The 44,092-nt window shown below is 37.2% G+C and carries 44 protein-coding genes; 30 read left to right on the plus strand and 14 right to left on the minus strand.

Features of this window, described 5'->3' with window-relative positions; all coding sequences use genetic code 11:
• Positions 1-258: 258 nt before the first annotated feature.
• Positions 259-483 (plus strand): DUF2651 family protein, encoded by a 225-nt coding sequence (locus tag ABS917_RS16890; RefSeq protein WP_350480091.1) that lies wholly within the window; start codon positions 259-261, stop codon positions 481-483.
• A gap of 160 nt (positions 484-643) precedes the next feature.
• Here the strand turns inward: ABS917_RS16890 and ABS917_RS16895 are convergent, their stop codons facing one another.
• On the minus strand, positions 644-1,090 hold the full coding sequence (locus ABS917_RS16895; RefSeq protein WP_350480092.1) for a GNAT family N-acetyltransferase: 447 nt from the start codon (positions 1,088-1,090) through the stop codon (positions 644-646).
• Between the two features lie 464 nt (positions 1,091-1,554).
• On the opposite strand from ABS917_RS16895, the gene ABS917_RS16900 reads away from it, so the two are divergent.
• Positions 1,555-2,529: an alpha/beta hydrolase gene (locus ABS917_RS16900; protein WP_350480093.1), complete on the plus strand. Its 975-nt coding sequence runs from the start codon at positions 1,555-1,557 to the stop codon at positions 2,527-2,529.
• 73 nt (positions 2,530-2,602) lie between these two features.
• Here ABS917_RS16900 and ABS917_RS16905 read toward each other — a convergent pair whose 3' ends face one another.
• Complete coding sequence (locus tag ABS917_RS16905; protein ID WP_350480094.1) at positions 2,603-3,976, minus strand: aminotransferase-like domain-containing protein; 1,374 nt, start codon at positions 3,974-3,976, stop codon at positions 2,603-2,605.
• A gap of 146 nt (positions 3,977-4,122) precedes the next feature.
• Between ABS917_RS16905 and ABS917_RS16910 the strand changes: the two genes are divergently transcribed.
• Positions 4,123-4,995: a DMT family transporter gene (locus tag ABS917_RS16910; RefSeq protein WP_350480095.1), complete on the plus strand. Its 873-nt coding sequence runs from the start codon at positions 4,123-4,125 to the stop codon at positions 4,993-4,995.
• 132 nt (positions 4,996-5,127) lie between these two features.
• Here ABS917_RS16910 and ABS917_RS16915 read toward each other — a convergent pair whose 3' ends face one another.
• Entirely contained in the window at positions 5,128-6,828 is a 1,701-nt protein-coding gene (locus tag ABS917_RS16915) for a M3 family oligoendopeptidase (protein ID WP_350480096.1), read from the minus strand.
• Positions 6,829-7,016: 188 nt separating this feature from the next.
• Here ABS917_RS16915 and ABS917_RS16920 point away from each other — a divergent pair, with 188 nt between their 5' ends.
• The 5 genes from ABS917_RS16920 (at position 7,017) to epsC (ending at position 11,122) form a co-directional block, all read left to right on the plus strand.
• Positions 7,017-7,331 (plus strand): ArsR/SmtB family transcription factor, encoded by a 315-nt coding sequence (locus tag ABS917_RS16920; RefSeq protein WP_350480097.1) that lies wholly within the window; start codon positions 7,017-7,019, stop codon positions 7,329-7,331.
• Positions 7,332-7,334: 3 nt separating this feature from the next.
• Complete coding sequence (locus tag ABS917_RS16925) at positions 7,335-8,630, plus strand: arsenic transporter (protein ID WP_350480098.1); 1,296 nt, start codon at positions 7,335-7,337, stop codon at positions 8,628-8,630.
• A gap of 14 nt (positions 8,631-8,644) precedes the next feature.
• Positions 8,645-9,070: an arsenate reductase (thioredoxin) gene (arsC, locus tag ABS917_RS16930; protein ID WP_350480099.1), complete on the plus strand. Its 426-nt coding sequence runs from the start codon at positions 8,645-8,647 to the stop codon at positions 9,068-9,070.
• A gap of 41 nt (positions 9,071-9,111) precedes the next feature.
• Positions 9,112-10,065 carry an arsenic resistance protein gene (locus ABS917_RS16935; RefSeq protein WP_350480100.1) on the plus strand — a complete coding sequence of 318 codons (954 nt, stop codon included), beginning with the start codon at positions 9,112-9,114 and terminating at the stop codon, positions 10,063-10,065.
• 127 nt (positions 10,066-10,192) lie between these two features.
• Positions 10,193-11,122: a serine O-acetyltransferase EpsC gene (gene epsC, locus ABS917_RS16940; RefSeq protein ID WP_350480101.1), complete on the plus strand. Its 930-nt coding sequence runs from the start codon at positions 10,193-10,195 to the stop codon at positions 11,120-11,122.
• A 160-nt stretch (positions 11,123-11,282) separates the two neighbouring features.
• Here the strand turns inward: epsC and rsiV are convergent, their stop codons facing one another.
• Together rsiV and ABS917_RS16950 are read right to left on the minus strand one after the other, a co-directional pair.
• Complete coding sequence (rsiV, locus tag ABS917_RS16945; RefSeq protein ID WP_350480102.1) at positions 11,283-12,155, minus strand: anti-sigma-V factor RsiV; 873 nt, start codon at positions 12,153-12,155, stop codon at positions 11,283-11,285.
• Positions 12,148-12,645, minus strand: a complete 498-nt coding sequence (locus ABS917_RS16950) for an RNA polymerase sigma factor SigV (protein ID WP_350480103.1) — start codon at positions 12,643-12,645, stop codon at positions 12,148-12,150. The genes rsiV and ABS917_RS16950 overlap by 8 nt, the downstream gene beginning before the upstream one ends.
• A gap of 282 nt (positions 12,646-12,927) precedes the next feature.
• Between ABS917_RS16950 and ABS917_RS16955 the strand changes: the two genes are divergently transcribed.
• From ABS917_RS16955 to ABS917_RS16965, 3 genes are all read left to right on the plus strand, one after another.
• Positions 12,928-13,455 carry a YceI family protein gene (locus ABS917_RS16955; protein WP_350480104.1) on the plus strand — a complete coding sequence of 176 codons (528 nt, stop codon included), beginning with the start codon at positions 12,928-12,930 and terminating at the stop codon, positions 13,453-13,455.
• Between the two features lie 188 nt (positions 13,456-13,643).
• Positions 13,644-14,237 carry an NADPH-dependent FMN reductase gene (locus tag ABS917_RS16960; RefSeq protein ID WP_350480105.1) on the plus strand — a complete coding sequence of 198 codons (594 nt, stop codon included), beginning with the start codon at positions 13,644-13,646 and terminating at the stop codon, positions 14,235-14,237.
• A 105-nt stretch (positions 14,238-14,342) separates the two neighbouring features.
• Entirely contained in the window at positions 14,343-15,296 is a 954-nt protein-coding gene (locus ABS917_RS16965; protein ID WP_350480131.1) for a ring-cleaving dioxygenase, read from the plus strand.
• Positions 15,297-15,351: 55 nt separating this feature from the next.
• On the opposite strand, the gene ABS917_RS16970 is transcribed toward ABS917_RS16965, so the two are convergent.
• Positions 15,352-15,867, minus strand: coding sequence for a GNAT family N-acetyltransferase (locus ABS917_RS16970; protein ID WP_350480106.1), 516 nt, complete (start codon positions 15,865-15,867; stop codon positions 15,352-15,354).
• A gap of 100 nt (positions 15,868-15,967) precedes the next feature.
• On the opposite strand from ABS917_RS16970, the gene ABS917_RS16975 reads away from it, so the two are divergent.
• The 3 genes from ABS917_RS16975 to ABS917_RS16985 all read left to right on the plus strand — a co-directional run bounded on the left by ABS917_RS16975 (position 15,968) and on the right by ABS917_RS16985 (position 18,722).
• Positions 15,968-17,296: an amidohydrolase family protein gene (locus ABS917_RS16975; protein ID WP_350480107.1), complete on the plus strand. Its 1,329-nt coding sequence runs from the start codon at positions 15,968-15,970 to the stop codon at positions 17,294-17,296.
• Between the two features lie 105 nt (positions 17,297-17,401).
• The gene (locus ABS917_RS16980) at positions 17,402-17,881 is read left to right on the plus strand and encodes a DUF2243 domain-containing protein (RefSeq protein ID WP_350480108.1); all 480 of its coding nucleotides are present in this window, start codon (positions 17,402-17,404) and stop codon (positions 17,879-17,881) included.
• On the plus strand, positions 17,874-18,722 hold the full coding sequence (locus tag ABS917_RS16985) for a cytochrome c oxidase assembly protein (RefSeq protein WP_350480109.1): 849 nt from the start codon (positions 17,874-17,876) through the stop codon (positions 18,720-18,722). The genes ABS917_RS16980 and ABS917_RS16985 overlap by 8 nt, the downstream gene beginning before the upstream one ends.
• Before the next feature lie 85 nt (positions 18,723-18,807).
• Here ABS917_RS16985 and ABS917_RS16990 read toward each other — a convergent pair whose 3' ends face one another.
• The gene (locus ABS917_RS16990) at positions 18,808-20,346 is read right to left on the minus strand and encodes a glycine betaine uptake BCCT transporter (RefSeq protein ID WP_350480110.1); all 1,539 of its coding nucleotides are present in this window, start codon (positions 20,344-20,346) and stop codon (positions 18,808-18,810) included.
• A gap of 252 nt (positions 20,347-20,598) precedes the next feature.
• On the opposite strand from ABS917_RS16990, the gene ABS917_RS16995 reads away from it, so the two are divergent.
• From ABS917_RS16995 to ABS917_RS17010, 4 genes are read left to right on the plus strand one after another with little or no spacing between them, the layout of a single operon-like run.
• Positions 20,599-22,137, plus strand: a complete 1,539-nt coding sequence (locus ABS917_RS16995) for a spore germination protein (RefSeq protein WP_350480111.1) — start codon at positions 20,599-20,601, stop codon at positions 22,135-22,137.
• A complete protein-coding gene (locus ABS917_RS17000) occupies positions 22,134-23,180 on the plus strand; it encodes a GerAB/ArcD/ProY family transporter (protein ID WP_350480112.1) in 1,047 nt (348 codons plus the stop codon). The genes ABS917_RS16995 and ABS917_RS17000 overlap by 4 nt, the downstream gene beginning before the upstream one ends.
• Entirely contained in the window at positions 23,180-24,220 is a 1,041-nt protein-coding gene (locus ABS917_RS17005) for a Ger(x)C family spore germination protein (protein WP_350480132.1), read from the plus strand. The genes ABS917_RS17000 and ABS917_RS17005 overlap by 1 nt, the downstream gene beginning before the upstream one ends.
• 50 nt (positions 24,221-24,270) lie before the next feature.
• On the plus strand, positions 24,271-25,107 hold the full coding sequence (locus ABS917_RS17010; RefSeq protein WP_350480113.1) for an MBL fold metallo-hydrolase: 837 nt from the start codon (positions 24,271-24,273) through the stop codon (positions 25,105-25,107).
• Between the two features lie 92 nt (positions 25,108-25,199).
• On the opposite strand, the gene ABS917_RS17015 is transcribed toward ABS917_RS17010, so the two are convergent.
• Entirely contained in the window at positions 25,200-26,057 is an 858-nt protein-coding gene (locus ABS917_RS17015; protein ID WP_350480114.1) for a manganese catalase family protein, read from the minus strand.
• 236 nt (positions 26,058-26,293) lie between these two features.
• On the opposite strand from ABS917_RS17015, the gene ABS917_RS17020 reads away from it, so the two are divergent.
• Positions 26,294-28,288: a catalase gene (locus tag ABS917_RS17020; protein WP_350480115.1), complete on the plus strand. Its 1,995-nt coding sequence runs from the start codon at positions 26,294-26,296 to the stop codon at positions 28,286-28,288.
• A 331-nt stretch (positions 28,289-28,619) separates the two neighbouring features.
• On the plus strand, positions 28,620-29,675 hold the full coding sequence (locus ABS917_RS17025; RefSeq protein WP_350480116.1) for a YkvI family membrane protein: 1,056 nt from the start codon (positions 28,620-28,622) through the stop codon (positions 29,673-29,675).
• An 84-nt stretch (positions 29,676-29,759) separates the two neighbouring features.
• On the opposite strand, the gene ABS917_RS17030 is transcribed toward ABS917_RS17025, so the two are convergent.
• Genes ABS917_RS17030 through ABS917_RS17040 form a run of 3 tightly spaced genes read right to left on the minus strand, consistent with a single transcriptional unit; the run spans position 29,760 to position 32,803 of the window.
• Positions 29,760-31,316 (minus strand): YndJ family protein, encoded by a 1,557-nt coding sequence (locus tag ABS917_RS17030; RefSeq protein WP_350480117.1) that lies wholly within the window; start codon positions 31,314-31,316, stop codon positions 29,760-29,762.
• The gene (locus ABS917_RS17035) at positions 31,285-31,893 is read right to left on the minus strand and encodes a DUF4166 domain-containing protein (protein WP_350480118.1); all 609 of its coding nucleotides are present in this window, start codon (positions 31,891-31,893) and stop codon (positions 31,285-31,287) included. Before ABS917_RS17035 ends, ABS917_RS17030 begins: the two co-directional genes overlap by 32 nt.
• A 1-nt stretch (position 31,894) precedes the next feature.
• Positions 31,895-32,803 (minus strand): DoxX-like family protein, encoded by a 909-nt coding sequence (locus ABS917_RS17040; protein ID WP_350480119.1) that lies wholly within the window; start codon positions 32,801-32,803, stop codon positions 31,895-31,897.
• 183 nt (positions 32,804-32,986) lie between these two features.
• Here ABS917_RS17040 and ABS917_RS17045 point away from each other — a divergent pair, with 183 nt between their 5' ends.
• From ABS917_RS17045 to ABS917_RS17055, 3 genes are read left to right on the plus strand one after another with little or no spacing between them, the layout of a single operon-like run.
• Complete coding sequence (locus ABS917_RS17045; protein WP_350480120.1) at positions 32,987-33,616, plus strand: hypothetical protein; 630 nt, start codon at positions 32,987-32,989, stop codon at positions 33,614-33,616.
• A gap of 46 nt (positions 33,617-33,662) precedes the next feature.
• On the plus strand, positions 33,663-34,049 hold the full coding sequence (locus ABS917_RS17050; RefSeq protein ID WP_350480121.1) for a peptidylprolyl isomerase: 387 nt from the start codon (positions 33,663-33,665) through the stop codon (positions 34,047-34,049).
• A gap of 30 nt (positions 34,050-34,079) precedes the next feature.
• Positions 34,080-34,481, plus strand: a complete 402-nt coding sequence (locus ABS917_RS17055; RefSeq protein WP_350480122.1) for a hypothetical protein — start codon at positions 34,080-34,082, stop codon at positions 34,479-34,481.
• 110 nt (positions 34,482-34,591) lie between these two features.
• Here the strand turns inward: ABS917_RS17055 and ABS917_RS17060 are convergent, their stop codons facing one another.
• Entirely contained in the window at positions 34,592-35,896 is a 1,305-nt protein-coding gene (locus ABS917_RS17060; protein ID WP_350480123.1) for an alkaline phosphatase family protein, read from the minus strand.
• A 4-nt stretch (positions 35,897-35,900) separates the two neighbouring features.
• Positions 35,901-37,148 (minus strand): MFS transporter, encoded by a 1,248-nt coding sequence (locus ABS917_RS17065; protein WP_350480124.1) that lies wholly within the window; start codon positions 37,146-37,148, stop codon positions 35,901-35,903.
• Positions 37,149-37,303: 155 nt separating this feature from the next.
• Here ABS917_RS17065 and ABS917_RS17070 point away from each other — a divergent pair, with 155 nt between their 5' ends.
• The 3 genes from ABS917_RS17070 (at position 37,304) to ABS917_RS17080 (ending at position 40,463) form a co-directional block, all read left to right on the plus strand.
• A complete protein-coding gene (locus tag ABS917_RS17070; RefSeq protein WP_350480125.1) occupies positions 37,304-38,476 on the plus strand; it encodes an MDR family MFS transporter in 1,173 nt (390 codons plus the stop codon).
• Between the two features lie 174 nt (positions 38,477-38,650).
• A complete protein-coding gene (locus ABS917_RS17075; protein ID WP_350480126.1) occupies positions 38,651-39,316 on the plus strand; it encodes a metal-dependent hydrolase in 666 nt (221 codons plus the stop codon).
• 160 nt (positions 39,317-39,476) lie between these two features.
• Positions 39,477-40,463, plus strand: a complete 987-nt coding sequence (locus tag ABS917_RS17080) for a diguanylate cyclase domain-containing protein (RefSeq protein WP_350480127.1) — start codon at positions 39,477-39,479, stop codon at positions 40,461-40,463.
• A gap of 318 nt (positions 40,464-40,781) precedes the next feature.
• Here ABS917_RS17080 and ABS917_RS17085 read toward each other — a convergent pair whose 3' ends face one another.
• Positions 40,782-41,639 carry an XRE family transcriptional regulator gene (locus tag ABS917_RS17085; RefSeq protein WP_350480128.1) on the minus strand — a complete coding sequence of 286 codons (858 nt, stop codon included), beginning with the start codon at positions 41,637-41,639 and terminating at the stop codon, positions 40,782-40,784.
• A 416-nt stretch (positions 41,640-42,055) separates the two neighbouring features.
• Between ABS917_RS17085 and ABS917_RS17090 the strand changes: the two genes are divergently transcribed.
• The 4 genes from ABS917_RS17090 to ABS917_RS17105 form a co-directional block, all read left to right on the plus strand.
• Positions 42,056-42,607 (plus strand): sigma factor-like helix-turn-helix DNA-binding protein, encoded by a 552-nt coding sequence (locus ABS917_RS17090; protein WP_350480129.1) that lies wholly within the window; start codon positions 42,056-42,058, stop codon positions 42,605-42,607.
• Positions 42,600-42,767 (plus strand): YvrJ family protein, encoded by a 168-nt coding sequence (locus ABS917_RS17095; RefSeq protein WP_251688520.1) that lies wholly within the window; start codon positions 42,600-42,602, stop codon positions 42,765-42,767. Before ABS917_RS17090 ends, ABS917_RS17095 begins: the two co-directional genes overlap by 8 nt.
• A gap of 14 nt (positions 42,768-42,781) precedes the next feature.
• Entirely contained in the window at positions 42,782-42,967 is a 186-nt protein-coding gene (locus ABS917_RS17100; RefSeq protein WP_079526205.1) for a hypothetical protein, read from the plus strand.
• 626 nt (positions 42,968-43,593) lie between these two features.
• On the plus strand, positions 43,594-44,092 hold a 499-nt coding region (locus ABS917_RS17105; RefSeq protein WP_350480130.1), incomplete at its 3' end, for a hypothetical protein.

Below are 44,092 nucleotides of genomic sequence, written 5' to 3' on the forward strand. Positions count from 1 at the left end.
ACTATAAAAATTGAGAAATACTAATGGAAAAGTGTTTTAATGATACTAAAGTTGCTTTAATTAACTACATATAAAACATAGAGGCACTGATAAACGATCTTCACTATGAGCATTGTGCCTTGTTCACGGGCCAGATTGTTGAATAACAATCTCATATATATATCGAACGCCTTTGGAAATTAAAAATCAAGTAACTAACAGAACTATGTTATTCTTTGATAAATATTTTAAAAATGCTGATAGGTGGTATTTTGATTAATGGAATTTATACTTATCTTATTTCTTTGTCCATTTGCTGTTGTTATCGCATCCATAATAGGTTTTTTACTAATTAAAAAGTGGTATGTAATGCCTACAGTAACTTTAATTTTGTTTACTATTTTGACTTTTACCGTTTTCAATGAGACCTTCTTTTTTTGGGTAGTAGTTTATACGATAATATCGATAATTGTTAGTTTATTTATGAAGGTTATAAAAAAATAAATTGGCAAGAAAGCTGGAATCTGTATTAAGTAATAGATTTTTATGAATAAATGATTATGATTTATAACGTAAATAAAATTTAACTATTGTTGCCAAACCCATAAATATTCAATTATAGGGCTCATGAACGGTTATGATACAATCGCGTACTTCCATACGCTCAGTCATATTTTTCTGGTAGATACAACCGCATATAAAGATAACCATCCTCAACATCGTCTGTTTTTTCAAAGCCGATGTTGCTCCAAAATTTTTGTGCGGTTCTATTTTCTTGATTAACTGGTAAGGAGATTCTTCTTGCATTAAATTCTTTACATAAATATTCAATACAAAGCTTAGCCGCTGCTGATCCATAGCCTCTTTTTTGAAAACGGCTATCTATCATAAAATTTATGATTTGGGGGTTATTTTCACCAATATACATTGAAACAAAACCCACCATCGCATTATCGGCATAAATTGCGAAAGGGCGTGAATCATTATAAAATACCCACGCTTCGGCTAATGACCACGCTACAGAATCTACAAAGTCCACATTGGTATCAATTGTACGCAAGTTTAAACACTCTTCATAATTGTCACTATTAATTTTTCTTAACTCTAGCATAGCAATATCACCTTCCAAACATAGTTATGACTGTTAAATATATATCTTAATACAATCTCGAATCCTGGAAGTTATCTTCGATTGATTTTGAATCAGTTCTCCTTGATAACAGTAATTCATATAGTCGCATTGCACCATTTTATTATAGCACTATGCGATTTTTCGCATAAGATACGAAAGAAATTTCATAGATAAATAACTCAACATCATTATTGAAATTTATGCTAATTAACCTGTTTAATTGCGTTATTTGCACTTTTCTCCCGATCAACCGAACCCGTTACCCATAAGAGCGAGATTCCTTATGTATCCAAAATTTCATTTAGGTTCAATCAATAACACAACAAAATGGACCGATTGTGGAATAATGAATGCCGGAAGTATTATTGAATATGTTCTAATCATTTATTGAAACGAATAGATTGGTAGGGTGAGTTTAATTTTTGTGACATGGAGGAATGAAGATGATCAAACGAGTAAATCCAGAATTTTTAGCCGGTTTAGAATCATTTACGGATTTTGATTTTAAGGTAGAACAATTGGAGGCTATGCGTGAAGGTATGGCACAAGCGGTACAGCCTTTAACAAGCACTGAAACAGTTGATATTATTAATAAAACAATTACTGGCATTGATGATAATGAAATTCGCGTTCGTATTTATAAACCAGCCCATCAAGATCAACAATTACCGGTTTTACTGTGGATTCATGGCGGGGGTTATATACTAGGTAGCATTGAAGACAATGATCATCTTTGTGTACAAGTTGTAGAAACAGCTAACTGTGTCGTCGTTTCCGTGGATTACCGTTTAGCTCCGGAATATCCTTACCCTGCACCTCTTGAAGATTGCTACAGCGCACTTGCATGGATTGCGGACAATGCAGTAGAACTGAAAATCGACAAAAGACGTATTGGCGTAGCTGGGGCAAGTGCTGGCGGTGGATTGACAGCAGGTTTAACATTGCTAGCTCGTGACCGTGAGTATCCGTCAATTTGTTTCCAAATGCCACTTTATCCGATGATTAATGACAGTAACGATACACCTTCTGCGAACGAAATTACAGAAGGTATGATCTGGAACCAAAAAACGAATGATTTTGGCTGGAAATGCTATTTAGCCGAATTGCACGGGCATGATGAAGTACCGATTTATGCTGCACCGGCAAGAGCTGAGGATTATCGTAATCTTCCATATACGTATACATGTGTTGGGCAATTGGATCCTTTCCGTGACGAAACAATTACGTATGTATCTAAATTGGCACAAGCAGGTGTTGATGTGGAATTTCACTTATATCCTGGTGCATACCATGGTTTTGAATCACTGAATCCTCAGTCAGAACTTGCTCAAAAAGTGATTAAAGAATATGTGAATGCAATTAAAGTCGGCTTTGACCGCGTGAAAGCAACTGTTGGTCAAGTGGAAGAAGTAAAATAAATATTTAAGCTTCTGTGAATGCTCGGTTCAAAATTGAACCGAGCATTTTAATTTTGAACAGTGTAATGGTAATTTAAAGATACGCTTTAAATGAGAGCGCATTATAATTCCTTTTTTCATACAGGTAGATTATCAGAGCGGATAATTGCTGAATACCGAGATGGATTTTGTTTTCATCCACTTGTGAAATACTTAGGCGAATTGCTTTCTGTTTGTTTTCACTTAGGAACATCCTCGAAGCATTATCCACATAAATATGTTTTTCATGCAGCATGTATATCAATTTATCGACATCAATAACGGAAGGCAAGAAGATAGTGAGATAAAATCCGCTCTTGGGCTTTGTAAATTGTACATAGCCAGGTAAATACAATGAACATGCCTCTAATAATAGATTCATTTTAGTTGAATATAATCTTTTCACCTTTTCTAAATGGTAGTGAAACATCCCGTTTTTTAAATAGATTTCCAAAGCCCCCTGTGAAAGTGGCGATGTATTGAAATCTGCACTGAATTTACTGTGCACAAAGGAAGAAATCATTTTTTCAGGAAGAACCACTGTTGCGATTCGCAGTCCAGGCAAAAATACTTTGGAAAAGCTCTTAACATAAATGACTCTTTCATTAGGTTCATATGCAAACAAAGGATCGGACTTTAAATCTGTATCAAGTTCTGCCAAGAAATCATCCTCTACGATATATACATCGTATTTTTCTGCAAGAGCAACGATTTTTTTCTTTTCCGCATTAGTGTAATGATGTCCTAATGGATTGTGGCATCTTGGAATGATATAAAAGAATTTAATATCAGCGGAGCGAAATAACATCTCCAGCTTTTCAAAATCGATTCCTTCCATCGTCACTTCAATTCCGTATGTTGTAATCCCGTTTACCTGTAAGGAATCGATCATCCCAAAGTATGTAGGCTGCTCAATTAATACATTCTTTTTCCCGTTTGGAAACAGCATCGCTGAAAGAATATGAAGTGCCTGTTGTGATCCGGATGTTATTACAAGTCGATCGGGTTTCGCAAATACTTGTAAATGTTGCAAATACTTCGCAAGCTCCCTACGTAAAGAAAAGAGTCCCTGTTGATCACTATAAGTAAATAATTGTTCCTTATAATGATCGATTGCCTGGTTAATACAATGTTGAAAGTCCTCATAGGGCATAATCCTTTTATCAGGACCGGCCGACAAGAAATCAATTTCACTTTCCTTTTTGTCAGACGTTTGGAGATTATCCACTACATAATAGCCACTTTTAGGTTTTGCATAAATAATATGCTGTTTTTCCAACTCAAGTAATGCTTTTACAACCGTGTTTTTACTGCATTGAAATTGTTCAGCAAGCCGTCGGATTGAGGGCAATTTACTTCCTGTCTTTAACTTCTCATCTTTAATTTGTTGTTTGACCCATTCCAAAATGCCAATATATTTAGTTGTCATCTTGTTCTCCTTTGCTATCTGTCCCATGACAGATGGGAAATTCCCTTATTTTAAAAAGAGCGGATTTTCTTTACAATCTGTTTAATTAGCTTAATCGTATTAACTAATTATGGAATATTTTTTTACGACTGTGAAGAGGGGACGAAATGGAAATCAGTATGAAAAAAGGAATGCTATTAGGCTTTATTGGAATCGTTTGTTTCAGTTTTACATTACCGGCTACAAGCATTGCTGTCCCTTATTTTGGTGAGACAATAGTCGGATTAGGCAGGACAGTTATTGCAGCAATTATTGTCGGGACAGTATTTATTATGAAAAAGCAATCTTTACCAAGTAAAAGCCAATTTAAAAGCTTACTTATTGTCGCTGTAGGAGCGGTACTGGCTTTTCCGTTATTAACAACTTATGCGATGAAGTCATTGCCTGTTTCACATGGTGCAATTGAATTGGCTTTACTTCCACTTGCGACAGCTGGCTTTGCAACATGGCGAGGAGGTGAAAGACCTTCGAAACGCTATTGGATTGCGAGTGCAACAGGGGCGATAACAGTCATTATTTATGCCATCTATTTAGGGTTAGGCCAATTGCATAAAGGGGACTTTGCACTGATTGCAGCGGTCATATTACTTGGGTTAAGTTATGCGGAAGGAGGCAACCTTTCAAAGGAACTTGGTAGTTGGCAAGTAATTGCGTGGGCTATTTTAATTGGTGCACCGTTTTTTATTATACCTGTAGGCATTGGCTTATCTACCAGTATGCTGGTGGCGCCAATTGAAGCTTGGATCAGTTTGTTCTATTTAGGGATAGTCAGTCAGTTTTTGGCTTATGTAGCATGGTATGGTGGTATGTCTTTAGGAGGTATAGCTAGGGTAGGGCAGATTCAATATTTGCAGCCTTTTATAATGATTGGCTTTTCTGTATTATTTTTAGGAGAATCGATTACCTGGATAACAGTTGTTTTAGCTGTGATCGTTGTGCTTTGCGTAATATTAGGGAAGAATGACTTGGAGCAGAAATAGGGCTTCAAAGTTTATAATTCGTAGTATATAGAGAATGACTTCCTATAATGATTAGGACATGAACGGCAATAATTAAAAGAAGAACGGATTTCCGTATAGGGAATTCGTTCTTTTCATGTTGTTCTATAGCGGTTATGAATTAATATCCTGAATCACTTTTTCCAAGAATTCACCCATTCGTTTTACAGTTGACTCTGAAAAGTCAAAATCGACGCCGGTTTCTTTATATATCGCTGCAATGGAATGATTGTAATCGGCACTTGCACCTTTTTTATAAAATTCGACAGCTTGCTGGGGGTCCTTTTGATAATTCTCAAGTAATTGAAGAGCACCGAGCATTGACATCGAATATTCAATATCATAGAAAGGATATTGAATATAGTGAAGTGTACCGATCCAGCTCATGCCAATTTCCTTTTCAAAACCGGTAGTATCGACTGGATTCAAGCCATAACGTTTTGAAATTTCATAGAACTTTTCATCGCGTTCCATCGCAGTATGGTGAGGATTTGTATACATCCAATGCTGGAAAAGGTCTCCTGACAATGGGCCGAATAACATTGTAAACGCCCGTTTCAGCTCTTCACGTTGCGCGCTTTTGAATTCCTCTTCTTCCGGATAGAACAGATCAAACTTATCCAATAATAACAATTCCATTCCGTGTGAATACAATTCAGCTATTTCAGCTCGCCACTGGAATTCTTCAATAGGACCTTGTTCTGAAGCTTGGAGGTAACCATTCACCGCGTGACCCATTTCATGGATCAATGCAATGAGCGAGAAAAAGGAAGGACTAAAGTTTGCAAATACGAAGGTATGCCCGGATACAGGTAAAGGGACACAGAAGCCACCCGGACTTTTACCTTTACGGTCTCCAAGATCAAGCAATCCATTTGCTCTCATGTACTCCAAACGGTCTGAAAAATACGGGTCGGTCTTTCCTAACATTTCAGCAACACCGTCCAAAAGTGCGGATGTTTCAGAGTAAGGCGGATTTTTCAGCAGTTTTGCTGTGTTATCCCATGGGCGATATGTATCGACACCAAGTTTAGACTTGAAAACATCTGCAAGCCTGTTCCAAGCCGGAATAATATGCTTTTCAACATTTTCATGAAAGTCATAACAATCCCGGATACTGTACTCACGGTTTTTTGCGACAAACATATAATCACGGTAATTGTCAAACCCCGCATTGATTGCAATTTGGTGGCGCAGCTGAACGAGCTCATCCATGAGTGCATCCGTTTCAGGTTTGATTTGACGGTAGGCAGCTCTAATTAAATGATAAGCTTTTTCCCGAACATTTCTGTTCAAATTATCTAGCTGGGATTCGATAAACGGGAAAGGTTTTTCCTCTCCGTTCCATTCAACTGTCAGTCCGCCCATAATTTCACTATATTTTGTGCTTAGTTCTTGTTCTTTTACAAATAGCGGTATATTTTCTTCTCTAAACAGTTTTACTTTTGATTCTCGATAACGTCGCATTAAGCCGTAACGGTTTTCATCTAATTCATTGAAAAAAGGGGATTTGCAGCATTTTTCATCTAGCTTTGCCTCGTATGTCATTAACAGTGGCTGAATGACTTGCTGATCGTGAAGGTAAGTTGATTTAATATGCGGATCTTCCGTATTTCGGTAGAAGTCGACTAGGTGGCCTGTCAACGCTTCTTCAATTTCAAAGCGTATGTTCTTTTCATCCTCAATCCAATTTTCCAAATCAGTTATGGATTCAATTGAAACATTAAATAACCGTTGAAACTGGGCTTCAATTCCTTCGACGTCTTTCAGATTAATTAATTCTTTGTAGTAGTTAACGCTTTTCGCTTGAGACATGAATAATTCTCCCTTTACCTTCAGATTATTTTGACTAGTAAATCAATTATATTATAGGTTGGATCTTATTCATTCATTTTTTAAAAAAATAAGGGTAATAAAAATAATTCTTATAAATAAGTACTTGCTTATATAGCATCAGACTTATAATATAAGTATATTCTTATATAGTGGTGGTGGCAGGAAAAGTGGAAATCGAAGTGATGGAAAAACAGTTAAAAGCGGTTGCTGATTTAAATCGTTTGAAAATACTTGCGTGCTTGAAAAAGGGCGAAGTTTGCGTTTGTGATTTCACAAGTGTTTTGAATATTTCCCAGCCCGCAGTGAGCCAACATTTACGAAAATTGAAAGAGGCGGGCATTATTGCCGAGCGGAAAGTCGGTACGTGGAAGCATTACCGCATTCATGAAGAACAAACTGAATTGATGCATAATATTCTTGCCTCAATTGAAGAGCAGCCGACTTGTGACTGTAATATTGGCGGGATATGTATGGAGGAATAAATTGTGAGTTTATTTGTTATAGCGGCGCTTATTTTTATCGGGACGCTCATTTTAGTAATTTGGCAGCCTAAAGGATTGAACATTGGCTGGTCGGCTATGGCAGGGGCAGTTATTGCTTTAGTGGCAGGTGTCGTTGATTTTAGCGATGTTAGTACAGTGATCGATATTACGTGGAATGCAACATTGTCCTTTGTGGCAATAATATTAATCTCGCTTGTTCTAGATGAAATCGGATTGTTTGAGTGGGCGGCACTTCATATGGCACGCGCCGCAAAAGGCAGTGGAGTTAAGATGTTTGTCTATGTCAGTCTGCTTGGTGCGGTTGTTGCAGCACTTTTTGCGAATGACGGCGCAGCATTGATTTTAACGCCGATCGTCCTGGCGATGGTACGTAATCTACAGTTTAGCGAGAAAATGATTTTCCCTTTTATTATGGCAAGCGGTTTTATTGCGGATACGACTAGTTTACCGTTTGTTGTGAGTAACCTAGTGAATATTGTTTCTGCGGACTTCTTTGAAATAGGGTTTGTGGAGTATGCAGCACGGATGGTTATTCCGAACATTTTTTCTTTAGCGGCTACGATAACTATTCTACTCGTTTACTTCCACAAATCGATTCCACGTTCGTATGATGAATCGGTGCTAAAGGAACCGAAACAGGCGATTAAAGATTTGAAGATGTTCAAGTTGTCTTGGGTTGTACTTGCAGTTTTAGTGGGCGGCTATTTCTCAAGTGAATTTATCGGTATTCCGGTGTCGCTCGTTGCGGGTATCATTGCGACTTTTTTCTTGTTAATGGCGAAACAAAGTACAGTAGTCAATACGAAAGCAGTCATTAAAAGTGCTCCGTGGAACATTGTTTTTTTCTCTATTGGCATGTATGTAGTTGTGTACGGTTTAGGTAATTCAGGACTAACTCCGGCATTAGCCAGCTTCATTGAGTGGACAGCAGATCAAGGGTTATTTGTTGCAACAGTCGGAATGGGCTTTATTGCGGCGTTTTTGTCTTCTATTATGAACAATATGCCGACAGTAATGGTGAACGCACTGGCGATTGCCGAAACATCGACAAGCGGAACAATACGGGAAGCCCTTATTTATGCCAACGTAATTGGTTCTGATTTGGGTCCAAAGATTACACCGATTGGATCACTTGCAACATTGGTTTGGTTATATGTATTGTCACATAAAGGTGTGAAAATTCCTTGGGGCACTTACTTTAAAACAGGAATTGTTTTGACGGTCCCAATTTTGTTCTTCACATTAATCGGACTTTACATAACATTATTACTTTATTAAAAGGGGTTAATAAGATGACGAAGAAAAATCTGTATTTTTTATGCACGGGAAATTCATGCCGTTCCCAAATGGCTGATGGCTGGGCGAAAAAGTATTTACCGGAAGACTGGGATGTCTATTCTGCGGGGATTGAAACACATGGTGTTAATCCAAATGCAATTAAGGCAATGAATGAGGTAGGTATTGATATTTCTAATCATACATCGGATCTAATTGACGAAGAAATTTTAAACAGCGCTACGTTAGTTGTTACGCTTTGCGGGGATGCAGCAGATAAATGTCCGGTCACTCCGCCACATGTACGCCGAGAGCATTGGGGATTTGAAGATCCGGCGAAAGCGGTAGGATCAGCGGGTGAAAAATGGCTTGTTTTCCAACAAGTACGTGATGCGATTGGAGCGCGTATTGAACAGTTTGTAAAAGAAGAAATAAAAGGATAACATGTTCTCAATGGAAATCGATCGGATAAGGAGTTATTGTCATGATTTCAAGAGATCAACTGGAAAAGAACCAAGTAACGATCTATATCATAACTTTATTATTGGCGGGATTTATAGGATGGAATTCACAGTTTCATAATCAACTGGAAAATTTAATCCCGACTATCCTTTGTATCTTAATGTACAGCATGTTTGTTCAAATTCCGTTCGCTGCTTTAAAAGAATCTTTTTCAAACCGGCGTTTCTTTTACGCCCTCTGCATAGTTAATTTTATTGCGGTACCGATTGTTGTATGGGTGCTGACGTTCTTTATTCCAGATTATCCGCCACTATTATTGGGCGTTTATCTAGTTTTACTCACCCCATGCATAGATTACGTAATTGTATTTACAGCGCTTGGCAAGGGGAATGAAAAAATGATGCTCAGTGCGACACCTTTTTTATTTGTTGCACAAATGCTGTTACTGCCGTTTTATTTATGGCTGTTTATCGGCGAACAGGCGGCAAATGTAGTAGAGGTCGCGCCATTTGTTGAAGCGTTTGTCACATTCATTGTATTGCCATTATGTGTTGCACTGATTGTACAGCTCTTATCGAAAGAGGGGGGGCGTATCCATGAGATGTCTTCCTGGCTTCCGGTACCATTCATGGCTTTCACTCTTTTTGTAATAGTTGCTTCACAAATTGGCAAATTGGCGGGTTCATTTGAATGGATACTAAAAGTGATACCTATTTACATAGCATTTATGATCATTATGCCTTTTATCTCAAAGATGGTCGGGAAATGGCTGGAGCTTGATATCCGTACTGGCCGTGCACTGGTCTTTAGCGGATCGACACGTAATTCACTTGTTGTATTACCATTTGCACTTGCAATGCCTGACGAAATCCGTTCGCTCGTTGTGGCCGTTATTGTAACCCAGACAATTGTTGAGATTATAGGGGAACTTATGTATATTCGCATTATTCCGCAATTTATCTTGCGTGATAAATAGAGAATAAGCTCTTTACTGGCTATTGCTCCTATGCTGCTTTACAATTTTGAAAAGAAGGACCAAACTGCGCGTTTTGTGTAGTATAATCTTCATTACTATGTATTTTAAATAGAAAAGGAGTTTTAACATGAAAATCGAGGACTGGTTAAATAAAGAAACATCTACAATCGCAAATAAGTTAATCGACTATAACAAAAAACATATTGAAGTTGAAAAATCGATTGGATTCACTGGCCGTGATCAAATCCATCATATATTGGATAGTTTTTATGAGATTTTCTTCCCGACGATTTATAACCAAGGTGTTGTCGATGAAACACGTACAATGATGAAACTGAATAATAACCTTCGCCAGTCAGCATTGGATTTGCGTGATATTATCGAAAAAGTATTAGTCTACCAAAACTTTGATAATTGTGATGGCCAATGCCGAGAAAAAGCGGATCATGTTGTGATGAAGTTAATGGACCGTTTCCCGGAAATCCGTGAAACGATTCAAACAGATATCCAAGCTGCTTATAATGGTGATCCGGCTGCTACATCAACAGAAGAAATCATGTTAAGCTACCCGTCGATCCGTGCTGTTTTTATCCACCGTATCGCACATGAACTATATAAAATGGATGTAACAATAGTTCCACGTATCATGTCTGAATATGCACACCAGTTAACAGGAATCGATATTCATCCAGGGGCGAAGATCGGCCATTCATTTTTCATTGACCATGGTACAGGTGTCGTAGTGGGAGAAACGTGCACAATCGGCAACAATGTTAAAATCTATCAAGGTGTGACGTTAGGTGCTTTAAGTTTCCCGCTCGATGAAAACGGAAACCCGATTAAAGGTGTAAAACGTCATCCGAATATTGAGGATAATGTTGTGATCTATGCCGGTGCTACAATTTTAGGCGGGAAAACGACAATTGGCCATGACACAGTGCTTGGCAGTAATATTTGGCTGACATATTCGGTTCCGCCATATTCACGTGTTTATAATTCGCAGCCATCACCGAACATTAGCAATAGTAAAGAAGTTGTTATTGAATACGAAATCTGATCGGAAAATATATGTCTAGCTAATAGGATGGATTATATTAGTGTGATATAACTTCATCCCATTTTAAAAAATCCTATTTCGTGGATCACCTCCTTATGGCGTACCATAGAATACAAGAAAGCAGGTGTAACCATTTTAAAGGATACACCTGCTTATTTTATTACTTAATATATATATTGCTTACAAGCACGTCTTGAAGCAGCTTTGTTGGAATTTCAACAGTGACAAGTCCCATATATCCTGGAGCTATTTCATATTCATCAAACGACATCACAAGTTTACCATCTTTGGTAATATAGAAGTTTTGGTCAGGCGTAATGCCTTCAAACACACCGAATGATTCATCATGATACTCTGTTCCACCAATCCAATACATGTCAGACCCTTCTGTTTCAATCATTCTATTGCGCAGTTCTTCCTCTACATATCGGCTAATAATTCCGATGTAGCGATCATCTTTAAACAGACTTGGTAATGTAATAACTGTTTCAGCATTTTTATCAATCGTCGTATACTTCATAACAGTAGAAGATGATGCAACAATGACTTCTACATACCGTCCAAATGACAGTATTTCATCTGTATCCGTTTCAATAACATAGCCGCTATTTAGTGACATATTTCCAGCTTCCATTTCCTCTATATCTGCCTTAAATTGCTCATAAAGTGTTTTACCTTCCTCGGCGTATTCTTCATTCAATGCCTCGATGTCAGCAGAGGAACCCGAAATTTGAGGTACTTGAATTTCAGCAGTGTAAGCATCTTTTTCCATTTCATACTTAGTAAATGTGAGTACTTGTACGACTTGTCCGATAACTGGTACATCCGCCAAACTTTTTGCCATTGCTGGATTTGTATTCAGGCCTACTGTAAATAGTACTGCCGCCGCAGCAACTGATGTTAAAAAAATGGGCAGTTTGCGTTTGCTCTTCTTAGGACGATACTGCAGGTTTTTTTCGATTAACGATTCTAGTTCCTTTGGAATTGGTATATTGTTATATTGTTCTTTTAAATTTTTTAACTTGTCATTCATTACTCGGATTCTCCTCCGTCTGTAGCTCAATTTTTAATAGCTTTAATGCTTTATAAAGCCTGGATTTCGCGGTACTTAGAGGAATCGCCAAAATATGCGCGACGTCTTCGATTTTCAAATCCTCAAAATAGCGCAGCACGATTACCTCACGCAGCTGCAGAGGTAATTGATGTAAAGCCTGCTGCAAATCAAGATTGCAGTATGTATCTTGCTCTGATATTTGCAGTAAAGAATCGTCTCCAATGAGCTCGATCCGCTTTTGTTTGCGCAGTAAATCAATTGCCGTCCGCACTAAAATCGTATAAAACCAGCTTTTCAATTGATCCCGATTTGTCAGTCTTTCAAGTGCGAGCCAACCTTTTTGAATGCTGTCCTGCACCACATCGAGCGCATCCTGCTCGTTTTTTGTATAGCTATATGCGAGTCTATATAGCGAATTTTGCTGGGTACGGATAAATGTAATAAATGCATCTTCTAATTCTTCCATCATTCCTTGAAGCTCCTTTTTTACTCTGTCGACAATTATAAGACGACGGTATGTGGTTGGAAAGTTTAAATAGAGTGAAATTTTTTATATAAAAAAGCTTTCTAGCCGAGATAAGCGATAAAAATCATTAAAATACAAATTAAATTTATTAAAAAAATTTAAATAAATCCTCTTGACGTTGAGTAAAACCTTTGTTATATTTATCTCAAGTTCGAGATATTTAATTTCGGAATTTTATTTTTACTATATATCTTGAAATCGAGATAAATTGGAGGAGAATATAAAATGTCAACATTTACAGTCGATCAAACACACTCAACAATTGGTTTTGAAGTTAAACACATGATGGTATCAAAAGTTAAAGGTCAATTCATTAACTATACGGCAAACGTGGAAGCGGCAGACTTAACGGATTTAACTACTGCATCAATCAACTTTGAACTGGATGTAGCAAGTATTAATACGAACAACGAAGATCGCGATAACCACTTGAAATCAGCAGACTTCTTCAGCGCAGAAGAGTTTGGAAAAATCAAGTTTACCGCAACAAACATTGAAAAAGATGGCGATGACTATAAAGTGACTGGTGACTTAACAATTAAAGACGTTACAAAACCGGTAACATTTGATGTTGAATACGGTGGTAAAGGTACGAACCCATGGGGCGTGGAAGTATATGGTTTTGAAGCAGAAACAAAAATCAACCGTGAAGATTTCGGTTTAACATGGAATGCTGCTTTAGAAACAGGCGGCGTACTAGTAGGGAAAGATATCAAAATTAAAGTAGAGTTAGAATTAAACCCTGCTGCGTAAGTATTCATAAGGATAAATTGTCAGCAAAACGGCAATAATGATTTACGTTACTGATAAGAATGCATAAAAGTACAAAATTAAAATTTGAGGCAGAAACTTCAGTTATTTATGCATACCTATACCAATATATAAAAGCCTCAAAGTTTTAATTGATATCTTGATTCAAGGTAATTGAAGGAGTGTAAGAAATGGGATTCATCAGTAAACTATTCGGAAAAAAGAAAGTGGAGGAAATTAAAGTGGAGAAATTAAACATCGGTATTATTTTAGGATCAACTCGTGAAGGTCGTGTAAGCCCTCAAGTCGGTGCATGGGTAAAAGAACTCGCAGATAAACGCGGAGATGCAAATTATACAATCATTGATATTGCGGATTTCAAATTGCCATTACTAGGAGAACCAGGTGGGGATGCATCAGGTGCTGCAGGCTGGTCTGAAGCAATCGCAAAACAAGACGGATTTGTATTCATCGTTCAAGAATATAACCATTCGATTACAGGCGCACTTAAAAATGCATTAGACTACTTACGTGATGAATGGAACAATAAAGCAGCGGGTATCGTATCTTACGGTTCTGTTGGCGGAGCACGTGCTGCTGAACATTTACGCGGTATTTTAGGTGAATTACTTGTTGCGGATGTACGTGTACACCCAGCTTTATCATTATTCACTGATTTCGAAAACGGTACAACTTTCAAGCCAAAAGATGTGCAGGCAGATTCAGTAAACCAAATGCTGGACCAAGTAATTCCATGGTCAAAAGCTTTAAAAACAATTCGCTAATTAACGATCATCGATCTAGCACATGTCATTGCATGTGCTAGATTTATTACATAAAAATTGGACAGAGTGTTTTATTGAATGGAATGTTGTGTTCAGTTTTTACGAATGGAGGAAATGAATTTGAAAAAACATACAACCGGTATTCATCACATTACAGCAATCGTCGGTCATCCTCAGGAAAATGTCGATTTCTATGCGGGTGTTCTTGGATTACGTCTTGTAAAGAAAACCGTCAATTTTGACGACCCTGAAACATATCATCTATATTTCGGGAATGAAGGCGGGGAGCCAGGGACAATTATTACATTTTTTCCTTGGCCTGCAGCATATAAAGGCAGAATCGGCGATGGTCAAGTCGGTGTGACAACATACGTTGTACCAGTGGGAGCAATGGATTTCTGGAAAGAACGCTTAACAAAAAACAATATACTGTTCAAAGAAGAAACAAGGTTTGGAGAGACCTATTTACAATTTGATGATCCACATGGTCTGCAACTTGAAATTGTTGAGCGTGATGGGGGTTCTCCAAATGGCTGGACGTTTGGTGGAATAACTGCCGATGTAGCGATTAAAGGCTTTGGCGGTGCAATTTTATATTCATCCCAGCCGGAAGAAACAATCAGTACATTAGTTGATGTGATGGGACTTGAAGAGATTGGCCGTGAAGGTGATTTTGTACGACTAAAAGCAACAGCATCAATCGGCAATATTGTCGATGTGAAAATGACGGTCGGTAATCGTGGGGCAATGGGTGTCGGAACGGTGCATCATATTGCATGGCGTGCAAATGACGATCAAGATCACAAAGAATGGCAGCAATACGCAATTGATAAGGGGCAGCATGTAACGGACATAAAAGACCGTAATTACTTCAATGCCATTTACTTCCGTGAGTCAGGAGAGATTTTATTCGAAATCGCGACAGACCCACCAGGATTTGCGCATGATGAAACGCTGGAAACAATGGGCGAGCAGCTAAAGTTGCCGGTACAATATGAAGATTACCGTGATCGGTTGGAAAATTCGCTGTTCCCGATTAAAGTTAGAGAGTTAGATTAGTAGTGTGATAATGAAAAGGGGTTACTCAGTTTTACTTGAGTAGCCCCTTTTATAATTAAAGCAATTTCGCCATGTATAGTTCATTCACATATTGTCCGTCAATCAGTAAAGAATTTCTTTTCACGCCTTCAACTTCAAACCCCATTTTCTTATAAAGATGGACAGCTTGCTCATTATACTCAATCACCGTTAACTCCAGGCGATGGAGCTGCGACTTTTTTGCCCATTGAATCATATAGTCGAACAAAGCGGTACCAACTCCTTTACCGCGACTTTTACTATGTACACCCACAGCAATTTGTGCCCTGTGAGAAGTACGGGATAACGTTTCCGCTTTTAATAGGAGATAACCTAAAATTTCTTCCTCATGCTCTGCGATAAAGAAACCGGATGTAGGTGTCTGATTTATGGAATTGATTAAATTGCTTAAAGAAGCTGGTGCCATATTTCTTTCATCCGGCGCAAAGAGCATAAATCCGGACTGTTCCGCATCATTCATCACTGCGAGTATTTGTGATGTATCACTTTCGTTCGCTTTTCTAATTATACTTTTTTTGCCGATTGTGTTCATTGAATTCACCTCATTCTTATTGTAATAAAATTATATCATTTCCAGAATATATAAATTAAACTAAAATCAAGATAGAAATAAAATTTAAAGGGGTCTGAAAATGAAACTATTAAAAAACGGCTTTGTAGTAAATATGGAAACAGGCGAGTTTACTAGGCAGGATGTTTATATTGAAAATAACAAAATTGTAAAAGTGGCTCCTAATCTTCAAATGGAGAATGTTGAAGTAATGGATTTTACGGATAAATGGTTAATACCAGGATTGATTGATATGCATGTCCATATAAAAAAACACTTTGCCAATTACTTCACAGCAGCAGGGATTACAACGGTTCGGAATACTGCGGGGAGCATTATTGAACTCAAACCATTTATCGATGCGAATGGAAGTGAAATGGAGCCGCGCGTTATTTCTGCAGATCGCATGATTGATGGACCCCCAGGCTTGTGGGGAGACGATACTGCCTATAACATCAATGTCGACAATGTAGATCTTGCGAAACAGGAAGTAGCGCGGCAAGTAGAGCTTGGGGCACATTTTATTAAAGTTTACGGCTGGCTTGATCCTGAATATATGAAAGTAGTTACGGATGAAGCACGTAAACACAATCTGGAAGTAAGCAGTGATTTAATTCATTCCAAAAAAGTGGATGCACTTCATGCAGCACATATAGGGATTGATTGGCTGGAACATTGTTCTGGTATTATTCAAGCAATGTACCCACAGTGGGCGATGGATTCTCCGAAAGAAATCTGGGATACAATTCCGTGGGAGCAGCCTGATGAAGAATTAATAGAAAGTGTATGTAGACAATTGTTGATAAAGGATATTAAGCTATGTCCAACAATAGTATTATATGACCAAATGCAATTAGCAGATCAATATTGGACAACGGAACATGAAGTTGTTCATCATATAGAAAACAGTGAGTACTTATTTAAGTATTGGCAACAAGCTGCACAGGCAAAACAAGGACAGAACACGTTAGGTATTCAAACGAAAACAATTCAAAAAATTGCCTATACCTATTTTAAAATGGGCGGAACTGTCGTGACTGGTACAGATACCCCTGCAGGAATCTTTACTTATCCGGGCTTTGCATTACATCGGGAGCTTCAGCTGTTTGTTGATGCTGGATTTACACCATTGGAAGCCCTTCAGCAAGCTACAATTAATGCAGCGAAAGCTTTAAAAGCAGAGGATTTAGGTGATATAAAAGAAGGTTTTACTGCGGATTTATTAGTACTGAATGAAAATCCTCTTAGCGATTTAGAAAATACAATGAAAATCGATCGGATAATAAAGGACGGGAACCTGTATACGATTCCTGAGCTGCTTGAAAATATTCCGACTGAGCAAGAGATGAACGATTATATGAAAGAAGTGATTAAAACTTTCGAAGAACAAGGGTTAAATGCAGGAAATTAGGTTTAGTCAATATGGTAAGAGGGGAACTTCTATTATCGAATATGTTGTGATGTATTTGGAGAGATTAGATGTAAGTAATTACACGTAAAGGGGCTCTGAATTGACATGAGAAATAACAACGACATAGAAGTTTCACGCCGGAACATGTGGTCAGGAATACTGTTTGGCATCGGTTTGATTGCCTTTATTGATGAAACCGTTTTTCACCAGTTGTTAAGATGGCATCACTTTTACGACAAATCGACAACGGATATCGGGTTAATTTCCGATGGTATTTTTCATGCCTTCAGCTGGTTTGCTACGATAGCAGGGTTATTTTTATTTGCTGATCTGCGTCGGAAAAATGCTCTGATCTTTCAACGATGGCTCGGCGGCGTATTATTAGGGGTTGGTGTATTCCAATTGTATGACGGCATCATTCAGCATAAATGGATGCGAATTCACCAAATTCGATACGTGGACAATGTCATTGTGTACGATATTATGTGGAATGTCGGTGCTCTGATTATTTTACTAATCGGTATTTATCTATTATTCCGCAAATCAAAAAACAGTACTTTAAAAGAGAAGAATGCAAATGAATAGCCAATACTTACTGCACAGTCATGGACATAATGCTATGAATCATTCAGTACCTGGTATAAACCTTCAATTAGTGCTCGGGGTCGTTTTCGTATTTTTATTAGTAGCATATATAACCGCTGTCCTCATAACGAATCAGCGCTATAAAAAATGGCCCATTTTCCGTACAATTTGCTGGACAATTGGTATGGTTATTGCACTTGCTGCAGTTGTCGGTCCGTTGGCAAACAGTGCGCATTCTAACTTTACAGCACATATGGTGAGCCACTTATTTTTAAGTATGGTCGCACCAATTTTTTTGGCAATTGCTAAGCCGATAACTTTGCTGCTCAGAACAGCAAATACAACATTAGCACGTAAGCTGACTTCCATTTTAAAAAGTCGCTTTCTAAAATTCATTTCGCACCCGATGACTGCTGCAGTTTTAAATGTAGGAGGACTTTGGCTGCTATATACAACGAATTTGTTTACATTGATGCATGAAAATGTGTTTTTCGCTTTATTTGTACATTTACATTTTTTCATTGCAGGTTATGTATTTACGATTTCCATTATTTATTTCGATCCGGTCTACCATCAATATTCCTACCGATTCCGGGCGGCAGTTTTAATCATTGCGATCGCTGGTCATGATATATTGTCGAAGTATATGTATGCGAATCCTCCCGCTGGAGTTACATTGCAAGCGGCGGAAATGGGAAGTATGGTCATGTACTATGCAGGAGACTGGATAGAAGTTGTAATCATTATTATTTTTTGCTGGCAATGGTATAAATCAGCAAAGCCACGAAGAAATGTTGCAGTGGGGTTCAATAGGGAACAGGTTACTATGCATGGAAAATAAGATAGTTGTTACGGCTAATTAACTTTAAAAAATTTCTTCCAAAAAAAGCGTCGCAAATTTGCGACGCTTTTTTATTCGGAACATGTCAGCCCTCTTTTTTGTGAGCATTCGAAGGTGGCTGTTTTTTCGGTCGGATGTAGAGACCTAATTTCTTCCTCTCAGCCATTAATGATTTGTAGAGCGAAAGTATCATCAGCAAAATGATAAAAGAGAATGGGAAGGCGACAATTATCGCGGCATTCTGCAGTGCGGTCAAACCACCGGAGAATAATAAACTTGCTGCAATCGCAGCCTGTAAAATTCCCCAAATCAATTTTATTTTAAATGATGGGTTCATCGAGCCAAATGTTGTTTGCATCCCTAATACGAATGTAGCGGAATCGGCTGAAGTGATGAAGAATACCGCGACTAGTAAGAGCGCGATAATCGATAAAATAAAGCCTAGCGGCATCTGATCAAATACACCGAATAAAAGCTGCTCTGTCGGTAAATCAACAAGTCCTTCATCTTTTGTCAAATATGTTTCAATCGCCGTCGTACCAAACGTAGCAAACCAGAAAATACTAACAAGTGTTGGTGCTAAAATAACACCCATCAAAAATTCACGGATTGTTCGCCCTTTTGAAATACGCGCAATGAAAATGCCGACAAATGGAGACCAGGACATCCACCATGCCCAATAGAAAATAGTCCAGCTGTTAATCCAATCACGGCTGCCCGCATCACCCGGTTCCATACGTAAACTCATTTGTACGAAGTTCTGTAAATAACTGCCGAGACCTGAAGTAAAGTCGTTCATGATGGCAACAGTGGGACCAATAAATAAAGTTAATATTAATAAGACAGCTGCCAAATAGAGGTTCCAATTACTTAATAGTTGAATTCCTTTATCAAGACCGGTTGAAGCGGAAATGATAAACAATACCGTAACGATAACAATGATGATTAATTGGACAGTAAAGTTAATTGGAAGGTCGAATAAATAGGAAAGACCGCCATTAATTTGCTGTGCACCTAAACCGAGTGTTGTTGCAACACCGATAACAGTAGCGAAGACCGCAATAATATCAATTGTATATCCAATAGGACCCTTTGTTTTTTCACCGAAAAGAGGAAAAAGTGTGGAACTTATTAAACCGGGTGCACCTTTACGGAAATTGGAGTAGGCAAGTGCTAATGCGACAACACCATAAATGGCCCAAGCGGAAATTCCCCAATGGAAGAACGTGTATCGAAATGAATCTTTCAATGCTTGCTGTGAGCCTTCAGGAGCCTGTGGGGAACTAATAGCAAAATGTGATAATGGTTCCGCTGCTCCCCAGAACACTAAACCAATCCCCATTCCCGCACTAAATAGCATCGCAAACCACGATGCATTGCTGTAGTCCGGCCGGTCAGTCGGCTTACCAAGACGTATGGCTCCAACAGGACTCAATATGAGGAAAACACAAAACGCAATAATGATTGCAACAACTAATAAATAATACCAGCCAAAATTATAAGTGAGTAAATTTTGTATATTCTTGGTGACATTTTCTAAAGTTTGTGGAGCAAGTACACCAACTATTACAGCCAGCATTACTAAAGTAAATGAGCACCAAAAAACAATGCCTACTTTTTTCATTTTATTACCTCCGTTCAGTGACATATAAATGTATTACCCAGTTTGAAAAAAATAAACATTTATAATTATTTTTCAGGCTAGAAATAGGGACTGACTAGTTCAAATGGGATGTTAATAAATGAATTCGCTATAAAATATTTATATAAATATAGCGCCGATTTATCTTTATAATACCCAAATTTCCCGACTTTAACTTAAGTGAATAACTCTTTTATAAATTTCCTATACTGTGACAAAAAGGGGGGAGTCGTATTGACACAAACAATGGAAATAAAGCAGGAAATTAAACGACTTAATAAGCAATTCCTCCAATCATCAGATTTCATAGTAAAAGAAATAGAATGGAATCAAGATGAAAAAGTGATTATATGTTATTATTCTTCGCTTGTAAATAAAAATGAAGTAGACCGAAACCTTTTTTTTCTAAAACAAATAAGCAAAACACCAGTTAAAACAAAAGAAAATAATAAACAGGAAAATTCCGATATGCAAAATGGTGAAAAAAGCGAGTCAAATAATAACAGCGGAAATATTATTTCGGAAAAATCAGAAAACAAAAATATATTTGCTCATGATGATTCTGTAACAATTACTACAGAGCAATATGATGAAAAAAAACTCATTAATTATGTTTGTGATGGAGAAACCATTATTATCTTGCTGCAATCAAGAAAAATGATTAGGTTTAGTAGCCCTGAATTTGTACATGGTACACCAGACGAACCAGAAAATGAACAAATTTTGCGCGGATCACATGAAGGATTCGTTGAAAGTTTTGATGCGAATATATCGCTTATACGAAAGCGTATAAGAAATAATAAGCTCGTTGTAAGAAAAATCATACTTGGAAAGAATACAAGGACCGTTATTTACTATTATTATGTCGATGATTTAGTTGATAAAGAAGCATTAAAAACCGTAGAAAATCGCTTAAATGCAATCGATATTGACGAAGTTTATAGTATAGGACAACTAAATGATAATTTAGATGATCAAGTGTGGTCCCCATTTCCTCAACTTCTTAGTACCGAGCGACCAGATCGTGTTACTGCAAATATTTTGGAAGGCAAAATCGCCATCATGACAGATTTATCACCGACTGCACTAATCGGTCCAGTGACTTTTTTTTCATTTTATCAGACACCGGATGATTTTAATTCACGTGTGTTGGTAGGAACATTTTATCGGTTACTGCGAGGGTTCAGTCTTCTGTCAGCGATTTTTTTGCCGGCTTTCTATATTGCAATCATCAGTTTTCATTTTGAAGTGTTGCCGCTTGAACTCGCAAATAAAATAAAGACGGATATTAATCAAATTCCATATCGACCTTTAATTGAAGCCATGATAATGGAATTAACAATTGAATTGATTCGAGAGGCGAGTGTCCGGTTGCCGAAATCAATTGGACAGACTATTGGTATTGTAGGTGGGCTTGTCATTGGAGATGCGATTGTAAGTGCCGGACTCGTATCCAATTTAATGGTTATCGTTGTAGCATTTACAGCCATTTCAAGCTTTGTTGTTCCATCCGTGGAGCTTAATTCGACAATACGGTTGCTTCGCTTTCCGTTTATGTTTCTGGCTTCATTGTTCGGTTTTTATGGGATTGTTATAGGCACATTTATATTGGTGGTTCATTTATTGAATTTAAGTTCATTAAAACGACCATACTTTTCGCCAATTGTTCCATTTGACCCTAAAGGGATCAGTAAGATATTTTTGCGAAAACCCAATTACAAAACAAAGAAACAGGTAACAAGTTTTTCGCCCCAAAAGGATGACAAAGCATGACTATCAAATTGACGAAAATCCAATTGTTTCTATTGATGTTCGTTATGCAAACGGGTTTTGTGTACACCTCTTTTCAGACTTCGATCATTGCGCATGGTAAGCGAGATGCAACAGTGCAGTTTATCATAATTGCGCTTGTATTTTTTTTACAATTAGTATTTTTCGAAAGAATGCATAAATACTTTCTTTTGAATAATTTCACAAAAACAATCTACCTACTATATTGGGGAGTATATATTATCGCCTTTGTTATTTATATAACGTACGTATTGACGACTTGGGCATTTCCAAACACGCCAACGAGTGTTATCATATCCATCTTTTTATTAGTATGCTTCTATGCAAGCATCAGTAGACCTGAAACAGCAGTGAATATTGGAGTCGTTTTGTTACCAATGCTCTTCTTATTTATAATTTTTATGATGGTAGCTATTCCGGATTTGTATGCAACGAATTTGCTGCCGCTATTTTATGATCGTGGGGAAACATGGTGGATGGGGTTTTTATATTCCACCAGTGCATTTGGCGGGGCCGAAATGTATGTAATGCTTCGCAAGTACTTACTGGAAGATGAAAAGATAAGCAAAAGAATACTGACATTATATTTTATTATTTTGACAAGCTTTTACCTGTTGTCCATTACATTTACGTTAATGTTTTTTGCACTAGAGGAAATTAGGCTTATTCCAGAACCGATTTTATATATTCTGCACGCGGTAGAGGTTACGTTTGTAAAACGGTTAGATTTATTTTTTGTTTATATATGGCTTTCCTGGTCGTTGGTTACAATCGTAAATTATGTACTTGTTATGCGTCTTGTCTACTTTGAAAAAAAACGAAAATCACCTGTTGTACAGCAATTTTTATTTTTTGCCATTGTTGGTGTAACGGCCAACTATCTTGTTGGTTTCTCTGTATTGGATTTTATCAAGGGCAACATTGTTTATCTCAATATTATCTTTACTTTTTTACTTCCAATTGTAATTATAATCGTAAATAAGATAAGGGGGCGAACTGTATCAGAGTCCCGTACATCATCTTAATATTCGCTTCATTATTACTCGCGGGTTGCTGGGATGAAAGACTTTATAAAAATTCATCAGTAGTATCGCTTACGGGCTTTGAAGGGGAGATGGGCGATTTAACCGCATACTATGCCTATCCGGAAGCAACTACACCTGAGATGAAAACCGTTCTGATTACGGGAAAGGGGTTAACACCTCGAGATGTGAGAATGGATGCTGAACTAAAAGTTGAGCAAACACTCGATTTATCAGGACTGGCGACAATTCTTATTTCAGAGGATACAGCAAAAGGTAAACTTTATGAATATTTCGATTCTTTCTTTCGTGATGCAAACAGTCCGATTTCCTCAAAAGTTGCAATAGTTGAGGGCGAATTGAAGCCATTTCTTGAAATAAGTGAGCAAAAGCAGACTACAGCAGGTGAATATTATGACCGGCTTATTACCAGTCTGGAAGAGAATTCTATTGTTATTCCGTATACTCTGCAAACAGCCGGTTCAATACTTTTCGAAGATGCGCAGGACTTGGCCTTGCCGTATTTAAAAATGGATGAAGAAAATCGGCCGGCTGTCGCCGGGATCGCACTGTTTTCTGGGGAATCTTTCACAGGTAAAACGTTGACTACCAAAGAAGGCATTTTACTGAATATACTAAATAATTCGCTTGGTTTTGCTACCCGAATTTCTTATTTATATAACGATAGTCCAATAACCATTCGACAAATTAATAAATCCAAAAGAGATATAACAGTTTCCGGAAACAAAATAGAAATTACCGAAAAAATTGAAGTTGCAGTTTCGGAGTTTCCGCAAGATCACTTAAATGATGACCGTGTTAGAAAAGAACTTGAAAAATTTCTTACTGAAAAAATAGAAGAAGAAATGAATGAAGTAATAAAAAAATTGCAAGAAGCTAAATGTGATGCTCTTGGACTTGGTAGAAATGTCCGGGCTTTTCATCCGGATTTATTCAAAAAAGACTGGAGCGAACATTTTTCTACGTTGGATATAAATATCAATGTAAAGGTTGAGATTATGAAAACGGGTATATTAAACTAATTGAAAATATTAGTCATAACTAAAATAAATTTTTGGAGGATGGTGGTATTTTGAATAAAAATATGAATTATGGTGATGATTATAGGTTTATTCCTGCTACATCTGTACAAAGTGGGGTTAGCCAAGAATTATTGCCAGACTTGTATGTACACACAAGTCAAATCGCCAATATTGTTTTTTACAGTTATCCTGGCAGTAACGAATTTGTTTTAATAGACGCTGGTATGCCAAAAAGTGCGGAAGAAATTATTGCCGTTGCAGAAAGGCGATTTGGCAAAAATGCAAAAGCAAAAGCAATTATTTTGACACATGGACATTTTGATCATGTAGGTGCAATCATTGAACTTGTAGAGCACTGGCAAGTTCCTGTTTTTGCTCACCTACTGGAACTGCCATATTTAACAGGCTTAAAAGATTATCCGGAGCCGGACCCTACTGTTGATAGCGGATTAGTTGCTAAAATGTCCCCGATGTTCCCGAATGAAGCAATCGACTTAGGGGAATCTGTCCAGGAGCTTCCTCTAGATGGAACCGTACCTTTTATGGAAGGATTTAAGTGGATTCATACACCGGGACATACCCCTGGACACGTTTCGCTATTTAGGGAGCGCGACGGAGCACTTATTGCAGGGGATGCATTTGTTACAGTCAAACAGGAATCCTTGTATAAAGTATTTACCCAGGAAAAAGAATTGAATGGACCCCCGAAGTATTTGACGCCAGACTGGGCCGCAGCTTTTGAATCAGTAAAAATTCTGGCAGCATTAAATCCTTCTGTAGCGGTTACAGGACATGGGGTGCCGATGAGCGGAGAAGAACTAAGCGAGGGGCTGCGGAAACTTGTTGATAATTTTGATAAAATAGCATTGCCAAATAATAAGAAATAAATAGTACAAAAAATCATCCTTTTACTCAGTAAATGGATGATTTTTTGAAGTGTATTAATAGAGTGGGTCTGATTTAAATGCTAACGCAGAAATTAATTATTCAAATCATATAACCCAGGGCTATGCTCATTTGGCATGTCTGGCATCAACGGTACCGGGAATCCTACTGGCGGGGGTGTTACCTGATATGTTCCGCCATTTCGACTTGGTGATTGTCCTTGCAGAATTTCACCGATTCTAGTGGGGTCCAGACGGAAGTTAAATTGACAGTTATGATAACCCATATCAACAAATTTACGACATTCAGGATATTTGTTTATATCATAATTCGGTACCGGGAATAGTTTGCCCCAGTTTACACCTAATGTTTCCAGTGCTTTTGCAAAAGCGTTTTGATGGGCATTATCACGGACAATCAAAAATGCGAGCGTTTCACGGAACGTTTGGTTTGAACTCATTTCGTAAATTCGAGTTTTTTGTAGTACACCTGTAGATTCCAATACGAGGTTATTCAGTAAATCTGCGATGAGGTTGCCGTGTGAGTAGACCCATGATCCATTCCATGGATTCCCTGCAGCATCTACTGGCAATGATGCTTGTGCGCCCATAATAAAGTGATGGGGATTTGCATGTCGTACCGCTTCATCCAATGGAGATTGATCCATACCATTATTACCGGGAGCAGATGATTCTCCAGAATCATTCAATAGTTGGTTGATGGTATTTTGAACAAGCTCGACATGGGCTATTTCTTCTAAGAAAATACCGCGCAGCAAGTCTCTGAATTGAGTATCTTTACCTCGGAAATTGGAACTTTGGAAGAAAAATTGCATCATTGTCCGCATTTCCCCATAATGTCCGCCTAAGATTTCCTGTAAAACGCGGGCAGCTGCCGGGTCTGGTTTGTCCGGTTTAATAATATTGATCAGTTCTTCTTTATAGTAGTACATAGTTTCCCTCGCTTCCTTTTTCTTATTTCATAAAGAATGAATTTTTACATCCTTTTGAAAGTATTATGTTCAGTTCAAAGGAAGACATGCCAATTTTTTAATCATTAGAGTTAGAAGATACTAACTTTTAAGATTTAAATATTACGATTATTTTTCACAGAAATAGGGTAGAAAAGTTACAGAGATGGTTGAGCGTAACTAATCTTGTGAAACTTGCTTTTTGAGGAGGATGTAAATTGGAAAACAACAATAAAAAAGTCGAACAATTGAAACAGTTTACTACGAAAGATGAAGGGCAGCCGCTAACAACGAATCATGGATTAAAGTTAACGAATGATGAGCATTCATTAACAATAGGTGAACGTGGCCCAACAATAATGGAGGACTTTCATTTTCGTGAAAAAATGACCCATTTTGACCATGAAAGAATTCCGGAGCGAGTTGTACATGCACGAGGTTCAGGGGCTCATGGGGTATTTGAAAGTTATGGCGATGCATCAGATATAACAATGGCTCACTTTTTAGGAGAGAAAGGTCGTCAAACACCTGTCTTTGTTCGATTTTCAACAGTAGCAGGATCACGAGGATCAGCAGAAACAGTTCGTGATGTACGAGGATTTGCGACAAAGTTTTATACTGAAGAAGGGAATTATGATTTAGTAGGAAATAATATACCTGTTTTCTTCATTCAAGATGCGATTAAATTCCCTGATTTCGTTCATGCCGTAAAACCGGAGCCGCATAATGAAATTCCCCAAGCGCAAAGTGCACATGATACATTTTGGGATTTTGTTGTCAGCAATGAAGAGACTGCACATATGACAATGTGGCATTTGTCGGACCGTGCAATTCCAAAAAGCTATCGCACAATGGAAGGATTTGGAGTCAATACATTCCGTTTTGTCAATGCCAAAGGGGAAGCCCACTTCGTAAAATTCCATTGGAAACCTGTATTCGGTGCACATTCTTTAGTATGGGATGAAGCTCAAAAAATTGCGGGGAAAGACCCGGATTTCCATCGTCGTGACCTTTACGATAATATTGAAGCCGGAAAATTTCCTGAATATGAACTTGCTGTTCAGCTAATTTCACAAGAAGATGAATTCAAATTTGATTTTGATATTTTAGATCCGACGAAAATTTGGCCGGAAGAACTTATCCCGCTTCGCAAACTCGGAAAAATGACATTGAATCGAAATACTGATAACTTTTTTGCAGAAACAGAACAAATTGCCTTCCATGTAGGGCATGTTGTACCGGGAATTGATTTTTCAAACGATCCTTTATTACAAGGACGCTTATTCTCTTACACAGATACACAACTGATCCGATTAGGCGGGCCAAACTTCCATGAATTGCCGATCAATCGTCCTGTATGCCCATTCCATAATAATCAGCGTGATGGCTATGGACGTATGACCATCAATAAGGGACGTGTGGCATACGGAAAAAATAGTTTGCAAAATAATACACCGCATGTTGTAACGCAAAAAGAAGGCGGCTATGCCCATTACCAGGAAAAAATCGAAGGACGCAAAGTACGTGCTCGAAGCTTATCGTTTGAAGATCATTATAGCCAAGCACGTCAATTCTGGTTAAGTCAAACGGATGTGGAAAAACAGCATATTATTAATGCTTTCAGTTTTGAACTGGGGAAAGTAGAAACAATCGAAATACGTAAAGCTGCAGTTGATATGTTTGCTCGTGTCGATCGTGCAATGGCTGAGCAAATTGCACAAAACATCGGTGTTACACCACCAGACGAATCAATTCAGCAAGTTGCAGATCAACAACCATCCGATGCTGTCAGTATCTTAAAAAATCAGGTACCATTCTTAAAATCGAAAAAAGTAGGTATTATTGTTGATACAAACAGCAAATTGGAAGAACTGATTGCTCCTTTGGAAAATGAAGGTGTTACAGTTGAGTTGATCAGTGATAAACAAGGAAGAATTGGTGAGCGTGAAATTGATCATACGTTGGAAACGGCAGATCCTGTACTTTATGATGGTCTAATTGTTGCCGCAACTTTCGATAGTGTTGTGCCTAAACGAAAAGTTCAACGATTTGCAGATGAAATTTTCAACCACTATAAAGCATTAGGGTATGCTTCCACTGAAATTTTAGATAAAGACTATGCTAATGCACCTGGTGTCGCAGCTGGTATTTCAGAATTTGTAGAAGCATTGAAAAAAGGTCGCCACTTTGACAGAACAGATGCAACGGGTTGATTCTCCTTACAAAATACAAGAATCAAAAAGTCCAAAAAACATTTTTCTCATTGAGAAAAATGTTTTTTTAATTGAACTATGTTTCAATCTATATCTCTATTTTCCTACTCAGTTTATAAAAAATGAATATTTGGAATAATAAAATATCGTAATAATAGTGTGCTATAATATAAAAATTGTAGTTAATTTAATTTTAAAACAAGAGGAGGTATATTTAGGGAGAAATCTGAAGGGCTATAATAAATGAAGAATTTAAGATGGGGTATCTAGCTTTAGTAATTATTTTAATAAAATACATAGTGATCGAAGGATTAAAAGGGGAGTTAGACGTGTGAAAAATATATTAAAAATTGGAAGCGCATTTATTGGCGTTATCGTGGGTGCAGGGTTCGCTTCAGGACAGGAAATACTGCAATATTTTACGAGCTTTGGAATACTCGGGATATTCGGAGCAATTTTATCAACGGTACTGTTTTCAGGCATTGGTATGCTTTTAGTATGGCTTGGCAGTTATACAAAAACGACATCACATAAAGATGTTATTTACAGAATTAGCGGGCGTTATCTTGGTACTGCAATCGATTTTATTCTAATCTTTACGTTGTTTGGTGTAGGTGTAGTTATGCTAGCGGGTGCCGGTTCAAACTTAAACCAACAGTTTGGATTACCAATCTTTGTTGGTACGACTCTTATGACAATACTCGTACTATTAACAGGTTTTTTGAAAGTAAACCGGGTCGTCTCCATTATTGGAAGCATTACGCCGATTCTCATTATTTTTGTTATATTTATTGCCATTTACAGTTTTCTAACGATGAATGGAACTTTTACATCCCTAAATGATATAGCCTTAGCAATACCGACTACTTTACCAAACTGGTTTATTTCCAGTATTAATTATGTTTCATTCAATATCGCAGTCGGTGCTTCGATGTCAATTGTTATGGGTGGGGCTGAAAAAAATCCGAAAACAGCAGCGGTAGGCGGATTAGTTGGAGGACTTGTATTAGGAATTCTCATTTTATTAATTCATTTAGCCATTTTCTCAAAAATCGAAGAAGTGGGCACATTGGACATGCCAATGCTGGGAATTGTCAGTAATTTATCGCCAACGCTAGGTATTATTATGTCATTAGTTATTTTTGGTATGATTTATAATACTGCGGTTGGAATGTTCTTTTCTTTCTCAGCACGCTTTGCGGAAACAGGGACAAAGAAATTTAAAACATTCTTTACGATTACAATGATTATTGGCTATTTGGCAAGTTATGTAGGCTTTACTGGTCTCGTAAGTTATTTTTATCCTCTAATCGGTTATCTGGGAATTATCCTCATTCTTGCTTTAGTAGCAGCGCCATTTATTATTAAGAGACAAGAAGCACGATAATTTTTTAAGACGAATGAATAAATCATTAAAAAGTAAAGCTACCATTTTCTCTGTTAGGAAAAATGGTAGCTTTTCTGCTGTATCTTAACTAGTTTTTTTCTGTATGCAGTAATTAATATGTAAAAACTTCATACCAAACAGTTTCATGTGATGGGTTGCGGTAAGGATTCCTTGTTGTTCCTTAATTACAAAATACTCATGTAACGGCAGTTTGAATATATAAGAACTGATCGCCAAATACGTACCGGCATCGCCTTTTCCATCACTTGTTAAGTACAGTGCGCGGTCTTTTACGGAAAGCTGCAGTATACCGTGCATTGAAGAGAATGGCAGTGGCAAAGCAATATTCATATAGGTATTGGATGCATCATGATGCTTCGAATATATCGCATTGAATACCGGGTCACCATTAATCGACCTGTGCCAGACGCGCGGTTTTTCTCGGCCGTCATTTTGAGGATCGACTTGCCAAATTTCACCGTCCATCACAATCATTTTTGAAGAAAACGGTAAATTCAGCTGTCCCATTTTCTTGCTAATGAACTGATACACAAAAGCAAATGGCTTAAACCATGTAGCCCATTGAACAGACGCTTTTAATTCAAATTGTGTAGTGCGTTCATAAAACTCACTAACTAATTCAGGAATTTCCTCTTTATTAACATAAGAAGCCATATCATCGACCAGCCCACTTGCGCGTTTGTTTGTTGGAGAAAATCGCCCGCGTATTTTACTTCTTGGGAATGCATAGTCATGATGCTTTGACGGCGGCAGCAATAAGCTCCAAGCGATCACTACTGAGATTCCAAATCCTAAACAATTTAAAAGCCCGTGGAAGTCCAGCATATCCGGAATATCAACAAGTTTCGTTCCTGTTATATTACTGTATGCGTATAAAAACGACCAAATAATTGTAAAGCATAATGTCAAAAATGCCAGGCGAATGAAGTCACGCTGCACACGCGGCAATGGGCATTTCATAACAAAAAAGCTAATGCTGAAAATGGCGAGTACATATAAGCTAACCGAAATGATTTCAACGATTCTTGAAAAAGTGATCCCGACTGCCACCAGCATTGGTCCTGCTGCGATGACGGCACAGCAAAACTTGAAATAACGGGTCATATGAAGACGCCCGATCAAACCGACTGTAATGCATAGTAGAAAGGCGGAATAATGAAAATGAATAGCGGTAAGCCATGTAATAATCGGACTGAACCCTGTATTCAGTTGCAGATGGAATGCCAAAAACCACAGTCCACCCATCACAATATAAATTAGACCAATATCTATCATCATTTCAGCTGTATTGACAAAGCCTCTTCTTAAAAAACGGTTAATCCCATGGAAGGCAACAATTAGCGTACTTAGTAAATAAGTTAGTACACAAAGCAGGATGAGGAAATCGTTTTGTGTAAAATACAGTATCGTAACTGCAAACTGGCCGATTGCAATAATGGATCTTTGCCAATTTTTCAGCAAAACTATCTGTTCCAGCATGACTGGTACAAAGATAAGTTGAGCTAGCGTCAAATAATAATACATAGATGTTGTTTCGTTAAATAACAGAAGCCAAGCCATACAAACAAGGCCAATGATTGTTAAAGGTCTACTGAGAACATGGCGTAAATTGACCAGCATACATCATCATCCTTCCAATGAGGTCATTATAAATGGAGACATGAATCGTATACACATCCAGCGCATCATCATAACCTTCCGTTACAACAACTCGACCTGTCAGTTTCTTTGGCAAGCCAACTTCTTTCTTACCGATTACGGCACGCTGTTCTGCGGAGCGGATCATTAAGGAACCGTCCTTTGTAACATCCATTTTTAAATCGGAATAGAACAAAGCCGGATCCCCTAAATAATCTTTTACGATTTGCCGTTCCAAATCGACTGTCATCGTCGCATTGAACTTGCGTGTTTCCAGTGGGAAGTGGAAAGTGCGCTCCCAATAAACTTCCGCTTCCTTTTCATTGTTCATTCTTGCGGTATTCGTTATTGTAAAAGGAATTTCCTCGCCGTATTCGGGAAAAAGGAAATTTGTTTTCGTAAATAGTTGATACATGGGCCGTAATAAACGTGGTCCTGATTGGATGACGTGCATTGTTCCTTGTGCATGAAATGGCCGGCCAAATGGAAGGCGGTATCTCTCCTGAAGTTTTGGGTGCAGCCTGTTAAATTCTTTGGCCAGCAATGTTTCGTAAATCATATTAAGCGCCTCTTTTCCGTTTGCAGAATTTTGCTGTCGGTAATTCTTTTGTCAGCAGTAAAGCAATGATTGAAGCAATCCATAAACTCATATTAAATGTAACGACATTAAATGGAGCCGTTGCAACTGAAGGTGCAGCAATAATAGCGCTTAATGTCAGCAATGGAAATAATAATATTTGTGCCTTTATGAGCAGCGTTTGCAATTTAGGGATCAAAAAGAGTAACCCGACGATCATCTCCAAAATACCTACCCAAATAATGGCCGTAGATGCTTGAACAAACGTTAGCGGTGATAGTTTCATCAGCATATCGATTTCAAGCGGATGCTTCATCAACCCTTTCGGAATGAGACCTTGGTAGAGCCATATAAAACTGAACAGGAAGCAGAGTAAATAGTAGCTGAAAAATCGCCGGTATTGGGTTGCCGGTTTTTCTCCTATTTCTATCCATCTTGCCAGTACATTGAAACTAAGTGCAGTTGCCCAACCGATAACAGGGCGGAACAGCTGATCAAATAATTGCCCGAGTCGACCGAACCGGACGTCATAGTCATACTGAGTTAGAAAGGTTACACGTTCGCCATTCGGGATATATTGCCAATAGCCGCGGCCTTCCTTAATCGGGGAAATCCGTTGCGGTGTTCCGAAATGTAGCGATGAGGTTTTGACACCACTTGCCTTTTCATATGTTCCTTTACTTTCACCCCAACCTGAAACTGACAGGCCAGGCATTATTTTAGTTGTATATGTAAAAGTTTGAGGCGCGTCCGCATGCTGTTTTTCATTGTAGGTGATGGATGTAAAGCGTAAATCCCATTGTTCATGCAGGTCGGGCTGCTGTGTATAATGCCATACTTCTTCAATCGAGCTGTCTATTACGGTTTCCACATAAATCGGCTTTTTCTTCAAGACATTCAGCTCCTCTATCAAAATGTAAAAAAAGTATTCTACTCATTCATCATACCCTAATATTTCTTCTGTGATTAGTCAGAATTTAAAGTGAATGAATTTGCAGAATAAATGTTAATCTATTACATTATCACGTATTATAAGAATGGGTAGTTCAAGTAACCGATTTTAAGGGAGGAAGCAATGGACTTTATTTTAGATTATAAGTGGTTTTTCCTCATTACTGCAGAGGTTGTTTTCTGGGTATGTGCGATAGCTTTTTTGCTCTTGCGCTACTGGTTTCAGCTGAAAAAGCTGAGTTTGTTCGTTTTTATAATTTTTATTGTGAATGATTTATGGATTGCACTTTTGGCTTATTTAGATTATCAGCGGACGGGTGAGTTTTCGGTTTATCAGATTATCATCGTCATCATTATTGTATACGCGATGACATTCGGGAAATCTGACTTTAAAAAGCTGGATGCCTTTATTAAAAGGTGGGTTGCTAAAAGACGGGGAGAGCCGATCAATGAATCACTCCAACCTGTTAAATTATATGGTAAGGAGTATGCGTTAAAAGAATGGAAACAATTTGCGGGGCATTTCGTAGTTTTTGTCCTTGTTCATATAGGATTTGCGATTGGAGTCGGTTTTTCAGACAGTTTTCAGCAGACGCCCCTGAATGATTTATTCGGAATGTGGTTCGATGATGAGAACAGTAATTTCCCTTTTGACAATGAAGGGATTAATAGATTCAGTCAAGTATGGCTGATTATTCTTGCCATTGATTTTGTGATTACATTATCGTATACATTATTTCCGAAAAAGAAATGATAGAAGTGATAATTGAAATCCGGGAAACCAAGGAAGGGGTCTTAACTTGAGAAAATTATTATCGTTAATGTTAGTTTCAGCAATAATATTAGTAGCTTGTAGCTCATCAGAATTGAGTATTACCGAAGTGCAAAAGATTCCTCCAAAAGTGCAGGAGAGTATTAATTTTATGGATACTGATTACACATTGCAGATAGTTAATGACACTAAAAGCGATGTAAAGTATATTATTTTTCAATCTGCAGGAACAGTAACAGCAGAACTTGAAGAGAGAGAAAATATATTAGATATAAAATTGGATACCGAAAACGAAGAAAATAGCGAGTTAAAACAATACGTCTACAAACTTACTCGTGGTGATGCTCAATATGATTCAATTAATATAAAAATAAACGGCCAAGATACACCTATAGATAATTCCATAGGTTTTTAAAAAAGACGGTTAGGTTAGATGGAGGAAATTTTGAAGAAATTTTTAGTATTGTTTGTTATACTAATTTCTTTTTTTATTGTAAGGGGATGTAATAGTAATTCTCCTAATCAAATTAAAGCGGATTACTTCGACATCGGTTATGGGCAGAGCATCTATGAGGGCTATAACAAAGTAGATAAAAAAACGGTCCAGTCACTTGTGAAGGCTTACAATCAAATTAAAGATATTGGACAGACAAACGAGGAAATTAATTATGATAAGGCGGTAACAATCCATTTTATCTATAAAGACCAAATATCAGGTAGTTTAGTGATCGATGATAAGGGTATTTTTGTTCTGGGAAATCGTTCTGGAAATTATCAAATCGATGAAAATAATGATATTTATGAAAATGCATTAGAGATTTATAAAGAATTGAAGAAACAATATTAATTTTTCGCTTTATAATCTTTATATATCAAATCTATGGATATGAAATAAAAATCCCTTTTGATTTAATTATTCAAAAGGGATTTTCTATACACTTCTTTATGGGAGAAGATTTACTGGTTATATTTTTGCTTGAAAATTTCAGTCAATGCTCTGCCATCTGTATTTCCAAAGTCCAAATCTAAAGTATGCGCAATTGTCGGACCGATATCAACGACACAAGCTTCGCCAATGTGTGAACCGGCTATAACACCATTGCCGGAAATAATAAGGTTGCTCGTATAATCGGGTTTGTTTGGTGAGTAGCCGTGTGTCGCATACTTTTTGCCGAGTGCATGCAAGTCGATGATAGCTTCCTGTAAATGGTCATCTTCAAAAGCATAGCCTTCTTTTGCTTCAATCATATAGCGGAACTGACTAGCTACATGAAATTTCTGCAATTCCGGAGTACTTAAAATGGCTTCGATTCCGTAAGATTCTTTCCGTGCAGCATCCTGTAAAATGGTAAGGGCTATTTGTTCTGCTTCCGTATCATCTGGCTGTACATGTAAATAAGCGGCTCCACCTGCACCTTGAACATATGCACGCCAATGCCATTTTCCATTTTCCTCATAAATAAGACCTTCCTCGTATAAAATCCGATTCAAATACACTTTGTACTGAACATCGAGCTGACTATGATCTCCGACAATTATAAAAGTCGTTTCTTCATAAATATCTGCATCTTTTGTCGCCTGGACGAGCTCTCCAATCCGGCGATCCATCCGGTCAATTACTTCTTCAATATGAGGTCCTTTTGTTCCATGTAAATGTTTCGTATCATCGAGGTCAATTAAGTGCATAAAAAGTAAATTAGGCTTTTTCTTTTTAATCGTGTCTACTGCACATAGAGTTGTGAAGTCATCTAAATAAGGCTGCTGAATTCCTTGTCGAACTTTTCCGTACTTCATTTCCATTTGCATCGTAAACAATTTACTGCCGCTTTTCAATATTTTTAATGCCTGGCTTTCATTTTTGAGCGCTTTTATTTCAGGGATATTAAAGTTAATATTCGCTTTCCCTGATACGGGCCACAAAAGCCCGGCTGTTGTGAGTCCTTTTTTTCGTGCTGCTTCATAAACAGTTGGAGCTTGAATATCACTGCGGAACCAGTGCCAGTTTTGATCGTTTTCAGGGACGAACGGCTGGAACGGATTATTATGGAAAACCCCGTGCCGGTCTGGATAGACACCTGTCACATAGGAACTGTGTATGACATATGTGAGGGTAGGATACACACTTTTTAATGAATTTGTGGATGCCCCTCGTTCAATCAGTTTTGCTAAATTCGATTTTGAAGCAGCACTTACCCAATTATCTTTAGAGAAGGCATCATACGAAACGACAATTACATAGTTACTTTTATTTTTATTCTGCATTTGATCACCTTGCTAATTTAGTTTGGTCATGCGCATCTTTTGGCAGCATTAAAAAGACAATGAGTCCGATTATGAAGAGTGGGATAATCGATAAAATACTGTATCTGGCATCACCGGTCATCGTTGTTGTTAGTGCCATTAAAAAAGGACCGATAATCGCAGCAAATTTACCGAAAATATTATAGAAACCGAAAAATTCATTGGAGCGTTCTTTCGGAATAATTTTTCCGTAATAGGAACGGCTTAATGCCTGAATCCCGCCTTGAGCAGATCCAATCATAATACCTAAAATAAAGATATGCCACATTTCCGAAATGAAAAATGCTGCGATACAGGCAATGACATAAGTCGTAATCCCGACAATAATTAATGCCCGTGTCGAATATTTTTTTGCCAGTGATCCATAAAGCAGGGCAAAAGGAAACGCTACAATTTGAATAACGAGTAGAATGGCCAAGAGCATAAAGGTATTTAGGCCGTCGGAGCCTAAAACACTTGTCGCGTATGGAACAACCATTTTTATAATTGTATCGACACCATCGATATAGCAGAAATAAGCAATTAAAAACATGAATACTATTTTATAGTCTTTAATATTTAAAAAGGTTTGACCTAATCGTTTGAAACTATTGCCGATCGGATTTGGTTCGGGTTCAATATAGTGGCGCTGTTTGACGTCTTTAATCATCGGGATTGTCAGTAACCCCCACCATAGCGCGGTAATGCAAAATCCGATTTGATATCCGATTGCGGCATCCATTCCCATAATTAAGATGACAACTAAACTAATCCCAAATGGAATGACACTTGAAATATAGCCGAAAGCAAAGCCTGACGATGATACTTTATCCATTTTCTCATCTGTCGTCACATCGACTAAAAAAGAATCATAGAAAATATTAGCGCCGGCAAAGCCGATACAAGAAAGAATGTACATGACGATTAATAGCTGCCATTGCCCGCTATCGGGTGAAATAAATGTAAAGGAAAGAGTAGAAATAATGCCGACTAACGCAAAAAATGTGAAGAAACGCTTTTTCTTGTCCTTATAATCAGCAAAGGCTCCTAAAATAGGACTGAGAACGGCGACAAATATGCTGGCGAGTGAATTGAAATAGCCTAAATCCATGTTGTTCACACCTTGAAACATCCCAAAGACAATGGGAAAAAGGGCGGTTGTAATCGCAATGGAATAAGCAGAATTCCCGCAGTCGTATAAAATCCATGACTTTTCTTCTTTTGTCAGCTTCACTTACATAAAACCTCCCAACCTACTATTTTCAGTCATTATACCATTATCTTGAAATTGATAAGTAAAACCATACAGAAATTTCATATTAAAGAAATATTCTTTACGCAAACTCTGTATAATGGAAGTTATCTCTAAAAATTTACAGGAGGCGGGCTATGACAAGGATTTTTAACTATTTTCATCCACTTGTATGGATCATATTAAGTGGAACAGTTTTTGTACGGACTGCGAGTTTCATGGCAATCCCGTTTTTAGCTTTATATTTACATAATGAACTTCAAGCCTCGCCGTTATTAATCGGGGTTACGATTGGAATTGCGCCGCTGTTCTCAACCTTTGGCGGACTGATTGGCGGCTACTTGACCGACAGATTTGGACGAAAAGCGGTTATTATTATTACAGTCTTTATATGGAGTCTTACCTTTATTGGTTTTGCACTGGCTCCTTCAGCTGTGTATTTTGTCGTGTTGAATGCAATGAATGGGCTATGCCGTTCATTTTTTGAACCGGGTACCCAAGCATTGATGATTGATTTTACAGAGGATGCGAAAAAAAGACGGTTATTTTCTGTACGCTACACGGCCATTAATATTGCGGCTGTTATGGGCCCATTACTTGGAGTATGGGTCGCAGGCTTATCAAGTCCAGCGACACCGTTTCTGATTACCGGCATTATGTATGCATTGTATGGCATATTTTTACTCGTAATATTAAACCGCTATGAAATGAAACAAAAAAGACTTGGTTCAAACCAACAAATCCGAACGATATTACGTGCAGTTATCCACGATCAAAAGCTGTTGCTGTTTATCGCAGGAGGTATTTTGATTACAGTTGGTTATTCCCAGTTCGACTCGACACTGCCGCAATTCATTAATATGAATGTGGAAGATGGGGTGAAGCTCTTTTCCTATGTGATTGTCGCAAACTCCATTACAGTGCTGGCATTTCAGCTGCCATTAACAGTATTAAGCGAAAAAATTTCAATTTATAGTTCACTGAAAATTGGCGTCGTCATTTTTGCGGTCGGATTATTTCTGTTTGGCATTTCCGGCAGTTCTTGGATGTTCATTGCGAGTATGATAGTATTTTCGGTCGGTGAGATTTTCTGTTTCCCGATGATGAATGCAGTTATTGAGGAGATTGCACCTGAGGATCAGAAAGGGACATATCTTGGTGCATCACAGTTTAAAAATATAGGAGGTTTTATCGGACCCATTATCGGTGGCTGGCTGTTAACGGTTTGTATAGATTATATGTTTGCGATTATTTCATTAATCATGCTTTGCAGTATTTTTATATATAACCGCGCTCAAAGGCTGACTTGAAATGTTGAATTATCGGTAAGTAATAAAACAAAAGGGCTGCTCATAAAGTGAAGCAGGTTCCTATAATGAAAAAACTTGATTAATAGAACTTCGTTAAGTACAATGAACACTTTGAATACATATGAAGTTCGCGGTAAATTCCGCTAGAAGACTTTACAACAAAGAGGTGACAACATGAAAGGTCGAACACATTTAACAATCGGTCTAGGAATCGGGGCAGTGGCATCTGTCAGTCAAGCACCTGAAATGATCCCGGTCATTTTAGCTGTATCCGCTGTGGCTTCGCTTGCTCCAGATCTGGACGGAAACAATCTGTTGAATAAACATGTAACGAAAACGGCGAAACAAATAAAAAAGGCTGGACAAATGGCCGGCGGAATCATAATGATTCTGTCCTTGGCAGCCTACATGAATCTTTTGCCTTTTTTGGATGGTGAATGGTTTACCCAACAAAATAAACTGCTGTTTATAGCATTGGGCGCCATTATTATCGCATTGTCCATGAGAAGTCAGGAAACGTTGAAAAACATTTTAATGACGATTTTAAGTTTATTCCTTCTGTATTATGCGATTACAGATGAGCTGTGGTGGCTCGTACTGTTTGCAGTATACATAGGTGCAGCTGGATGGTTCCCGCATCGGGGGTTTACCCATACAATTTGGGCAGTGGTCTTTTGGGCATACATGTCCCAGCTGCTGGAAGTGAGTACGGGCGCGGAAAATTTAGCGATTATATCAACTATGGCTTATTTATCTCATATTTTAGGCGATATGATGACAAAGAAAGGGGTTAAATTCCTTGCCCCGATTACGAATAAAGTATTTAAAATAAGAATATAGATTTTAGGAGAGGTCTTTCATCAGTTTCAATAAACTGTCGGGAGATCTTTTCTTTTTTGGTTAATTATTATTCAACTGCATCGAAATCTGCCATAAGCTATAATAAATTAAGTAATTATAATTTTTTTTGCCCAATACGGATGTTAGAGGAAGGTGAAATATGATTGAAATGCATCGCAGAAATTCATTATTGCTTCTATTAATAAGTATTTTTTATTTTACACAAATTATAATTAATATTTTCATTGAAGGAATAGCGAGTATATTTCCTCCAGCAATCGTTTTTGGAGTATTTGGGCTCATCATAATATTGCTGATTCAAAAGAAAGTGAACGCCAAATTTACAATGTATGTAATGATCGGCAGTATGTATATTTATTTTTATTACCTGCTTAACGAATCACCGTATTTAGTAAATTATTTCTTCATGTGGCTCGCACTTCCGCTGAGTTCCATTTATCAACAGGTAAAAGCCGTTATGATGGCAGGGGTCGCTTCCATTATTCTTACATTCTATTCATTTTTTTACCTTCACGATGAAATTTTTCCGAACGTCATCAAGGAAGACTTTATTTATTTAGTACTGTTTGGAATTTTTATAACCATTTTCCTCATTGTATTCATTCTTAAAGTGAGGGAAGCAAACGACAAGTTACAGGACTTAGCCTACCACGATCCTTTAACCGGAGCAGCAAACCGTTTAATGCTTAAGGTTAAGTTTGATTTGATGAAGCAAGAAAATGTTGACTCACTTGCTTTATTGTTCCTTGATATGAACGGCTTCAAAAAAATAAATGATACATACGGCCATGAAGTTGGGGATCAATTATTGCAGATTATTGTTTTAAGGATAGATGGCGTATTGAGAGGGACGGACTTGCTATGCCGGTTAGGTGGAGATGAATTTGTCATTTTAACGGCTAATATTAATCAATCGATAGTAAATAAGATTACAGATAGAATAAAATCTGCACTTGAGAAACCAATGATTTTAGATCAACATATAATTAATGTTTCGGCAAGTATTGGATCGTACTACACGACGGAAGCTGTAGATGCAAATTTAGATGATATGATTAAAGAAGCGGATCGAGCGATGTATAATGAGAAAAAATTGAAAGGTTTGCCAGGAGATACAATCAACTAACTCAAAATTAAAAGCCGTTCAAATTTGAACGGCTTTTAATTTTGTCTGCTTCGTAGCCGTTGTTCTCCGTTACGGCGGATGCTTTTTGGGGGCACGAGAACAACACTATATTGGTCATAATAGTGTTGCCACATAGAGCTTGCGTTCTTAGCTTTATTTATTTGCATGCCCCCACGTGCTTGACCCACAGGAAGCTTTGAGAAACTTCTATAATTCCGTTATGCTCTGCAACGAAAGGCGAATCCGGTAATTGCACTTCCTCAATACAAACAACTAACTAGGTATCGCAGATGTTTATTTCCACTTTTTTAAACTAATTTAATTTGAGTATTTTTCGACTTCAGTTTCTAATATAGATAGCAAATCGATCTCGTCTAAAACTTCCAACATATCCATTCCTTTTTTACTCCAATATAATCCGCAATGGCCCAAATTATTTAAACAAATGCCCTTACGTATATAACATATGGACAGATTAATAAAAAGTTTTTCTATTTTACATAGTTCAATCGAGTTTTCTAATTGTTTTAAAGCCATATTATAATCACCCTTTTTTAGATATAACAAGGATAGATTTGTTAAGAAATTTATTTTTATACGGTTTATATTCTGGAAATTTTTATATTTTTCAATATGCCGAAAAGCAAATTTTTTCATTTCAACAGCGGTATCAATTGGAAAGATATAAAGAATTGAATTTAGTAAAAAGATATCTGACAAGTACAAATTGTCTCTGCGAGATAATTCTGTCCAAATGGGCTCGGCAAGTAATTTCGCATTATGAAGATCGTTAGTACTGGCTAATATTGTTAAACTTTTAATAATGATAAATATTTTATTTATTAGTTTATCTTCAGGAAATTCCTTTAAGAATGAAATACAACTTCGCTGTAATTGCAGTAAATTTTCAGAATTATTATATGATTGATTATAAAAATTGTTGATAATTTCATCTCTTAAAGGCATGGTATAACCATTATCAATATATCTGAATTCTTCATATGAAGTTTCTATCCTTACAAGAAATTCACTTAAGGTTGAATGTTTTATATCTTTATTTTCCCCTAGTTCAAATTTGGAGAAATTACCTTGTGTACAAATATTGTTTGATACATATTTCTGTGAAAATCCTTTGCCGACTCTAATTTTTTTTAATGTTTTTCCGTAATTATTCATAATACCCTCCAAATATTCATTTACTAATATTATAAGTTGAAAGAGTATAATTTATGTAAAATAAGTAAAAAAAGGGGGGTGAGGAAATGATTGATTTAATTATTATCGCTCTGGATTTATGGTTAGTAGGAATTGGTGGAGGGTAAGAAGACATTTTCTCAGTAATAGTTACATTTGGTGTAAAAAATTAATGGCACCAGTCGTAGTAAGATTCCCAACTCCTACGTCTGGTGCCCCAATTAAGATTACAATCGTTAAAAATAATTATAATATCCCTAAAGCTTAAGATTTTGGTTGTATTATTCTTTAGAAATTCCCCTATATATAGTAAGAAGATAAGCATTCTATTCGGTCTTTTTAATTAAAAACGAACAGAAGTTCATGTTTTATGACTAAAAAGATAAGGGGTATGACGAATGAAGATTTTAAATCCTGATGTCGTGAATAGTAATGTGTTTAAAAGATTTTTAGAGATTGAAGAATATAGCAAACTGTATAATGCATACTTACAGGAGCCGACAAATACTAATGCGGATTGTTTAAATGAACAATTTAAATATTTTGAAAATCAGATTATACGTATCGCCTATATAAAAAAAGCAATTATATATGAATCCAGAAAATTTGATTCAAAGGTAAGAGAGCACAATAATAAATACGAATTGAATTTGGATGCACCAATAAATGAAAGCCTTGCAATGGTAGACACTGTTCAAGATGAAAATTCTTTTATACAATTCGAAAGCATTTTTGAGAATGACTTAGAGAGCTTGTTGAGTGATGAAATGTTAATAACTTTGTTAAAACGTTTAAATACTAAGCAAAAACAAGTTTTGTATTATCGGTATGTAAACGAGTTAACTGAGAAGGAAATTGCGAAGATCTACAATGTTTCACAACAAGCTATTTCTAAGATGATTCATAAATCAATTAATATATTAAGAGAAGGGAGGGGGGGGAATGATTGAGGGACAGCTTTTTCAAATATTAGGGAATTTCGGGTTTCCTATTACCATTGCAGTTTATTTATTAATGAGATTCGAAGGGAAAATTGATTCATTACGAAATTCGATTGACTTATTATCGAACGACCTCACTAAGACGAACCATGAAAGGAGTAAAAAATAGAAGGGAGGTTAACTATGGTCGAGCAATTTGATCCAAATGAAATTGTTCAAGTATTAAAAAGAATTGAACCTATCATTTCTTATTCTTCACTGCAAACGAGAATGGAAAATCGGGATGACCTTAAGCAGCACCTTTATGAAGTTACCATTAAAACTTTAAAAAATACGGTTTTTGTACAACCAAAAGGATTGTTTAAATGAATAGAATAGTTGGCGAGGCATTTTGATATCTAAGGAGTTAGTTGCATCTTGGATTATTAAAATGCCTTTTTAATTTATGTATACCTTTAGCTTGGATGTTGTAAAGAAACCCCTTTGTTTTTCAAAAATGTTAAAAAGCATGATACATAATAAAGATGGTGTTTTACGGATAATCTCAACTATTTGGGGGTTTTCCGAATCTTAAACTTTTCAATCCGTAATAATCGGGGAGGGAAATGTCTTTTTTGTTTAGACAATTTTTACTGTCCCGAGATATATGTAAAATAATTTAATCAAGTTATACAGTAAAGGAAATAACATGAAATATAATAGTGAGTGAAGATGAAAGCGTAATCATTTTTTTATATAGATTGATTTTGGCTGTATATATTATTTCGCATATTGCAAAATTCGAAAAATTCGTAATGGAGACATCAACTATTTTAATCAGAGTAAAACAATATTGTAATATAATTTTGGTATATTCTAAACAGGCAGTAGATGGTGCTGCCAAAAAAATTGAGGAATCATTTTACTCGGTTCAATCAGAGGTGAAGCGATCAATACCGGGATCAATGCAAAATCCATCCTATCAGTACAAAATACGAATTAGGAGCGATCAAGTAATGAATAAAAAACAAATGGACTCTAAAACAGCAAATAAAAATTTTTCTAAGAAAGTAGCGCCACTAGTGATGTCAACATCATTTATAGCTGCATCATTTTTAGCGGCTGGTGCACCTATTTCTGCAGCAGAATTGGATGCCAAGGATGTAAATCCGGAAATTATTGAACACGCAAAAAATCATGGACAGAAAGTGTCTGAATTTGCAAAGAGCCTGCCAGGTTCTCCTGAAAAAGGTAAGCTCGTTAGCCAAATTGCCCAGCAAAAAACCGAAACTACGGAATTGGAAAATAACGATAATATAGATGATACAACGAATGATGTGGTTGAAGATGGTGTAGGAGAAGAGCCGGAGACACCGGTGACTGAAGATGATGTAACAGAAGATGCACCAGCAGCTGACGATGATCAAACAGAAGATGTAACAGAAGAACCGGAAGCACCAGTATCAGATGATGATCAGGCTGAAGAAGGTGAAACTGAAGAATCAGAAACGCCGG

Source organism: Solibacillus sp. (genome assembly GCF_040273735.1).
Taxonomy (GTDB): Bacteria; Bacillota; Bacilli; order Bacillales_A; family Planococcaceae; genus Solibacillus.

Coding starts and splice junctions, on each gene's coding strand:
- ABS917_RS16890 (WP_350480091.1), top strand. CDS start 259: ATGGAATTTATACTTATCTTATTTCTTTGTCCATTTGCTGTTGTTATC.
- ABS917_RS16895 (WP_350480092.1), bottom strand. CDS start 1,090: ATGCTAGAGTTAAGAAAAATTAATAGTGACAATTATGAAGAGTGTTTA.
- ABS917_RS16900 (WP_350480093.1), top strand. CDS start 1,555: ATGATCAAACGAGTAAATCCAGAATTTTTAGCCGGTTTAGAATCATTT.
- ABS917_RS16905 (WP_350480094.1), bottom strand. CDS start 3,976: ATGACAACTAAATATATTGGCATTTTGGAATGGGTCAAACAACAAATT.
- ABS917_RS16910 (WP_350480095.1), top strand. CDS start 4,123: ATGGAAATCAGTATGAAAAAAGGAATGCTATTAGGCTTTATTGGAATC.
- ABS917_RS16915 (WP_350480096.1), bottom strand. CDS start 6,828: ATGTCTCAAGCGAAAAGCGTTAACTACTACAAAGAATTAATTAATCTG.
- arsC (WP_350480099.1), top strand. CDS start 8,645: ATGACGAAGAAAAATCTGTATTTTTTATGCACGGGAAATTCATGCCGT.
- ABS917_RS16935 (WP_350480100.1), top strand. CDS start 9,112: ATGATTTCAAGAGATCAACTGGAAAAGAACCAAGTAACGATCTATATC.
- epsC (WP_350480101.1), top strand. CDS start 10,193: ATGAAAATCGAGGACTGGTTAAATAAAGAAACATCTACAATCGCAAAT.
- rsiV (WP_350480102.1), bottom strand. CDS start 12,155: ATGAATGACAAGTTAAAAAATTTAAAAGAACAATATAACAATATACCA.
- ABS917_RS16950 (WP_350480103.1), bottom strand. CDS start 12,645: ATGATGGAAGAATTAGAAGATGCATTTATTACATTTATCCGTACCCAG.
- ABS917_RS16955 (WP_350480104.1), top strand. CDS start 12,928: ATGTCAACATTTACAGTCGATCAAACACACTCAACAATTGGTTTTGAA.
- ABS917_RS16960 (WP_350480105.1), top strand. CDS start 13,644: ATGGGATTCATCAGTAAACTATTCGGAAAAAAGAAAGTGGAGGAAATT.
- ABS917_RS16965 (WP_350480131.1), top strand. CDS start 14,343: ATGGAGGAAATGAATTTGAAAAAACATACAACCGGTATTCATCACATT.
- ABS917_RS16970 (WP_350480106.1), bottom strand. CDS start 15,867: ATGAACACAATCGGCAAAAAAAGTATAATTAGAAAAGCGAACGAAAGT.
- ABS917_RS16975 (WP_350480107.1), top strand. CDS start 15,968: ATGAAACTATTAAAAAACGGCTTTGTAGTAAATATGGAAACAGGCGAG.
- ABS917_RS16980 (WP_350480108.1), top strand. CDS start 17,402: ATGAGAAATAACAACGACATAGAAGTTTCACGCCGGAACATGTGGTCA.
- ABS917_RS16985 (WP_350480109.1), top strand. CDS start 17,874: ATGAATAGCCAATACTTACTGCACAGTCATGGACATAATGCTATGAAT.
- ABS917_RS16990 (WP_350480110.1), bottom strand. CDS start 20,346: ATGAAAAAAGTAGGCATTGTTTTTTGGTGCTCATTTACTTTAGTAATG.
- ABS917_RS17000 (WP_350480112.1), top strand. CDS start 22,134: ATGACTATCAAATTGACGAAAATCCAATTGTTTCTATTGATGTTCGTT.
- ABS917_RS17015 (WP_350480114.1), bottom strand. CDS start 26,057: ATGTACTACTATAAAGAAGAACTGATCAATATTATTAAACCGGACAAA.
- ABS917_RS17030 (WP_350480117.1), bottom strand. CDS start 31,316: ATGCTGGTCAATTTACGCCATGTTCTCAGTAGACCTTTAACAATCATT.
- ABS917_RS17035 (WP_350480118.1), bottom strand. CDS start 31,893: ATGATTTACGAAACATTGCTGGCCAAAGAATTTAACAGGCTGCACCCA.
- ABS917_RS17045 (WP_350480120.1), top strand. CDS start 32,987: ATGGACTTTATTTTAGATTATAAGTGGTTTTTCCTCATTACTGCAGAG.
- ABS917_RS17060 (WP_350480123.1), bottom strand. CDS start 35,896: ATGCAGAATAAAAATAAAAGTAACTATGTAATTGTCGTTTCGTATGAT.
- ABS917_RS17070 (WP_350480125.1), top strand. CDS start 37,304: ATGACAAGGATTTTTAACTATTTTCATCCACTTGTATGGATCATATTA.
- ABS917_RS17075 (WP_350480126.1), top strand. CDS start 38,651: ATGAAAGGTCGAACACATTTAACAATCGGTCTAGGAATCGGGGCAGTG.
- ABS917_RS17080 (WP_350480127.1), top strand. CDS start 39,477: ATGATTGAAATGCATCGCAGAAATTCATTATTGCTTCTATTAATAAGT.
- ABS917_RS17085 (WP_350480128.1), bottom strand. CDS start 41,639: ATGAATAATTACGGAAAAACATTAAAAAAAATTAGAGTCGGCAAAGGA.
- ABS917_RS17090 (WP_350480129.1), top strand. CDS start 42,056: ATGAAGATTTTAAATCCTGATGTCGTGAATAGTAATGTGTTTAAAAGA.
- ABS917_RS17095 (WP_251688520.1), top strand. CDS start 42,600: ATGATTGAGGGACAGCTTTTTCAAATATTAGGGAATTTCGGGTTTCCT.
- ABS917_RS17100 (WP_079526205.1), top strand. CDS start 42,782: ATGGTCGAGCAATTTGATCCAAATGAAATTGTTCAAGTATTAAAAAGA.